The following is a 57,671-nucleotide window of genomic DNA, read 5'->3' on the forward strand; positions in this document are numbered from 1 at the left end:
AATTTGTAACCGGAAAGTCCTTTGTTATTAGCTGCAATGCCCAGCAGTTGAAGGACTACCGCAAGAAGATGGCGGCCAACCTTGGCGAGGGCAACTTTGAAGTTGAAAAGCTGAACATTCTTTCCGGACCGGCCGGTAAAAATATTAGCGGCAATCGTCTGGAAAATGGCATTCTGATTACCCAGAAAGCGAAGGAAGACAAAAACTTTAAGACTCTGCTGAAGTTTGTTGACTGGCTGTATTACAGCTATGAGGGTCAGGAATTCTGCAAGTGGGGTGTGGAAGGCACTCACTTTACAAAGGATGGCAACAACTACAAGCTGAACGACAGCTACACTCTGCCGGATTACGGCCTGAATCCGGATGCTAAGAACGCCAAAGACTTCCGTAAGGATCTGGGCTTCGCCAGCGGTGTATTCATCCTTTCTTATGGCGGCCCGAATACGCTTGCTTATTCCTATATGGCGGACGAAGACAAGAAGTTTTCGGAAAACGTAAGCAAGACCTGCACGCTGCTCCCCAATGCACCGAAGATTGCATATGACGAGGATACCAAGGAATCCCAGAATATGCTGGAATCCACGCTGAAGGACTACATGAACCAGATGTCCTACAAGTTCATTCTTGGTCAAGCGGATCTTGACAAGGACTGGGACAGCTATGTAAAGACCTTCGACAGCAAGGGTGCTACGAAATACCTTGAAACGGCTAATGCCGCCTATCAGGAGCAGAAGAATAAATAATCCAGTTGCGGAATTGGTACTGTTTATGACGAAAAGTAGATTACTTTTGAAATTGGCTTGCGTAAAATCATTATATTAACTTAAGGGAATAGTCTAAGGCTGTCTGAAGACCATGTCTGCAATATGCATCCAGATAGCCTTAGACTCCTTTCGTTTCCGCTGATTGCGCGTGTTCGATGGAATGCAGGAGGATGATGACAAATGAAAGAAAGAAACGGGATTACCCAGCACCCGGCGTATCCTTGCTGGCTGAATTATAAGCAGTATCGAAAGGCTGCGGACCCGTGCTTTGAAAAATACGGTCGTGCGGTTCGGGTTGCAGAACCATCCCGGGTGCTGAATACGGCGGCCCAGGAGCTGTGCAGGGCGATGGAGGGTATTTTCGGTCTTACGCCGGCTGTGATTCGGGAGGACGACCGTCAGCCGTACATTCAGCTGTGTGTTACACCGGGAACCGCGGCAGCAGCCTCCGGATTTTGCATCCGCGCGGTGCAGGAAAACGGGCAGGATAAAATTGTGATTTCGGGCACCGATGAGGCGGAGGTGCTTTACGGTGTGTTCCGGTTCCTGTTCCTCATCGGCTCCGGGAAAACCATTGGGGAAATTGAAACGCAGGAAACAACCTGCAACCGGCTTCGTATTATGGAGCAGTGGGACAATCTGTCCGGAGAAATCGAACGCGGCTATTCCGGAAATTCCATCTTCTATGAACACGGAAAAATCACAAAGAATCTTGAGCGAATCCGCGATTATGCGCGGCTTCTTTCCTCGGTGGGAATCAATTATATTTCCATCAACAATGTGAATGTTTTTGAGGAAGAAACGAAATTTATTTCGGATGTTTACCTGCCGGAAATCGCGTCAATTGCATCGGTTTTTTCGGATTACGGAATCCGGTTGCTTTTAAGCATCAATTTCGCGTCGCCGATTGCGCTTGGCGGGCTGGAAACCGCTGACCCGCTGGACAGCGGCGTGCAAAACTGGTGGAAAGAAACGGCTGATCGGATTTACGCCCACATTCCGGATTTCGGCGGCTTTCTGGTGAAAGCGGACTCCGAATCGCGGCCGGGGCCATACACGTACGGACGGGACCATGCGCAGGGGGCCAATATGCTTGCCGACGCACTTCAGCCGCATGGGGGATTGGTTGTGTGGCGCTGCTTTGTTTACAACTGCCACACCGACTGGCGCGACCGCAAGCTGGACCGCGCAAGAGCCGCGTACGACAACTTTGTTCCGCTGGACGGAAAGTTCCGGGACAATGTTATTCTCCAAATTAAAAACGGGCCGATGGACTTTCAGATTCGCGAACCGGTTACTCCGTTGTTTGGCGCGATGGAAAAAACGAACCAGATCATCGAGTTCCAAATTGCGCAGGAATATACCGGCCACCAGATTGACCTTTGCTTCCTGGTGCCCCTGTGGAAGGAAGCATTGGACTTTGATACCGACGCGAAGGGCAAAGGCTCTTTTGTACGGGAGATTGTCAGCGGGAAGCTGTTCCATACACAAACCGGCGGTGTGGCGGGCGTGTCCAACATTGGGGACAGCCCGGCCTGGACCGGCAACCCGTTGGCGCAGGCAAATCTGTTCGGGTTTGGCAGGCTGGCGCGCAACCCCTCCCTTACAAGTCGGGAAATTGCAGAGGAATGGGTAAGACTAACGTTTGGCGGCGAAGCGGTGGTAGTGGAAAAAATCACGGACATGCTGCTCCGTTCCAGAGAAATTTATGAAAAGTATACCTGCCCGCTTGGCATCGGGTGGTTTGTAAACCCGGGGATTCACTATGGCCCGAGTGTGGATGGCTACGAATATTCCCGGTGGGGCACATACCACTATGCGGACTGGAAGGGAATCGGTGTGGACCGCACGGTGGCGACCGGAACCGGTTACGCGGGGCAGTATAAAGGCAGAAATGCGGAAATGTACGAGCACATGGAAACCTGTCCCGAAAACCTGCTCCTGTTTTTCCACCATGTTCCCTACAACTATGTTTTGAAATCGGGGCTGACCCTGCTTCAACACATTTACAACAGCCACTTCCAGGGCGTGGAGGAAGCTGCAGAGCTTCAGAAAACCTGGGATTCTCTGCGAGGCCTTGTGGATGAAACCATTTTTGAGGAGGTACAGCGCCGATTTGAACTGCAAATGAAGAATGCGGTGGAATGGCGGGACGTTGTCAATACGTATTTCTTCCGCAGAACGGGCATCCCCGACGAAAAGGGACGGCACATCTATCCGTAATTCTGCCGCGGAGGAAAAGAAAGAGATATCTCAAAGACAGCAGCGTAAGGCTTGCCGCCTTTGAGATATTTTTCTATATAAGCATGTAGGGAAGCGGCTTACAGGAAGATTACGTCCAGCAAAGTTCGGTGAAATTTTACATACTTGAAGGTTTATTCCTGCATAAGGCATTCTATTTACAAGAATCAATGGATATGTTATATTAAAATTGTAATATATACATAAAAAGAGGCACGAGAATGAAAATTGATGGGATCCATGAAAAGGAACTCTTTGAAAACAGTTTTCCCTTCCGGATTATTATTAATAATGACATTGACTTTCAGTATCCGCCGCATTGGCATAATGCCGTTGAAATTCTGTATATTGTAAAAAATGAATTCACCTTATTCGTAAATTCCAAAAAAATTGTCCTACAGGAAAAGGATATTCTTTTCATCCCAAGCGGTGACATTCATGAATTTAAAAGTGAAACGCCGACGGGAACCAGAATTTTTCTGAACTTTGAAACAACAAGCCTGGGCTGCTCCTATGGTTTTATGCAAGATATCCGCGGAATGCTGAGCCATGTTAGGCGGGTTCAGCCGGATGAAACGGAGCTTTATCAGGCGATTAAGACGGAAATTGATAAAATCCTGAAAGAATATGAAACCAACGGGTCCATCAGCCAGCTGTATTATATTGCAAGGATTATTGATATTCTGGTGCTGTTCTGCAAGAGCATGCCGATTCAAATGCGTACCGACACACTTGCAAACGGCCAACGCAAGGTTCTGGGTCTGGAAAAAATCAACAAGACGTTTGAATACATTGAAAAGAATTACCGGGAAGACATCAACCTGGATGATATTGCAAACGCGGTCGGTTTCAGTAAGTACTATTTTTCCAGAATTTTTAAGGATATTACAGAAAAAAGCTTTCATCAATACCTGAATGAGTTCCGTATTAAAAAGGCCGAAGAATTGCTGGAAAACGCCGATATTTCCATTTCACAGGCGGCGTTTGAATCCGGTTTTAGCAGCATTGCGACCTTTGACCGTTTATTTAAGCAGATTAAGGGATATACGCCGCAGGAATACCGTAAGCTGCGTGTGTGAATGCCCTCCTGTGGGATGGGATAAAATACTATTGAATTTTCGATTTTTTCCACAAAAAAGTGCTGCAAAATGAGTTTTTGCTCATATTGCAGCACTTTTCTTATACAAATTTTACGGCTGAATTTTCAGACAGCTCAATTAGCGATTCAAGCGTGCGCTGCCGCCCTTGCGCATCGCAGCGCGGACTTCCTCTTCGGTTACCAGATTCAGGTCGCCGCTGATCATCAGCTTAAGCACGCTTGCGGCCATCGCAAACTCGATGGCTTCCTGTGGGGAGGCTTGATGCAGAAGACTGTGCACCAGGCCGGCGCCGAAGGCGTCACCGGCGGCGACTCCCTCCATAACGTGAACCTGATGAACCGGGCTTTCATAAAAGACTCCGTTTTGCAGAAGAATGCCCTTCCACTCGCTTTCCTCCACGGAATGCACGTTGCGCAGAACGCTGGCAACGGTTTTTACATTGGGGTACCGTTTCGTTACCTCCATCATTCCTTCCCGGAAGCTTTCAGTCTGCTCAATTCCGCGCGACATGTCGCCGTCAAAGGCACGGATGCCAAGCGCCGCTTCGAAGTCCTCGTCGTGCGCGAGGCAAATGTCGATAAACGGCATCAGTCGACCCATAACGGACTGCGCCTTTTCGGGGGACCACATTTTACCCCGGTAGTTCAGGTCGGAAACGACCGTAATACCGTGTGCTTTGCAGTAGTTCAGTGCGTCTTCCAGCGCGCCTGCAAGCTCCTCTGAAATGGCCGGAGTGATGCCGGAGAAGTAGAACATGTCAATGCCGTCCAGCAAAGCGGGCCAGTCGAATTCGGAACGTTTGGCGGTGGCGATGGAGCTGCCCGCACGGTCATATACCACACTGGTCGGGCGGATGCTGGTTCCCTTTTCAAAATAATAGGTGCCCAGCCGCGGGCCGCCGCGCAGAACCCGGGAAGTATCCACCCCAAAGCGCCGCAGGGTGCTCAGGGCAGCTTCGCCCAGCGGATTTTCCGGGAATTTGGTCAGGTAGGCCGCGTCGTCATGAAAAATCGCAAGCGAAACGGCAACGTTTGCTTCCGCGCCGCCGTAGCTCGCCTCAAAGGTGTCGGTTTGTAAAATACGGGAGAAAGCCGGCGGTTTCAGCCGAAGCATCATTTCTCCGAATGTCAGGACTTTCAATCTGTTAACCTCCTTGCGCGTGCCGTGCACGCTTCTTTATAAAAGAAAACTTTTCGCTGACAAGAAAAGCACCGAGCGCTGTAACGCCCGGTGCTGCCCGGTCCCAATCCGCAGAAAAAAAGCAGACTGCGAACGGAAAAACAATTTCCGCAGCATTTCTTTCAGTATAAATTCAAAACCAGGTTCTGTCAATACAAGGCTCGTGCTGTGGAAAAAGTATCCTATCTGCCAACTTCACCGTAGGAACCGACGGGGGGATTCCTACGGCAGTCTGTCCCCAAAGTTAGAACGATACGGTGCACCATTATACGGCAGTATAACCGCCGTCGACGGGCAGAATGGCACCGGTTACATACGAAGCCTCGTCGCTGCCAAGGAAAACGGCGGCAGCATTCAGTTCGCCCTCCTTGCCATACCGGCCCATTGGAACAGTGGCTTTCATATAATTTGTGAACGCTTCCGTTTTCAAAGTGTCAATCGTCAGTTCGGTTGCAAAATAACCGGGGCAAATCGAATTGCACGTGATGTTGTATTTTGCCAGCTCCGCGGCCACCGCTCTTGTGAAGTTAATGACGCCGCCCTTGGAGGAATGATACGCTACCGTGTCCAGCGCTGTGTTTCCAACCATACCGTACATGGACGCAATGTTAATGATTCTTCCGTATTTTTTCTCAATCATATATTTGGAAAACGCTCTGGTCACTTTAAATACACTGGTCAGGTCCGTATCAATTGTAAAGTTCCATTCTTCGTCGGTCATGTTGGTGACGCCGGCATTTTTGGCCGACCCGGCGCAGTTCACAAGAATATCAACTTTTCCGAATTCTTTTATCACCGTTTCCGCCGCGGCGTTAACGGATTCGGTATCGGTTACATCGCAGCGAACAGGAATGCATTTCACGCCGAGTGCCCGCACTTCTTCGGCTACTTTCTCCAGCTTTTCCATTCTTCTGGCCATTATGACTACGTCTGCGCCATTGCTCCGCGAATCCTTTTGCCATTTGAGCGCCAAGCCCGGAGGAAGCGCCTGAAATTACGCAAACACGTCCTTTTAATTGAAACACGAAAACCCACTCCTTATTAAAAATTTACAATAATATTAATTATAAAATGCCAGAAATTATTTATAATATTCCATCCGTCAAATATCCGAATATATTTATCGCTATCGCCCGCCGGCCAAAAATGACCAGCAGGCGGCTAACGGCCGGATTATGAATTTGTACCGGTTACCATCTGCAGGGTTCTTCCCACCAGCCAAATGCAATGCGGCCCAGTACTTTTTCGTTGCTGGTTTCCGGGGGCAGACAGTTGATTAGGAAATTTCCACCCGGAGGGCAGATGAATTTTCCGTTTTCTTCCGATACGATGGTGGTTTCTGCAGGGCAGCGCCGCCCGAATATCAGCGTTCCCTCTGTGGGCTCCGCGTCCACGTTTTCTGCATATAAGAACTGAACCTTTGGTTTTGGAAGCGGCCGAATCGCCGTGTTTGCGGGACTTTGCATTTCGGTGATCTTCCCGGTTCCGGTGACTGCCGCATTTAGCCAAACCTGAAACGAAAAGGGATTTTCACTAACATTGCCCACCGTAAATACGTTGACAAAAAGCGATGTCCCCGAATCCTTCGGATTAAAGAGGCCGGCCCATGCGTATTTGCCGGCTCCGAATTCTTCACGGCTTAGTCCGGCAAAATACTTGCCCTGAAGGGATTTAAACAGAGAAATTGGAACCTGCTCTGCAGCATTCTGATAGAACGGCTGACAATAGAAATTATGATACATGAGAACATACTCCCCAACTGTAATTCAATTTGTACTGCATTATATTACGGCTATTTTGGAGTTGTTCACTGGTGTGGATTGATAGTTCCTACCCTTTCCGACGCTTTGCAGGATTCCCTGCAAAGCGTTTTTTCTGTGTGCTCTATAAATCAATTTATACGTGTTTCGACTTGTTTTTTCCACCTCGACTTCAAGCGGCCCTGCCGGCGACGATAATACCGTGCTGACAATTGCCAAAGACGGGGACTTCTGGCGGATCATTCAGATTTCTGCGGATCAGGGTTTGTATCCTTATATGGGTCTGCCGGGAAATTAATTGGTGGGTTTTAAAAGCCAAAAGAGATACATATGATATGGTGCGGCTCCATAGAACGTAACGGCAGGGATTGGTCCAATGAAATCAATTGGTACAAAGGCATTATTAACAAGCAAAGCATGGGGAAATTTGATTGTTTTTGCATTTTTGCTTGTGCTGATTTATTCGCTGATTTCCGTCTACTTTTGTTATCACTTCTTTTTTAATACAGAAATCAACGGGGTGAATGTTTCATTACAATCACACAGCGCTGCGGAGCAAAGGATAAAAGACTCGGTGAAGCGCTTTCAACTGCTGTTAACGGAAAGAAACGGTAGAACAGAGGCAATCACGGGGCAGGAAATCGATTTGCAATATAATGAAGCTGTGGATACCCAAGTTGATCACTTGCAAAATTCGTTTCAATGGATTGGCTCCTTGTTTGCTGGCCAAAGACATTGCCGAAATGGCTTATACCGCTATAACCAAGACCTTTTAAAGAATAAAATTGACCAGTTGAATTGTTTGCATGAACCTGCCGTTGAGCCGGAAAATGTGAGTTTTAAATATGAAAATGGCGCCTATGAGGTCATTCGAGAAGTAGATGGAAACATCATTTTGAAAGAAAAATTAATCGAAGCGATTAAAACGAGCATTGAAAAGGGAGATACCAGTTTAAATTTAGAGAACAGCCACTGTTATAAAAATCCGAAGTATACATTCAATTCTTCCAAAACCAATCAAACCAAAAATCTGCTGGATCGGTATGTATCAACCAGAATTGTCTATGAATTTGGCCGTCAAACGGAAAAATTGGATGGAAGCAGCATTCATAAATGGCTTGACGTTGATAAAAATTTGGATGTTGTCCTCAATAAAGCCGCAATCAAAAACTATATTAAAGCATTGAGCAGAAAATATGATACGGTCGGAATCACACGGGAATTTAAAACATCGATAGGGAAAACCATCCCGGTCAAAGGGGGCATTTATGGCTGGAAAATCGACAAAGATGCAGAATACGAAGCGCTGCTTCAAAATATTACCCATGGGGAAGACACAAAAAGGGAACCCGTTTACGCGCAAAAGGCATTGACCAGGGATGGAAATGAGATCGGTAATACTTACGTAGAGATTAACATTACCAGGCAGCACATCTGGTTTTATGTGGACGGAAGTCTCATTACAGCGGGGGCCGTTGTGACTGGCAACCCAAACCGGGGGTGGGCTACGGCAACCGGGGCATACATGCTCAATTACAAGCAAAAAGGCGCGACGCTAAGCGGCCCCGGTTATATGACGACCGTCACTTACTGGATGCCCTTTTACGGGAATATCGGAATCCATGATGCCAGTTGGAGATCTTCTTTTGGGGGAGAAATCTATAAACGAAATGGAAGCCATGGATGCGTTAATACGCCACTCTATTTGGCGAAAGCCATTTTTGAACAGATTGAGGAAGGAACCCCGATTATTTGTTATGAAGAGTAGTTCGGGGATTTTATACGGAAAAGCAGGGCACAGCAATGACTGCCTATGCCCTGCTTCCGCCTATTTGGAAAAGAATCCTGTTGCTTCAGCTTCTTTGTGCAAAGTGCTAATGAAAAAAGTTAACCGCATGGTTTCTGACAGCCGTGAAACTTAGGAGAAAAGAATGAAAACCGGAAGGAAAATGTCATTTTAGAATCCCTCTGTAATTCGTATGTTTCGCCGGTATTATGCATAGATGCAGCAAAAATATAGATAGACTAAAGATGGATTTATGTAATATTATCTAAATTTATTTCATAATATTTATTAATATTGTAGGTTTATTTCATAAAATGAGTGTGATATATTATAAGTGAATTAAATACTTTTAATATTATGCAATCGGTTGCACAATTAAGTGACTTCCATGTCAAAGCAGTTTGGGCAACCGATTTCTTTTAAAAATTTGTGCAACCGGTTGCATAATGTTGCACAAATTTGGGGGAAGCAAAACGATGGAAAAGAAATTAACAATCAGAGATATTGCGAAATTATCCGGAGTATCAGCTTCTACTGTTTCAAGGGTTCTTGATGACAGTGACCGAATCAGTGCAGAAACAAAAAAGAGTGTACTTGAGGTTGTGAACCAATACGGCTATAAACCTCAGGCCGCGGCAAGAAATCTGGCACGGCAAAAAACTTCGGCAATTGGGATTATTATTCCTCAAAATGATATGAACATCTATTCCTCCAGCTTTTTTCAGGAAGCATTGCACGGCGTTTCCAACAGCCTTTCGCAAAACGGGTATGACGTTTTGATTTCCTCCGGGAATCCTACGGAACTGGATGCCATCAAAAGACTGATCAGCACTTCACGCATCGACGGAATTATCCTATTAAGGTCCGTGGTGAATGATGCGAGCATTCAGTATCTTACCGAAAGCAAGTTTCCCTTTGTCTTGATTGGTACCTGTCTTGAAAATCCGGACGTGTATTCAGTGGATAACGATAACCAGCGTGCTGCCTATGACATTGCCTACCACATGTATATGACCGGCAAACGCAAAATGGCTATTATAGGCGGTACCAAAAGCTCCGTCTTTATCCAAAAACGATTAGAGGGATACGAAAAGCTGCTGGTGGAAAAAGGCTTGCCCATCAACCAGGACTATATCAAACTGGAAAATGCCTCGGAGGATTATGGCTACCAATCCATGCTGGAGCTATTGAAAAGCCCCTCCAGACCGGATTCGGTTTTGGTCATGGACGACAGCATCTGTGTTGGCGTAATGAAAGCAATCAATGAGTCCGGGGTGAAAATTCCAGAAGAAATCGCGGTGGCCTGCTTCAATGAAAGTTCCTTTACTAAGTATTCCAGACCGGCGCTTACCACCATCTCATTGAATTTTTATGACCTTGGGTACTGCGCCGCGAAAACATTATTATCGGTTCTGAACAATGAACCAATCCAAAAGGGATGCCGATATGTCGATCATCTTTTAACCATTCGCGAATCAACCGTGTCCAATTAAACTGAAACAATTTATATTGTATTTTCTGTAATATGCTGTGAACTGCAATTTCGCCGGCAATCATTGCAAATTCAGCGTATTACATAAAATAATGGGATTCCTGATGAGTCTGCGCAATTCATCGGGATTCACAAAATTCAGGTCCTGAAGCACAACAGGTCAAAAGTGGTTTGGCCTCATTTTCCCAATCAGGTGGAGTCGTTATTCCCAAAAAGTTCTATTATACATTAAGGAGGATTATAATGAAAAAGGTAAAATCAGTGTTCGTTTCAGCCCTGGCAATGCTCATGGCAATCTCTGCTTTTACGGGCTGCACAAGCTCAAGTACAAATGCAAGCTCCGCGGCCAGTTCGGCGGCGGCTTCGCAGGAATCTTCGGCGGCATCGTCTGCAAAAGAAATCTATTTTCTGAACTTTAAACCGGAAATCGCAGACAAGTATACCGCCATTGCCGATGAATACAAACAAAAAACTGGTGTTACCGTTAAGGTTGTAACCGCCGCTAGTGGAACATACGAGCAGACCCTGAAATCGGAAATTGCAAAAGCAGATGCTCCTACTATTTTCCAGATTAACGGGCCGGTTGGCTATTCCAACTGGAAAGATTACTGTGCCGATTTGTCAAACACCAAGCTGTACAGCTATCTTTCTGCGAAAAATCTGGCCATCAAAGATGGCGACGGGGTATATGGCATTCCTTACGCAATTGAAGGCTATGGCATCATCTACAACGATGCAATCATGAAAAAGTATTTTGCCCTTTCCGATAAAAAAGCAACCGTTTCTTCTGCGGAAGAGATTAAAAACTTCGACACCTTAAAGACCGTCGTGGAAGACATGCAGGCAAAGAAAGATAAGCTGGGAATCAAGGGCGTGTTTGCGGCCACCTCTTTGAAGAAAGGCGAGGATTGGAGATGGCAGACCCATCTGGCCAATATTCCGTTCTATTATGAATTCAAAGAGAAAGACGCCAATGCAAACACCATTTCAACCGGCCTTGCGCAGTCTGAAGTAGAATTCAAATATGCGCCAAACTTCAAGAATATCTTTGACCTTTATCTGAATAACTCCAGTACCGACAAAAAGCTCCTTGGCAGTAAATCGGTGAACGATTCCATGGCAGAATTCGCACTTGGCCAGGTCGCAATGGTTCAAAACGGTGACTGGGCTTGGGCGACCGTCAGCAGCCAAAAGGGCAATGTGGTAAAGAGTGAAGATGTTAAGTTTATGCCGATTTACACCGGTATGAGCGGGGAAGAAAAGCAGGGTATCTGCATTGGTACCGAAAACTATTTTGCTATCAACAGCAAAGTTTCCAAGGAGAAGCAGGATGCTTCCGCAGATTTCCTGGATTGGCTGTTCTCCAGCACCGAAGGCAAAAAGCATATTGCTGAACTGGGCTTTATCGCTCCGTTTAATACCTTCTCCGATTCTGAAATGCCGACCGATCCTCTTTGCAAGGCGGTACTGACATGGCAGAACAAGACCGATGTGACCAATGTGGAATGGACCTTTGGCTCCTTCCCGAGCCAAAACTTTAAAGACACCTTTGGCGCGGATCTTCTTCAGTACGCTCAGGGCAACGAAACTTGGGAAGATGTAGTAAAGTCTGTAAAGGATACTTGGAAGAGTGAAAAAGCGAATTCCAACTCATAAGGCACAATAACGGACGTTATGCTGCTCCATTCGCCAGAGTGGAGCAGCATAATGCCTTAGTAACTGCGGTTTGTCGCAAGGCGGCAATTCCAAGCCGCGAATGTTCTGGATGCAGCAGCTTCAAACAGTTGTCCTCTGTGGTTTCTAACGGCGCGGGAAAATGATGTCCTGTTCATTCGATAAGGAGGGACAATAATGGAAAAATCATTGAAAAAGTACTTTCCGGTATTTGTTTTACCAACGTTGATTGCATTTGTAATTGCATTTGTAATCCCGTTTATCATGGGCATTTATTTGTCATTTACCAAATTTACTACGGTTACCGATTCCAAGTGGGTTGGAATTAAAAACTACGTAACAGCTTTTTCTAACAAGGACTTTCTTCATGCACTGATATTCACCACGTATTTTGCTGTGATTTCCGTTGTTTCCATCAATATTTTGGCTTTTTTAGTTGCCTATTTTCTAACACGTGGTATTAAGGGTTCCTATTTCTTTCGAACCTTGTTTTTTATGCCGAATTTGATTGGCGGCATTGTTTTAGGCTACATATGGCAGGTAATCTTTAATGGTGTTCTATACCGTTTCGGCATGACCCTGACCTCAAACGCACAAAACGGTTTTTGGGGTCTGGTTATCCTTATGAATTGGCAAATGATTGGTTATATGATGGTCATTTATATTGCCGGGTTCCAAAATATTCCCCGTGATTTAATTGATGCGGCAAAAGTGGATGGAGTCACCCCGCTGACTGCCATGCGTCATGTTACACTGCCGCTTATGATGCCATCGATAACCATTAATCTTTTTTTGACCTTAACGAATTCCTTTAAACTGTTCGACCAAAACCTGGCACTGACTGCAGGTGCACCGGCAAAACAAACGCAAATGCTTGCCCTTGATATTTATAATACCTTCTATAGCCGTATGGGTTGGGAAGGCGTTGGGCAGGCAAAAGCAGTCATATTCTTTATTATCGTTGCAGCCATTTCACTGACACAACTGTACTTAACCAGGAGAAAAGAGGTTGACGCCTGATGAATGGAGAGAATGTAATCCGCAGACATACCACGGTGAAAAACAGCGTCATCTTTGGGATTCTTACGGTATTTTCCCTGATTTTTGTCGCGCCGATCCTCATCGTGTTTATGAACTCCTTTAAAGATAAACTGCACATCAGTGATACGCCGTTTACCTTTCCAACTCCTGAAACCTTTGTTCGTCTGGATAATTACATTACAGGCATTGTCAATATCGGCTTTATTAATGCATTCGGCTGGTCCCTGTTCATTACCCTAAGCTCGGTTGCGGTAATCCTTTTGTGTACTTCTATGACAGCATGGTACATTACCCGTGTAAAGAACAAGTTCAACAGTTTACTCTATTACATATTGGTATTTTCCATGGTCGTGCCGTTTCAAATGGTGATGTTTACCTTATCAAAATTTGCGAATATCCTCCATTTGGACAATCCGCTGGGAATCATCGTTATCTATCTTGGCTTTGGAGCCGGAATGTCCACCTTTCTGTTCTGTGGATTTATAAGAAGCATCCCGATTGAAATTGAAGAGGCCGCCATGATAGATGGCTGCAATGCGATTCAGCTTTATTTTAGAGTGATTTTCGCAATGCTGAAACCCATTACGATTACGGTAGCGATTTTGAATGCCATGTGGATTTGGAACGATTATCTGCTTCCTTACCTGCTGATTGGTTCAGATTATAAAACGATTCCCATCGCCATCCAGTACTTGCAGGGCGGGTATGGCTCGATTGATATGGGAGCGATGATGGCAATGCTCGTACTAGCGGTGATTCCGATTATCGTATTCTATGCGATTTGCCAAAAATATATCATTGAGGGCGTTGTCGCTGGTGCGGTCAAGGGATAAATAATAGAACATTATAGCTTTCTTGCCTTTATGCAAAAAGAAATGGGGAGCATCTTGGCTTTTTTGGCTTTGTCACTGATTACCCCGGTTGCTTCCATGGTTTCTTTATCGGTCTGCTCCACCATTTGTTCAACCACAAATCCCGCTTGTGCCAAAGCGTTGATATAGGTTGATATTTTTCGATTGCATAATATGATTTCGCTGCCATCCACCGGCATGCGGAAGTACGATTCATCAAAATAGCTTCGATTAAATATCAAGTTGTCATTTTCGATGATATCTTTGCGCTGGCTGCATGACCAGGCCACGCAGTAATTCAATGGGTGATGCCAGCTGAATATAAAGATACCGTCCTTTTTTAGGTAAGATGCGATTTTTTGGAATGTACCCTGTAAGTCTGTTGTCCAACCAATTCCGTATATGGAATAAACGTAGTCAAAGTAATTTTTCGGGATATCCAGTTCTGCTTCCATAGGGGAGCAAATCAATTTTGCGGTATATCCTTGCTTTTTTAAATAAGCATCCGCATTTTCTAACTGCTTGTGGGAAATATCTACACCCCACAATTCAGCAGCATGGCGGTCAGCGTGGTACTTTAAGGAATGTCCGCTGCCACAGCAGATGTCCAGCAATTTTTTACCGGAAACGTCGCCAAACAAATGCAGATCGTTTTCCGTCAGAAAATGCACTCCGTAGGTTGGAAGTGCTGTCGTCCCAAACCATAAATCTGCATTTGCATTCCAATATGCTTTGTTGGTTTTTAGTATTTCATCCGGTTCCATAAAAGGTATGTCCTCCCATTTTTTCAACTTTCTTCGCTTAGTGTATCATAAAGTTTTTTCACAGAAAAGAATAAAGACAGAAAAATCCATGAGCAGATTTAAGACCTGCTCATGGATTTTTTTCGTTGAAGCGAGATGATAGGACTCTGAGTGCTGTGCCACACGGGCAAATATTTTAGCAACCGTAATACGGATGGTGTTACAGAGAAAAACTTCAAAAGAAAAAATAGCCTCAGTTTAGTAAAATAAACGTAAATATTCGAAAGATTATGTTAGCTGATAAGTGGCAAAAATCTAAAATTTGTAATTCGAAGATTCTATATAATGCGAGTTTATCATTATATTTTTGACGAAATACTGGATATATATTATAATATACTTTATAAAAATAAAAGAATTCAGTAGAAAGAACCAAAAAAGAATGGAAATTACGAAATGTTATATTTTTATAAATACTAGTTGACTTTTGAAAGATTATAATATAAAATAATAACACAACGAAAGGACGAAAGCGAATGCTGACTGTTGAAAAAAAGAATTTGATTCTTTCAATGTTGGAGAAAAAGCCTGTTGTAACGGTTCCGGAACTGAGCGAGGCACTAGAAACCTCCGAGGTAACGGTTCGAAAGATTCTGAATGAGATGGACGAGCAGGGACTTTTGCGGCGTACCCGTGGTGGGGCGGTCAATATTTCCACGATTCGCGAGTTTGAGGAAAAGGAAAAAGAGAAAAAGAATCCGCTCGAAAAACGCGCGATTGCAAAGAAAGCTTATGAGTACATCAATAACTTCGACACGGTTTTTATTGACGCCGGATCCACAACGCTAGAGCTTGTGAAAGAAATCAAGAACGGCAATAAACGTGATATTGTCGTGATTACCAATGCACTGAATATCGCGTTTGAACTTCTGGAAGCGGATGATATTGAGTTGGTGTTTATTGGCGGAAGTGTGCGCCACAAAATCATGTCTTGTGTCGGCGGCTTTGCGGAAAATACAATTAAGAGCCTCTGCATAGATAAAGCATTTATTGGATGCAACAGCATCACGGTAGAAACGGGGATTACGACCCCGAACCTTTATGAGGCTCAAGTGAAACAGTGTGTGCTAAAAGCCTCGAGGGAAACGATATTAATATCGGACTATTCCAAATTTGGGCATACTTCCATGGCGCGGATTAGCCCGCTTAAGGATATTACTCGGCTGATTACAGACAACCGGATTCCCCAGCAACTTCGGAATCAGATTGAAAGCACCGGGGTGGACTTGATCGTGGTAGAACCCGAGAAAAACGGTTAAGGAGGCATTGATTTTGAATAAGATCATAAATCAGCCGGAACAGATGATTAAAGAGATGATCGAAGGCTATATCGAAACCTGCCCCGATCTTCTGGAACCACTTCCAGATTATAAAGGAATCCTGATGAAGCAGAAAAAGAACAAGGTGTCCATTGTAACGGGGGGCGGCTCCGGAAACGAACCTTGGATTCTTGGTTATGTAGGGGAAGGGTTAGCGGATGGTGCGGCTTTGGGAAATGTGTATATCGCACCGCCCGCGCGTGCGATTCTGAATGTGACCAAGGCGGTTAACCACGAAAAGGGCGTTATTTATATTTGTACGAACCATGCGGGCGATGTGCTGAATTTTGAACTGGTCGGAGAGCTTGCCCAATTGGACGGCATCGACACACGCTGTGTGTTTGTTGCAGATGATATTACGAGCGCACCAATAGAGAAGCAGGAAGAACGCCGTGGGGTGGCAGGCGTTGCGCTTGTGATGAAGGTTGCGGGCGCTGCGTGCGACGCGGGGCTTTCGCTGGATGAAGCGGTACGGGTGATTCAGAAGGCCAACCGAAATACATTTACGTTCAGCGTTACTACCTCCCCAGGATACCTTCCGAGCGGTAAGGCTATGTGTGAACTGCCCGAGGGCTTCATCGAATACGGGATGGGCTTTAACGGCGAGCCGGGTGTGCTGCGCACAGAGCTGAAACCGGCAGATGAAATCGCTGATACCATGATGGATTACCTTCTGAAGGACTGTGGTGCAACCGCCGGAGACGAAGTTGCCGTTATGGTGAACGGATTCGGGTTTACCAGCTTGCTGGAACTTTGCATTGTAAATCGCAGAGTAGCGGAAATTTTGAAAGGGAAGGGCATCAAAGTGCATGACCTCTTTATTGATTCCCTGTTTTGCCCACAGGGTACGGGCGGTTTTTCCCTTTCGATCCTGAAACTGGACGAAGAACTGAAACGCTATTATGACGCGCCGGCTTATTCGCCATTCTTTAAAAAATACAATTAAACGCGTGGATGAGCGCCGGTTCGGCCGGGTTAGGAGTGCTTATTATGAATACGTTGAATATGCGGCAGCTTAGGGACATGTTCCTCTTTGTGGCACGCAGGGTGATTGAAAGTGAAGACTTTTTAACGGAAATCGATTTGAAACTTGGTGACGGTGACCACGGCTTTGGCATGGCGCTTGGCTTCAAAGCGGTTAAAGAGGCTTTAGAAGGCAAAGAATTCGAAACAGTAGAAAATTTATTTCAAGAAGTTGGCATGACGCTTCTGGATACGATGGGCGGTGCCTCGGGCGTTCTGTTTGGCACAATGTTTATCAGCGGGATTGTTGGGATTGAACCGCATCAGAAAGCTGATCTTCCGCTTTTGGCCGGTATTTACCGCCGTTCGCTGGAAGCGCTCAAACGAAGAGGAAAAGCGCAGGTCGGCGATAAGACTATGGTGGATGCTTTCGAGCCGGCAGTTATTGGGCTGGAGCAAGCAGTCGCAAACAGCGAGGACCTTCCAAAAGGGCTTGCAATGGCGGCTGAATGCGCGAAAAAAGGAATGATGCACACACGGGACTGCGTGGCAAAGTTTGGCCGCGCAAAATCTTACGGAACCAAAGCTCTTGGACTGCAAGATGCCGGAGCAACCTCCGTATGGATTATTTTTCAGGCGATGTCGGATTGGGCCTCAGAAAGCAAAGAATCCGAATAAATACATAGATAAGGTGGGTACGAAAGATGATAACCACACTAACACTGAACCCGTGTATTGACAGAACCGTAACGGTTGACGGATTTGCCTATGGGGGAACCAATCATGTGGAGAACTTTCGATGCGATATTTCCGGAAAAGGAATTAATGTAAGCATAGCATTAAACAATATAGGAGAAGAAACTCGCTGCCTAGGATTCAATTATATGGGCGGCGGATCCGTACTGACGGATTTTTTGGAACAGGAGCATATTCCAAACGAATTTTTAGATGTAGAGGGTCTGCTTCGTACAAATATCAAAATTTTTGATAAAAAGACAAGCGTTATGAGTGAGCTTAACGAAAGCGGCCATTGTGTGACCGAAGACTGTGTTTCAAAGCTCGTTCGGCTGGTTGAAAAATATCTCCCGAAGACCTCACTGCTTGTTCTGGACGGAAGTGTACCGCCAGGAGTTCCAAAGGACATATACAGAATCCTGACGGAAAAGGCTCATAGCCTCGGCGTGAAAACGGTAATCGATGCCTACGGCGAACTGCTTTTGGAGGGCATTAAGGCCCGTCCTTATTTGATTAAGCCAAACAAGGATGAGTTGGAAGAGGCGTTTGGAGAAAAAATTATATCAAAAGCCGACGTAATTCGAATCTCTCGGAAAATTATTAACCAAGGTGTCACGATCGTGTGTGTTTCCCTTGGAAAAAGCGGCGCAATGTTGGTAACAAAAGAGAAAGCGTATTTTTCCGCAGGCGCGGATATTACGGTTCGAGGTGTGCAGGGCGCTGGGGATTCTCTCGTGGCTGGTATTTGCTACGCGATTGTGCACGGTATGTCCCATAAGGACATGCTCCGTTATGGTGTGGCCATGGCGCACGGTTCCCTGGTTTTGGAGGGGACACAAATGTGCACGAAGGAAAGTTTTGAGGATATGATTCCTCTGATTCATGCGGAAGAAATACAGGAAAATGACGATAGATAAAACTTTAAGAATGGAGTCTTTTAAATGCCATTAGTTACCACAAGGGACATTTTGCTTAATGCAAAACGCGGCGGTTACGCAGTGACCGCATTCAACATTGAAAACATGGAAATGGCACAGATTGTCATCCGTACAGCGGCAGAGCTAAGAAGCCCTGTCATTATCCAGACAACCCCGGGAACGGTGCAATACGCCGGGATGGACATGCTCCGCGCAATGGTCGCGGTGGAAGCTGCGAAGGTTGACATCCCCGTTGCCATGCATCTGGATCACGGCGACAGCTATGACCGCTGCATGGAAGCCCTTCGGGAAAAGTATACGTCTGTTATGATTGATGGCAGCAAGCTTCCCTATGAAGAAAACATCGCGCTTACTAAGTCCGTTGTGCAAGAGGCGGAAAAGCTTGGCATTGACGTGGAAGGTGAGCTTGGCACGGTTTCCGGTAAGGAAGATACCCATGAGGTGAAAGCAAACGAACAGATTTATACCGACCCCGACCAGGCAAAAGATTTTGCTGAAAAAACCGGCGTTCGGTCTCTTGCAGTGGCGATTGGCACCGCGCACGGGTTTTACAAGGGCGAGCCGAAGCTGGATTTTGACCGCCTGAAAAAAATAATTGGGCTGGTCAGCGTTCCGGTTGTACTTCATGGCGCTTCCGGTGTTCCAGACGAAGCTATCCGTCGTACGGTCCAGCTTGGTATCTGCAAGGTCAATTTTGCAACTGAGCTGCGCGCCGCTTTAACAAAAGGAGTGCGTGAGGCACTCAGGGACGAAAGTGTTTACGATCCCAAGGTATTTATGAATGCAGGTAAAAAGTATGTTGCCGAAACCGTCAGACATAAAATTGAAGTCTGCGGATGCGGTGGGAAGGCGTAATGTATAGAATTTGGAGCAAGCTCCATTTTCATAAATAAATTAATTAGGAGGATCAGCAATTATGAAAAGGTTTGGCAAGTTAATTGGAATTGTATTGTCTGCAACAATGGTTGCAGCACTGGCAGCATGTTCCGGACCCGGAACCGGCAACAGCAGCGCGGCAAGCGCAGAAGCCAACACCCCAGCAGCAAGCACTCAGGAAGCAAGCAAAGACACATCGAAGAAGGAAATCACTGTTGGTGTCAGCCTTCTGACAAGACAGCACGTATTCTACAACAATATTGAAACCGCATTAAACAAAAAGGCTCAGGAACTCGGGGTAAAACTCATTGTTCAGGACGCCAATCAGGATGCCAGCAAACAGCTCAGCCAAGTTCAGGATTTCATTACACAAAAAGTTGACGCGATTATTCTCTGCCCAACAAACTCAGCAGGCAGCAAATCTATGGTGGAACTTGCAGACAAAGCAAACATTCCGGTACTTACCATGGACGTTCCTTCCGATGGCAACACCGTCTGCCACGTATCCACCGATAACTACAAAGGCGGAGAGATTGCTGCTGAATATCTGATTAAGAATGTTCTGACTAGCAAAAAGGGTAAGGTAGCCGTTATTACATACTCTGAAATTGAAGGCTGCGTAAACCGTGAAAAAGGCTTTACCGAGTGGCTTGGAAAGAATGCTCCCGATGTTAAGGTTGCAGACGTTCAGAACTACTCCGGCGATCAGGCAAAAGCTGCTGACGTTATGCAGAACATGCTCCAGAAGAACGCGGACCTCGACGCTGTTTTCTGCGTAGGCGACCCGGCTGCAATGGGCGCTCTTTCCTCGATTAAATCCGCAAACAAAAAAGTAAAGATCATCGGTTTTGATGGCAACGCAGAAGGTATTGCCGAAATTAAAAAGCCCGATAGCCTCTGGATTGCAGACGTTGCACAGAACCCCTCTGCAATTGGTGAAACCGCCCTTAAGGCTGCTGTTGACAAAATAAATGGAAACACCGTAGAAAAGATGATCGCAATTCCTCCATTTATGATCGATAAGTCAAACGCAGACTAATTTTCGGCTACGGCTGTGGGGATGGGTCAACCATAACCCGTCCCCATCCTTTTGCCGGAACATCGGTTCACCCTTTCTCTCCGTGTTAACCGTTTTCACGGGAGGCGCCGGGGCGGGCATCCATGAAGAACCGAAATGTTGAATCAGTATTGAAAGGAAGTATACAAATGGGGAAGGAACCGATTATTAAGTTGTCCGGTATCAATAAATCCTTTCCCGGTGTGAAAGCGTTGTCTGATATATCAGTCGAATTTTATCCGGGTGAAGTCCATGCGCTTTTAGGTGAAAACGGGGCAGGAAAATCCACTTTGATAAAAATTATTGCCGGCGTATATCAGGCTGACACCGGAAGTTTGGAAGTTAATGGGAAACAAGTCAGTTTTAAAAATCCACGGGAAGGCATTGCAAACGGAATCAGCGTCATTCATCAGGAATTAAGTGTTATTCCTGACCTGACAGTTGCCGAAAATATTTTTCTTGGCCGCGAACCGAAATTAAGCTCCGGTCTGCTTGACCGCAAGAAAATGAATACCGAAGCGCAAAAAATCCTCGATTCTCTCGGCGTACATATTAAAGCAAAATCCGTAATACGGGATTTAAACAACGCAGACAAGCAAATGGTGGAAATCGCGCGCGCTGTGTCACAGGACAGTTCCGTTGTGATTATGGACGAGCCGACCTCTTCTTTGTCTCAGCACGAAGTTGATGCACTTTTCACCGTCATTCATAAATTGAAAAAAAATAATGTTTCCATTATTTATATATCTCATAGACTCAAGGAAATTACGACTGTATGTGACCGCATCACCATTCTCCGCGATGGCACACTGATTAAAACCGCGCCGCTTTCCGAAGTGAGCGAGGATGACATGATTACGCTGATGGTTGGGCGTCAGATGACACAGTTCTACTACCGTCCTGACAGTGACAGTATTAAGGATAATGTTGTGCTGAAGGTCGAAAACTTGACTCGCGAAGGCGTATTCAAGAATGTTTCTTTCGAACTGCACCAAGGCGAGATTTTGGGTGTTGCCGGGTTGATCGGCGCGGGCCGTACCGAAGTAATGCGTGCTGTTTTTGGCGTCGACGAATATAACAGCGGCAAGGTTACTGTTTTTGGCAAAGAGGTTCACTTTCACTCTCCACGCCAGGCAATTCGCGCAGGGATAGGATTGATTCCGGAAGATCGCCGTGGGCAGGGGCTTTTACTTGCAAAGTCGGTAAAGCAGAATACATCCCTTGCCAGCATTTATGAAAACTCCAATCACGGTGTAATTGATGAAAAATGGGAAACCAATGTTGCGAAAGAGTACATAAAGATTCTTCACACAAAAACACCGAGTGAAATGGCACTGGTGCAAAATCTGTCCGGCGGAAATCAGCAAAAGGTTGTTATTGCAAAATGGCTGGTTGCAAAATCGAAAATCCTGATTATGGACGAGCCGACAAGAGGAATCGATGTAAACGCGAAAGCTGAAATCTACTTGCTGATGAAGAACTTTGTTGAAAGCGGTGGAAGCATTATCATGGTGTCGTCCGAAATGCCAGAGGTGCTCGGCGTATCGAATCGGATTATGGTGATGAGCGAAGGCCGCGTTTCCGGATTCCTCGACAATAAAGAGATTACGGAAAAAGATATTATGAGACTGGCCAGCATAAACGCTGGTTGAGCTGGGGGATTTTAAAATGAAAGAACAATTAACTATAAAGCGCATTGTGCACGATTATACTATGCCGCTTTTTCTTCTCTGTTTGTTTATTGTTTCTGTTATTTTTGTGCCGCGTTTCGGTGAAGTAGAAAACCTGATTAACGTACTGATGCAGATTACCATTAATGCACTGATTGCAACCGGAATGACGTTTGTTATTCTAACCGGCGGCATCGACCTTTCGGTCGGTTCAGTCGCGGCTTTGACGGGCATTATTGCCTCTACCATGATCAATACCATGCCGAACAGCGGTATCCCGATGAGTATTCTTGTTATTTTCGGCACATCCATTGTCATTGGCGGCATTTGCGGCGCGTTTAACGCCTTTAACGTTTCCCAATTAAAGGTTCCGCCGTTTGTTGCAACACTCGCTATGATGAGTATTGCTAGAGGTCTTGCGTATGTGTTTACGAACGCCAAACCGGTTTTTGGAATGCCCGAAGCGTACAGCTGGATCGGCCTTGGTTATATTGGCATGATTCCGGTTATGGTTATTATCATGATTATTATTCTGGGCATTGCCTATCTGGTGTTGAACCGCACCTGCTTCGGTCGTTATGTTTTTGCCGTTGGCAGCAGTGAAGATGTTTCTCAGTTAAGCGGAATCAACGTCAAAAAAATTAAGGCATGGGTCTATATCATCTGCGGTATCCTTTCTGCACTGGCGGGCGCCGTACTTTCTTCCCGCTTACAGGCCGGCCAGCCGGCGGCGGCAAACGGTTATGAGCTGAACGCGATTGCAGCAGTTGCCATGGGCGGTACAAGCATGTCCGGTGGACGCGGCGGTATTGGCCAGACTATCATCGGGTTGTGTGTTATCGGTATTATCAATAACGCCCTGAGCCTGCTTGGCGTTTCTTCCTACTGGCAGACCATCGCAATGGGCGCGATTATTCTGGTTGCCGTCATTTTTGACCAAAACAAGAAAGACTGATAAAAGCTACGTTATTCTTTAACAGAAAAATATATTCCGGATTATAAAGTATGCTCCCTTTATGTAGGACAGTGAAAAAACACGGTTCCTCATAAAGGGAGCATTGTTATATCAAAGAAAAAATAGCCTACGGGTTTCTCAATTCAGGCTATCCATGATGTTTTTTGCATTGTAGTTTTAACCCAATCTCTCTGCTCTATTTTCAAGTTTTCCACGTTGTTCATTCAATCTGAATACTTTAATCCATATCCCACTGGGCTGTGTCAAGAGAAGTTCGCAATTTAGGGGCTCCACGAAATAAATTAAGCTGCGTTTAGCAGAAGTGTCTGAATCGATTTAGGATTCAAATATGCTCTGGAAACAGACCAATCTTCAGCGTATTCCATGAGATATGTTGTTACCAGCCGCAAGTAGGAATCGTTGTTTGGAAATATCCCAACGACGTTGGTTCTGCGCCGGATTTCCTTGTTCAGCCGTTCCAGCATATTGGTCGATGAAATTTTACGGGCATCAAGCTCGGGGAATGCATAGAAAGCCAGTGAGTCCTCCAGCCCATCTTCCAGAAGCTCGATTGCCTTGGGAAACCGCTTCCCATATTGCTCCGACAACTGCTTTGCGCGCTGTTGGGCTAATTGGAGAGAAGGCGCCAGCCAGATTTCTTTCAGTTGGACCGCAAAGGATTCTTTTTCTTTCTGCGGTATATGGGCCAGAATATTTCGCATGAAATGCACTTTGCAGCGTTGCCAGGATGCGCCGGGAAAACTTTCTCGGATGGCGGCAATCAGCCCTTTGTTCGTATCGGAAACCACCAGCAGCGGTGTTTTCAAGCCGCGATCCAAAAGACTTTGAAACAACTGGGAATAGCTCTCTTTGGATTCGTCCAGCATCGGCTCCACGGCGAGAATGTCCCTGTGCCCTTGCTCGTTGACGCCGCAGACAACCATCACCGCCATGCTGACGACACGGCCATCCATACGGACTTTTTCGTACAGGGCATCCGTCCAAATGACAGGATAACGAGTATCCGTCAGAGAACGGTTGCGAAATTCCTGTACCTGTTCATTGAGCCCTTTTGTCATCTCACTGACCTGACTGCGGGAGAGGTTCTCTATCCCCAGACTGTGAGCCAACTTTTCCATCTTCCGTGTGGACACGCCCTGCACGAATGCCTCCTGAATAACCTGTACCAGCGCCGCCTCGCTGCGTTTGCGTTCCGTGACAAAGAACGGGATATATCCATGGCTGCGCAGCTTTGGCACCATGAGATACATCGTCCCTACGCGAGTATCCAGCCTCCGGGGACGATATCCGCAGCGGTAGTCACTTCGAGACGGATTGTGCGCATTCTTTTCCGCCCCCACAAGGCCGGAAACCTCCGCCTCCATCAGTTGAGCGCAGAGCCATTCCAGCATACTGAGCATCGGGTCGGGCTCCGCCATACATTTCAGTAGCAATTCCGTAAGATCTGTGTTATTCTTTCCTTGAGTCATTGGGGCCAACTCCTTCTTTGAATGTCTCGATACCATTCATTTTATCGGAGTCCCAATGGCTTTTCTATACCTTCGCGAAATTGCGAACTTTATTGTACTCTATCCAAACCCGCAGTAAACATTCCTGCGGGCTTAATATCTCTCTGGAAAAGCAAACATTATTTACGGATGAGATCATACTCACTTTCGATTTCACTGATTTGAGTATCGTTAAAATTTTTACTGGATAAATATCTTCCTTTATCAGATGAAACCGTGTAATATCCGAAAGAAAATGAAGAAACACAAGTCCCCTTAGAATACAAAGAAGCAGAAAGTATTGTTCCACTCATTTGACGCTGATCTAAACTCTTTATAATAAAAGCGCCATGAAACATCTTTAAAAATTCATTAATTTCCTTTTGTTCCGTTATAACATGACTTGTTCCGTAAGTACCATCAAAAATCCTGATTTGATCTACTGCCTCTGGATAAATTCCAAACTCTTTTTGAATTGGTCTTGGAATAATGAATTGGTTAAAAACAACGATTATGATTACAATAGCACTAATAATCATAGCAAGAATTACTCTTCGACGTTTTTTTCTGTTAATATGAATCACCACCTATAATACCAGAAATCATTTATGTTTGTCCATGTATATGTAAAGAAATGCGAGAGGCTTGTATCCCACCCTGTTGCTATTCTAAGATACGTTGTCCCTGATTGTTCTTGATAGCCTACGACGAATGCCGTATGGTTTCCATCAGCTCCCCCATTGGGATAATAATGGGTCGGAGCATCCATAATAAAAGGAATATCATGATTAATATTTGTTTTTATCCAATCCCAATTAAAATTTCCATTCGCTCTAAAATCACTACCAGCTTCATCAGTTATATCATGATTTGCTGTATAGTTTCCCATCCCATTATAGGCATCTATTGGATATGTACCAAATATATTACTATGCAACATTAAAGTTTTCAACCAATCAAAGGAACTCATATAAACATTAGGAATTGAAAGTGTTTCAGGCATATAAAGATTATTAATGAGTCGTCTTTCGCGCCAATATTTTAATAGACCCATTCCCGCGGTTGGTGAACAATGATTGGTGACTGTCCCTAACCCATGAGTAGAATAATATGTAGAAAACTCATTAGTTGTTGCAGGAACAAAATCACTAGTCGAGGGACTTCCAGATTCACTAGCCCACAAGTATTTTACATTAGCCCATCCTGCCCCTGAGGTATTTGGTGTAATTGTTGATGATATTGCTTCTCTATAAGCATAGGTATTCTTTTTGTTCTGTTGATATATTTTATTTATTTCGGCTTTGGTCAGTGTTAATTTTAAATTATCATTTAAATAATAGTACGCATTATCTTTTGGTGTTAAAAAATCTGCATTACCAGTATAAATTAATTTTTGTTTACCAAGTGTAGATTGATTTGTAACTGGTTGACCTGAAATACTATAAACACCATCAAATCCAAATTCATCTATATAGTAAGTGTCATCATAACTTACTAAAATATAACCAGTCGGCTTTCCTTCTGTACTGAGGTTTATAATATAACCATTTACATATTCATTTAAGTCATATGTAGGAATAATTTCTGAAATCGATGTAGATTTTTTCCATGTAATGCCCGGTATATTGGTTTGAATTTCTTGATTAATAAAATCATTAGTAAAAGTCGAGATTTCAATTTTAGAAGTTTGATTTGTGCTTGAACTAGCATCTGCTGCGAAAGCAGAAACAGAACTTGTCAAACATATCATTACAATAATAACTAAGCTAAAAAGTTTTTTTATGGCATATCTCATAAATTAGCTCCTTCGTTTTACTATTTCCGAATATAAATTTGTAATGTCTTACAGTATCTTATGGTCTTTCCTCCTTCATTTAAAGAATAAAACAGGAACTATTTATTGTCAATATATACAATTCAAATTTATTTAGGTAAATATTACCAAGCAATATAACGAAGTATTTATAGAAAAATATTATAGATATATTTCATTATAGTCATTACTTAATCAATTATGGCAGCAAAGGAATAGGTTTAAGATAACCACAAAGTGCTCTCTAAAGCTCCGTAAACCCCAAATAAACCCCATTTGGGCTAATATGCAAAAAAAAGAAACCCGAAAAGCTAGCATTCATGCCGCTTTCCGGGCTTTTTAGTTGGTGCGGGTGACAGGACTTGAACCTGCATGCTTGCCGCACCAGAACCTAAATCTGGCGTGTCTGCCAATTCCACCACACCCGCATGGGAAAAGCAGGCTAGGAGCCTGCTCTATTTTTTCTGTTGCATCGATTCTGATTTTGAACCGATGCAACAGTAATTATATCGTACAAACGGACTTTATGCAAGCCCTATTTGTTTTGAAAGTGCTGTTTTTGCTGAAGAGGGAAACTCGGACGGCAAGGCTTTCGTTGTGCGGCTGCTGCTTTGTTTTCCTTAACGGCTGCCCAGTACGCCCTGTTCCAGCATGGACTGGGCGGCCAGCATGGCGCCAAGGCGGCCGCTGTGGTAATTTAAGCCGCCCTGCATCCAGGCAGCGTAAGGCTCACGCAGCGGAGCGTCCGCAGAAAGCTCTATGGAAGCGCCCAGCGTAAACGCACCTGCCGCCATAATTACTTTGGAGTCGTAGCCGGGCATGTCCCACGGTTCCGGAACGACGAAAGAATCAACCGGCGCACCTTTTTGCACCCCGCGGCAGAACGCGATCAGTGCTTCCTCGCGGCGAAGCAGGACGGCCTGGATGATGTCCGCACGCGGTTCGTCAAAACGGGGCGTAACGTCGTAGCCGAACTGCGTAAACAGCGCGGCGGTAAAAATGGCGGTTTTCAGCGCCTCGCCGGTCACGTGCGGCGCGTGGAACGCACCCATGAACAACTCCCGGTTGTTGCCGAGCGTTGCGCCGATTTCACGGCCCGTACCCGGCGTAGTCAGGCGGTAGGAGCAGCTTTCCACCAGGTCGGCCCGGCCTGCAATGTAGCCGCCGGTGGGGGCTACGCCGCCGCCGGGGTTTTTAATCAGGGAACCGGCCATCAGGTCGGCGCCGCGGGAAACGGGTTCCTCGCGCTGGACAAACTCGCCGTAGCAGTTATCCACCATCACGATGCAGTCCGGCGCTTTTTCCTTTGCAATCTGCGCGATTTTTTCAATATCCTCCACAAACAGGGAGGGACGCAGGCTGTATCCGCGGGAACGCTGGATGTAGACCATCCGGATACCGGGATGCACGCGTGCGGCGATTTCCTCATAATCCGGCGTGCCGTCCGGCTTTAAGTCCACCTGTTCGTAGCGGATGCCGAACTCTTTCAGCGAGCCGTTGCCGTTGCCGGTCAGGCCGATGACGCCGCGCAGGGTATCGTAGGGAATGCCGGTTACGCTGAGCATGGTGTCGCCGGGGCGCAGTACACCGAACAGGGCGACGGTCAGCGCATGGGTTCCGCTGACGAAATTATGGCGGACCAGCGCGTCCTGCGCGCCAAGGGCCTTGGCATAAACTTCATCCAGCGCGTCGCGCCCGCGATCGCCGTAGCCGTAGCCCGTGGAGGCGGCAAAGTGGCTTTCGCTTACGCCTGCCTGGGAGAAGGCGGCCATCATTTTCTGCTGGTTGTATTCCGTGGTTTCATCAATTTTATCACGGTAGGGTTTGGTCCGTTCGGAAGCCCGTTCGGCGGCTTCCAGTATTTTTGAGTCAATTTTAAAATATGGATACATTTGATCTCCTTGCGGTTAGCAGGTTCTGTTTATTAGCAACCATTAAGATTAGAAAGTCCGGTGCGATGCCGTTTTTAAAACTGCCCACTCTGGCAGAACGGCTGACCGGTTCTACGATTCCATTATGCAATGGTTTGTTCTACAAACGTTCCGTGGGACAGGAACCCGCAGGAACGGTAGAATTCCTCATTGACACCCCGGGCGCGGAAAATGTAAAGTTCCCGCTGCTCCAGATTCGAAATGAGCGCCGCGAGTGCCGCACGCCCGTATCCGTGCCGCTGCAGCACGGGTTTGCACGCAACGGCCGAGAGGATCGCTTTACTCTGCGTTTTCGCACTGCAAATTGCGCAGGAAACCAGCGCTTCGCCCTGACGAATCCCCACGGCAAGGGCCGTGCCGTGGCGGATGCGATGGGATAAATCAAGGTAAAACGGCTCGAAATCAGGAGGGGTAAAGGTGGGTGTTTCGCATTCGCACAGCAGCCCGTGAAGATCCCGAAGGCTGGGGTTCAGTTCATAGCTGGCGGGCGTTTTCAGTGGCTTTAGATTCAGGTAGCCCATAATTTCGCCGCTTTGGGCGGTTTGAAACCCGGTATGCTCTTCATACTTCCCGGAGCAAATCAGGATTTTTGCACCGGTCATACGGATAAAGCTGTGCAGTTCTTCAAAGTCGGCGCCGGGTTTGACGGAAAGGATCATTACGTCGTCCAGTTTGCAGAGGGCGGCCTTGTCCTCCTGCACCCAGATTTGCGCGAACGGTTCCGAAAAGCCATACGCGTCCGCGGTCGCAATAATCCGGCACCCGAACGCGGAATCCGCGAAGGGGGAAAGGGTTTCGGGCAATTCTACTTTACTGATCATAACTTACTCCGCCTGCAATATCCCCGGCAAGTGCAGAAATCAGTTTTCCTGCCGCCTCGTAGTCATCCTGTGAAATTAAGCCGACCGCAGAATGCAGGTAGCGGCAGGGAAGCGAAACCGCAATGGTGCGCACGCCGCTGCGGGAAACGTGAATGGCGCCCGCGTCATTTCCGCCTGCAACCGCCTGTTTGGCCTGACATTTTACGCCGATCCGCTTTGCCGCGGAGAACGCCATTCTATAATATTCCTTATCGTAAATTGTGTGCCTGTCCATGAAAGAAAGAACCGGGCCTTCGCCTACGCGGCAGACCTGTCGGTCTTTTTTCACGCCGGCCACATCGGCTGCCGTAGTGGACTCCACCACAATCGCAGCGTCCGGCTGAACGACGTATGCGGCGGTTTTTGCACCGCGCAGGCCGATTTCCTCCTGCACCACGAAGGTGAAGAACATGTCGTACGGCAGGTCGCTTTGAATCATGGAAATCAAGATGGCACAGCCGGCGCGGTCGTCCAGCGCACGGCTTTTCACCATGCCGTGGGAGGTATCGAAGATGGAGTCGAAGCAGACCGGGTCACCCGGCAGAACATACTGTTCCGCTTCTACCCGGTCGGCGGCGCCGATATCAATATATAAATCCTCAAGCGGAACGGATTTTCCTTTTTCTTCTTCCTTCAGCAGATGAATCGGTTTTGCGCCGATAACGCCAGGAATTTTGTCGTTCACGGTAACAGCCCTTCCGCAGAGGACCCGGCGGTCGATGCCGCCGACGGTATCGAATTTCAGAAGGCCCTCGTCGGTAATATGGGTGACAATCAGCCCGACTTCATCCATGTGGGCGCTGACCATCAGCCGGTTTTGCGGGCGTTTTGCCCCTTTCTTAAAGACAATGATATTGCCGAGCGGGGTAATTTCCACGCTGTCGGCATACGGCCGGATTTCCTCCAGAATAAGACTGCGCACCGCATCTTCACTGCCGGAAATTCCGCGCGCCGTGCACAGGCGCTTCAATAAGGATAAATCGCTCATGCCTGCACCTCCTTGATATAATCTGCCATTAATTTCGCTACATTTTCCACGTCGTTCAGGTCGATGACCTCTACCTGAGTGTGCATGTAACGCAGCGGAATGGAAATCAGTGCAGACGGAACCCCTTTGCGGGTAACAGAGATTTCATCGCAGTTCGTGCCGGTGGAGCCGCCCATAACATCCAGCTTGTACGGCATTCCGGCAGCCTTGGCCAGTTCCACAAACCGGTCGCTCATGATGCGGTCCAATGCGGGGGCAATGCCGATCATTGGTCCGCCGCCAAGTTTCCCACACTTTTCAGGGGGCACGTCCGGTTGTGCGGCAAAGCTCACGTCCACCGCGATGGCGCGTGTGGGATTTACGGAATAGGTTCCGGTCATGGCGCCCTGTCCGCCGACTTCTTCCCGGCTGCTGCAGACCACGGTCAGTTCGCAGTTCAGGTCGGTGTCCGCCAAAAGCTGAACGCAGCGGATCAGTGCAGCAACCCCGGCGCGGTCATCCAGCGCGGCGGCGCTTACGCGGCTGCCGAGCAGAGCCTTCGGTTCCGCGTAAAGCAGAATCCGGTCGCCCGGCTGAATCAGGTGTTCAGCCTCCTCTTTGCTCAGGCCGACGTCAACAGAAAGCTTGTCGATGGGTTCCACCTTGTCCTCGCTGCCGTCGGAAAGGTGCGGCGGCGTGCAGCAGACGATTCCGTGCAGCACCTCGCGCCCGTAAACCAGCACGGGGCTGCCGGGAAGCACACGACGGTCCACACCGCCGCTGCGGTCGATATGTAAGAATCCGGCATCGTCAATTCCCGTTACAATCAATCCGATTTGGTCGATGTGCGCGTCCAGCATGATATGCTCTTTTGCGCCCTTTTTTCCCAGCTTTGCGATGACGTTGCCCATCGGGTCAATCGAGGCTTCGCCATACCGGGAGAGTTCCTTCGCGGCAATCTGTGCCGCCGCGTGTTCGTCGCCCGGGGTACCCGGTGCCGCGCAGAGGCGGAACAGAAGTTCTTTCAATTCGTTCAAATTTGTCACTCCATATATTAAAGTTTCGCAAACAATCCTACTTGCTTTTACGATTCATGGTCATTTACGGCTGCGATTTCCTGTTATAGCAGGTTTACCAGCTTCTTGAATTCTTCCCCGCGTGTTTCGTAGTTCGGGAACATGTCAAAGCTGGCGCAGGCAGGGGAGAGCGCTACAATATCCCCCTCAACAGCCGCTTTCCGGCAGGCATTTACCGCTTCTTCCAACGAATGAACGCGGATGATTTCCGGGCTGCCTTCCCGGTATTGCGGAGCCGCCTTTACGCTGGCCTCAATTTTATCGGCGGTGGCACCCATCAGAACCAGTACCTTCACGCGGTCCACAACAACCGGGCCAAAGCTGTCAAACGGAATCTTTTTATCATATCCGCCGGCGATGAGAATGATTTTCTGGTCAAACAGGGAAAGCATTCCCATTGCGGTGCGGCTCGGTGTCGTGCCGATGGAATCGTTGTAGTAACGCACGCCGTCCAGCTCCCGCACAAATTCGCTGCGGTGTTCCACGCCGCTGAATTCAGCGGCAATTTTGGCCATGGTTTCCGGTTCCACCCAGCCCCACAGGGCACAGATGGCCGCCATGTAATTTTCAATGTTGTGCCCGCCCGGTATTTTGATTTCGGACACGTTCATCACCGGGGTATCCACGCCGTTGCTAGTAAATACGATTTCTCCGTCTTCACTCAGCCACGCACCGCGCGCGCAGCGCTGTTTGCGGCTGAACATCAGCACATCCCCGCGTGCTTCCTCTGCAAACCCAAGGGTAATAGCGTTGTCGCAGTTCAGCACGGCGCGCCCAAACGCATTTTGGTGCAGCAGAATGTTCTTTTTCGCATCGATGTATTCCTGCATATCCTTGTGCACGTCCAAATGGTTTGGGGATACGTTTGTGACCACCGCCACATCCGGGCTGCGGCGCATGGAGATCAGCTGAAAGCTGGAAAGTTCCACCACAGCGATATCGTCCGGCTGGATTTTTTCCACCTCCGGAAGAAGAGGATTCCCGATATTTCCGCCCAAATGCACCGTTTTTCCCGAAGCTTTCAGCATTTCGGAAATAATGGTGGTGGTGGTGGTTTTTCCGTCGCTGCCGGTTACGGCAACGATTTTACAGGGGCACAGGTCGAAGAAAAGCTCCATTTCGGAAGTAACCGCGCTGCCGCGGCGCCGGGCCTGTTCCAGTTCGGGCAGGGTGTAGCGCATGCCCGGGGTGCGGAAGATGATTTCTTCCTCCAGATTTTTCAGATAATCTTCTCCAAGCTGAAGGCGGACACCCATGCGCTCCAGCTCATCCGCTGTTTTTCCCAGCGCTTCTCGGTCACGGCGGTCACGTGCGGTAACCAACGCGCCTTTTTGAGCGAAAATTTTCACCAGCGGCAGGTTGCTTCCGCCGATTCCGCAGAAAGCGACGGTTTTTCCCTTTATATTTTCATAGAATGCGGTTATATCCATTCGATTTTCATACCTCCGGATTGTGTATTTGAACTGCCGTGAAACCGTTTCCGGCAGTCGGAACGACGCGGCCCGTTTTCCGGGATCTTCGGGGCCGGCCATGAATATTATACGTTTCCTAATATGAAATAGCAAGTAAAAACGAGAGCGCCGCGCGATGAATCCGATTCGTTGCGCAGCGCCCTCGTTTTAAAATTTATCAGAGGGCTTTTATTTGGTTTTCTTTCCACGGCGATTTATCAATGGTTTTCAAGCAGGGTGAACGTCCATCTGGTGGGAAGCCGCATCGAAAGAGGATATTTTGCCCAAATCAGTCAGCTCCGTTCTGCTTCGGCCAAGGTATTTTTCCGCTTCTTCACCGGGCAGAGGGCGGGCGTACCGGAACCCTTGAATCCGGCTGCATCCGCAAATTCTTGCAAAGCGGTCGTGGTCTGCCGTTTCCACGCCTTCGGCGGTTACGGTCAGATTCATACTCCGGAAGATTTTTGACATGTCCCGCACCATTATATAGCATTTCGAATTGTTCATGGAATCCCAGATTAGACTTTTATCGATTTTTACCATTTGAAAAGGCAGGTCGATTACGTGCGACAGGTTGGAATAACCGGTACCGAAATCATCCAGCGCGAAACGGATTCCAACATCGCTGAGCTGCCGGATCTTTTCCGAAATCATTTCGTAGTTGCTAACCAAGAGGCTTTCGGTGATTTCAAAAATAATACGGCTGGGGGAAACGCCGCTGGCACGGATGATCTGCAGCGCACGCGGGACAAAATCCGGCCGCATCATTTGGGAAATCGATAGGTTAACCGATACGGTTTCCAACGGAAAGCCACGCTGTAGCAGTTTGCGGATATATTCGCAGACCTGTTTTAGAACCTCATAGCCGATTTCAACCACCAGCCCGGTTTCTTCCGCCAACGGGACAAATTCTTCCGGGGAAAGGAAGTTCCCGTTGTCGTCTCGGATTCGGACCAATGCTTCCACTTCGGTAAAGCTGTCGCGGGAAATGGAGTACAGTGGCTGGTAGTACACTTCCAGACGATTGCTTGCCAGCGCAGAACGCAGGATTTCATAAAGTGTGTGCTTGCGGCGAATCTGCCCGATAATCTCCCGGTCGCAGAAAATCGGCTGCGCGCTGCCCAGATATTTCGCGCGTTCCACAGCAGATTCCAGCATGCTTACCAGCTCGCCGCTGCTCGAGGCGGAAGCCGGGTACTGCGCTGCACCAATGGCCGCGCTGATGTGGCAGACATTGCCGGGAATTTCCCACACATGGTTAAACCGTTCCGCAATGCGGCTAATATCGGTCAGGCAGGTGTTGATGCGGTTTTCGTCAAAAATCACCGCAAATTTATCCCCTCCGAACCGGTAAACGTCTTTGGGGGAAACGACGGATTTCAGGTAGGAGGAAATTGACTTCAGAAGAAAATCGCCGTTGGCTTGTCCAAATTTATCGTTGATAAATTTGTAGTCATTCAGGGATACCACCATAACAGTCATCGGCCGTTTCTGACGGATCCTCCAGTTTAGGGTTTGCAGGTAGGCCACCCGGTTGGGCAGGCCGGTCAGCTGGTCCTCCCAGATTCTATTATTCTGAAGATAAAGATAGGCAACGAGAAGAACGCACACGCTGGCGTAACCGCTGAGGATGATGTGCGGGAAAAGATATTGGAGTACCGCAACCACGGTGATCGTGAAAGGGAAAAACAGAAGCGTTTTCGGCGCCCCTGCCGGGAGGTTGCGCAAGTGGCTGAAAATGGTGATTACCATGATTAGCGCGTATAGGTAATGAATGCCGTAAACCAAGAAATAAAGCGGTCCGTGCATGGCTAAGCCGTCCCCGTTCAGCCGGAGCAAGGAGCCGGTCACCGGGTTCAGGCAGATTAGAACAAGAAAGCCTGCGTACGGCAAAAGCGACAGCAGAAAATTCCAAAGGAATTTTCCGGTGGTGTTTTCATACACGTAAGCCAGCACATACAGCTGGCAGACAGTGGAACAAAGTGCTGTTGCAAGCTGGTGAACCGTCCATACCGCTAAAAGCTGCCATGTAACGAAATGTGAATGATACGTAAACATGATTAGATAAAGCACATTGACGGTCATAGAGAAAAAAAGCGTATAGTAACAACTTTGGAAAATACGATTCCGAATGGAAAATCCCATTTTATATCCATGAGAGTAAATCCAAATTATTACAAGCAGGACAAGGGAAACCAATTCTGTTTCATAATGCCAATCCACATCATCACCGTCCCCGTCCATTCTAAATTTTATATAAAAATATATTCAAAATAAGACAATTATAGGCAAAATCCTATATTACATCTTATAATAGCATATCCACCTTGTTTCGTATAGTACAAATTTTAAGTTTTGGATGCGTCGACAAACCGATTGATAATTTTTTGTTGAACCTGATACTCTTTCCACAGGTATTCTGGATGCCACTGGACCGCCAGAAAAAAGGGATGACCCGGTAGGTAGACGCATTCTACCAAACCGTCTTTCGAGCGGGCGGCGCAGCGCAGGGAGGGCGCCAGTTCACGAATGGCCTGGTGGTGCATGCTGTTAACCAAGAGTTCCCCCGGCCCGGCTATTTCCGCAAGCGGCGTGTCAGGTTCCACGGTTACCGTGTGAATCGGTACGGTGTAGGGGCGCTGCTGGCTGTGCGCCACTGGCAGCCCTTCCACCTGGGCTGCAATATCCTGATACAGGGTTCCCCCCAGGCCGACGTTAATCAGCTGAATGCCGCGGCAGATGCCGAGCACCGGCTTTTGAAGCGTTAGCACCTCGTTTAGGAGGGCAAGTTCTAATTTGTCCCGCTGCTCGTTGATGGCGCCGCAGAAGCGGAGCGTTTCCTCGCCAAACCGCGCGGGGTGCACATCCGGGCCGCCGGTGAATAGGAACCCGTCGCACAAACGGGCCAGCGCGGCAATGTCCGCCGGGTCTTTCGAAAGCGGAAGCACCAGCGGAATTCCACCGGCCGCCTCCACGGCTTCCATATAGTTCGGGCGCATCCATAATTTTTCCTGTTCTGTATCGTACAGAGGAGTAAGGCCGATCAGCGGCTTTTTCATGGCGTTACCATCCTTTCGCTGGCTGCAGATTCATCTATTTTGATTGGAAAACCGAGTATTCAAACTTTTCCAGTTCCGCTCCTTTTAGTGTATAAACTGTGCGGTAGAGTGAAAAATATCCGCATGGGGTGATTTGGAATGAACAAAAAGAAAATTTTCGGGATTGTGTTTGTCTGCGCGCTGATTGTAACGTTGGGCTGCACCACCGTTTCGGGATATATGACGGCAAACCGTTATAAAATGCAGCTGAATCAGAATTATCAGCGTGCGCTCAACGACCTGAACGGCAGCGTGGACAACATTGGAACTACGATCGACAAGGCGGCATATGCCAATACCGCCACACAGCAAAATGGGCTGGCGGCTAAGCTGATGCGCGAAAGCAGCATGGCGAAGGCGGCCATTTCCACACTGCCGATTACCGACACATCCATGGACAAGGTCAGCAAATTTATTACCCAGGTGGGTGATTTTGCCATGACGCTTTCCAACAAGGTTTCCGCCCATCAGAAAATTACCGATGAGGAATACGGCACCATGCTAAATTTGGAAAAGTACGCCAAAGCCCTGCAGTCGGACCTGATGAATATCAACACGAATGTGGAACCAACGGAACTGACCGGCTCACTGGAGAAAACCGCCAACGATTTTACCGATTTTCCCACGCTGATTTACGACGGGCCGTTTTCCGACCATGTTATGCAGCGAAAGCCGAAGATGACGCAGGGGAAGAGCGAACTGCTTCAGGGCAACGCGCAGAATACCGCGGCAGAGTTTTTGGGACTGAAGCAGGAACAGTTGAAGCATACGCAGGACACGGCCGGGAATATGCCCACATATAATTTTACAACGAACGACGGCACGGTGACCATTTCCGTTACCAAAAACGGGGGCTATATTTCGGAAATGCAGAATTCCCGCGACATTACGTCGGAAAAGCTGACTTATGAGGACGCTTCTAAAATTGCGCAAGCCTTTCTGAAATCCCGCGGAATCACGGACATGCGGGAAAGTTATTATGTGATTACGGACGGCCGGTGCGTTATCAATTACGCTTATCGGCTTGACAACATTGTTTGTTACCCCGATTTGATTAAAGTAAAGGTTGCGCTGGACAACGGCGAAATTGTTGGGTTTGATTCGGTTGGGTACTTGATGAACCATACCACGCGGAAGCTGACCCCCAAGCTGACGGCGGACGAGGCGCAGAAGAATGTCAGCCCGCGCCTGAAAGTAGAAAGCCGAGAGCTGGCGCTAATCCCAACCCCCGGCTTGCATGAAGTGCTTTGTTATGAATTCCGGTGCAAAGGGAGCAATGGCGACCGTGTTTTGGTCTATATCAATGCCAACACCGGTTATGAGGAGCAAATTTTGATTCTTCAGATTTCGGACAACGGCGTGCTGACGCAATAGAACACTTTTTGGAGAATCAGGAGCAGGGAACCGTGTGAAACCGGGAACAAATCAAATTTACTCCGAAAAAAATCCTTACGGGCTGTGTGCGCGTTTTGCGCACCGGCCCTTATTTTTTGCCCAGCAGCTTTACCAGAACAGCCTTTTGTGCGTGCAGGCGGTTTTCCGCCTCGTCAAAAATCTGCGCTGCGTGCTGTTCAAAGACCTCGGTGGTAATTTCTTCTCCGCGGTGTGCGGGCAGGCAGTGCTGCACTATGGCGTCCGGTTTGGCGGCCGCCATAACCGCGTCGTTAATCTGGAAACCCTGGAAGGCTTCGCGGCGTTTCTGCGCCTCCTGCTCCTGCCCCATAGAGGCCCATACGTCGGTGATGACCACATCTGCGCCCTTTGCTGCCTCCAGCGGGTCGGTGGTGATGCTGAATGCTGGGTGCGCCACGGCAAAGTCCAGCACGGCGGCGTTCGGCTTGTAGCCAGAGGGGCACGCCACGGCAACCTCCATTTTCATTTTCAGGCAGCCGACAATCAGCGAGTTCATCATGTTGTTGCCGTCACCGATAAAGCACATTTTCAGTCCGTCCAAGCTGCCCTTGTATTCCCGGATAGTCATTAAGTCCGCCAGCACCTGGCAGGGATGCGCAAAATCGGTCAGCCCGTTAATAATGGGGATGCTGCCGTTTTCGGCAAGGCTTTCCACTTCCGACTGTTTAAAGGTACGAATCATAATGCCGTCCAAATAACGGGAGAGTACGCGGGCGGTGTCCTGAACCGGTTCGCCGCGGCCAATTTGAAGGTCATTGGCAGAAAGAAAAATCGGCAGGCCGCCAAGCTGATACATCCCTACCTCAAAGGAAACGCGCGTGCGGGTGGATGCCTTCTCAAAAATCATACCCAGTGTTTTGCCTTCCAAAACACGGTGGCTGATGCCGTGTTTTTGCTCATACTTGAGCTGATCGGCAAGATTCAGAATGTCGGTGATGTCCTGACTGGTAAGGTCAAGCATTTTCAGCAGATGTTTCATAGTACCCTCCTATATATTTGATATTTTATGAATCGATAGTGGAATACTGGGGGCTTCATTTTTCCCCAGCAAGAACCTGTTCCAGAACGGCAAGGCCTTTGTCAAGTTCCTCCTTGGTAATGGTGAGCGGGGGGAGGAAACGGAGAACGTCCTTTGCGGTCAGAATCAGCAGGCCGTTTTTTACGCATGCGGCGGCAATCTCTTTGGCGGAGCCCTGCTTCGGTTTTGCGCCGAGCATCAGGCCCATGCCGCGTACCAGTTCAATTCCATCCATGGCATTCAGGCGGGCGGCAAGGTAACTGCCCTTTTGTGCGACTTCCCGCAGGAACGCTTCGTTTCCTACGCGTTCCAATACGGCCAGTGCGCCCGCGCAGGCTACCGGATTCCCGCCGAAGGTGGAACCGTGCATCCCCGCGCCGAGCACGTCTTTCAGGCGTGCCGTACACAGGCACACGCCCATGGGCAGACCGCCGGCAATTCCTTTTGCCGAGGTGATTACATCCGGCTGAATCCCGTAATTCTGGTAGCAGTACAGCCTGCCGGTCCGGCCTGCGCCGGTTTGTACCTCGTCGACCATCAGCAGGATGTCGCGTTCCGCGCAAAGCTTGCTCAGCGCGGTTACGAATTTCGGTTCCAGCGGCAGAACGCCGCCCTCACCTTGAATTAGCTCGATCAGGACCGCGCAGGTTTGGTCGGTCAGGTTCGCCTTCACGCTTTCCAGATTGGGTTCCGCATAGGCAAATCCCGGCGTAAACGGGGTGAAGTGGCGATGAAAAACCTCTTGGCCGGTCGCGGCCAGCGTGGTGACGGTGCGCCCGTGAAACGAATTGTTCAGCGTTAGAATCTGGTTACACGTTGCGCCCCGGGTTTCGGTGCCGTATTTGCGCGCCAGCTTAATGGCGCATTCGTTGGCCTCCGCGCCGGAATTCCCGAAAAAGACTCTGGAAAAGCCGGTAAGTTCACAGAGCCTTTGGGCCAGCTTGCCCTGCACCGGACTGTAATACAGGTTGGAGGTGTGCTGGAGCGTTGCGGCCTGCTCCGCCACGGCGCGTGCCCAGATCGGGTCGCTGTACCCCAGCGAATTAACGCCGATGCCGCTGGTAAAGTCGATGTATTCCTTTCCGTCACAGTCGACGGCGGTTGCGCCGTGTCCCGCAACCAGGGCAACGTCGAAGCGCCCGTAGGTCTGCATAAGATAGCGATGATCCTGTTCCTTGATTTCTTCCAGGGTGTTCATAAAGCGGACCTCCCATCCTTCATTAATACAGCATGGTTCCAATGCCTTCGTCGGTAAACAACTCAATTAGAATAGAGTGCGGAATGCGGCCGTCAATAATATGCGCCCGGCCCACGCCGCGCCGCACCGCCTCTACGCAGCAGTCGATTTTGGGAATCATGCCGCCGCAGATGATGCCGTCATGCTGCAGCTTCGGCACCTCGCTTACATTTACTACGGGAATGACGGTGTTTTCATCGTCCTTATCCTGCAGCAGACCGCGCACATCCGTCATCAGAATGAGCTTCAGCGCGCCCAGCTGTGCCGCAATGCGTGCCGCGGCGATGTCGGCGTTCACGTTATACACCTCGCCGTTTGCTCCGCCCGCCACCGTGGAGACAATCGGAATGTACCCGTTTTTTGTCGCGTCAGAAATGATTTGTGTGTCAACTTCGGTGATTTTCCCAACATAACCAAGGTCGCCGCTGCCGGAAATCAGTTTTTCTGCTTTCAGCAGCCCACCGTCCAGTCCGCAGAAGCCGACAGCACGCCCGTTGTGGCGTTCCAGCAGCTGCACAAGGTCTTTGTTGACCTTTCCGGCAAGCACCATTTGAACAATCTCCATGGTTTCTGCGTCGGTCACGCGCAGGCCGTTGACAAACCGGCTTTCTTTTCCGATTTTTTTCAGCATGGCGCTGATTTCCGGCCCGCCGCCGTGCACCAGAACGACATTGATGCCCACCAGCTGCATCAGGACAATGTCGCTCATGACGGCATCCTTTAAACCCTCGTTAATCATGGCGTTGCCGCCGTATTTCACAACGACGGTTTTTCCGGCGTATTTTTGTATATACGGCAGGGCCTGCACCAGAACTTTGGCCCGGTCGGTATTGCTGATCTCCATCCTGTACCCCCAAAAACAATGAAGCATGAACAGTGAACAAGGGACAAAAGAAACAGAATGGTATGGTCACTTGTTTCTTCTTAAAAACCGGAAGCCTTTGCCTGTGCCTTGTTCATTGTAAACTGTTCTCTGTTCACGGAATTATGTTCTGTAATCTCCGTTGATTTTTACATAGTCATAAGTAAGGTCGCACCCGAACGCTTCGGCGGAAAAGGTTCCGTCGTGTAGGGTGATCTCCACGTTGATTTCCTCCTGGGACAGAATTTGTTTGGCGGTGTCCTCGTCAAAATCGAGGCCAGCGCCGTTTTTGCAGACGTCGATTCGGCCTGCGGAGGATGCAAACGAAACGTCTACTTTGGTAATGTCGGTGTCTGCTCCGCTGTACCCGATGGCGCAGAGCACGCGGCCCCAGTTTGCGTCCGCACCGAACATGGCGGCCTTGAACAGGCTGGAGCAGATTACACCTTTTGCGGTCAGCCGTGCGTCGGTGTCGCTTTTTGCCCCTGTAACCCTGCAGACCAGCAGCTTGGTGGCGCCTTCCCCGTCTTTGGCGATTTTACGCGCCAGCGCGGTGCAAAGCTCTTTCAGCGCGGCCGTAAACGCGGCGTACTCCGGGGTTCCTTCTTTTATTTCGGGGTTCCCTGCCAGACCGGAGGCCAGGATGCAGGTCATGTCGTTGGTGGAAGTGTCGCCGTCCACGCTGATCATATTGAAGCTGTCCCGCACCGCTTCGTGCAGCGCACAGTTCAACACAGCGGGGGAAACGGCCGCGTCCGTTGTTAAAAAGCAGAGCATGGTCGCCATGTTGGGGTGAATCATGCCCGAACCCTTCGCAATGCCGCCAATGCGCACCGGCTTGCCGCCGATTTCCAGCTCGACGGAAAGATTTTTCAGTTCGGTATCGGTTGTCATAATGGCTTTCGCCGCATCGGCGGAGCCGGTGGGGGAAAGCGCCTTTACCAGCGCGGGGAGCGCGTTTTGAATCGGCTCCAGGGGCAGCACCTGCCCGATGACTCCGGTGGAGGCCACTATTACGTTCTGGGGTGCAATGCCAAGCTCCTTCGCAGTCAGCTGGCACATAGCCCACGCCTTTTGCTCGCCGTCGGCGTTGCAGGTGTTCGCGTTGCCGCTGTTGCAGATGACCGCCTTCGCCGTGCCGTTTTCCAAATTCCGTTTTGTGACCAGAATCGGTGCGCCCTTAACCAGATTCTGCGTGTAAACCGCCGCCGCGGAGCAGACCACGTCGGAATAAATCAGCGCAAGGTCCGGCTTCGATTTGTTTTTGCGGATGCCGCAGTAAATACCAGATGCGGAGAAGCCCTTTGCTGCGGTTACACCGCCTTCAATGTATTTCATGGGGATGCCTCCAAACTCTGAATAGGATTCATTCCTGCACGGAATGTACTTCGAATCAAAACGCCGGCGGGAACAGCTTCAGTCCGGTGGTTTCCTCCAGACCAAATGCGAGGTTCATATTTTGGATGGCCTGACCGGCCGCGCCCTTGACCATGTTGTCAATGGCGGAAATGGCGATGAATGTATTGGTGCGTAAATCCACGTGGAGCGAAATATCGCAGAAGTTGGAATAGCGCACGTTTTTAATGTCGGCCTCCTTCCCTTTCGGCAGGAGCCGCATGAAATATTCGTTTTCGTACTGCGCCTGATACGCCTGTTCCAACTGTTCCAGCGTAATGCCCGGCTTGAGTCTGGCGTAGCAGGTGGCAAGAATGCCGCGGTTGACCGGGAGCAGGTGGGGGACAAAGGTCAGCTTGACCGGCTGGCCCGCCACGTGGGAAAGGCTCTGCTCCATTTCCGGCGTATGCCGATGGCTTGCCACCTTATAGGCGCTCAGGCCCTCGTTCAGTTCCGGGTAATGCGTGTTCTGCGTCAGCTTGCGGCCTGCACCGGTCACGCCGCTTTTGCAGTCGGCAATGATGCCCTCATTTTCAATATACCCGTTTTTCAACGCCGGGGCCAGCGCCAGCGGAACCGCCGTGGTGTAGCAGCCTGGGTTGGCGATGATCTTTCGCCCGCGGATTTGCTCCCGGAACAGCTCCGGCAGAGCGTAAACTGCCAAATCATGCAGTTCCGGGTACCGAAAGCTTCCGCCGTACCATTGCTGATAATCGGCTTCATTTTCCAGCCGAAAGTCCGCGCCAAGGTCGATGAAGACCTTTCCGGCCGCATAGCACTGCGCTGCCAATTCCTGTGAAAGTCCATGCGGAAGCGCTGCGAACACAACGTCCGACTGCTCCACTACTTCTTCCTGCGTGCCGCAGACCCTGTCGCAGCAATGAAAGTACGCAGGGTAAATGTCGGAAAGCGGCTGCCCCTCAAAACTGACCGAGCTGATTGCCGCAACCTGTGCCTGCGGGTGCCCGCTCAGCAGCCGGACCAGTTCTGCCCCGGCGTAGCCCGTTGCACCTACAATTCCTGCTTTTATCATTCCCGTCACCCCTCATCTGTTTATTCCCAGTTTTGCCCGGAAAGACCGATGCTTCTGTCGGTTATCCGATTTTGTCCGAAGATTTCTCTGCGGGGCCGGCCCCCATGACCTGCAGAATTTTCTTGGCATGTGCCTCCACGTTCTGCTTTGCCGGGCCGCCCAGTACCTTCCGGCCGTTCACACAGGTGTCCAGCGAAATGGCTTCATAAATCCCCTCGTCAAAATGTGGGTCATATTTCCGGTAGGTTTCCAGCGGAAGCGTTTCCAAGGTCAGCCCATGTTCCATGCATTCTGCGACCAGGTCACCCGTAATCCGGTACGCGTCGCGGAACGGTAGCCCCTTGCCCACCAGATAGTCTGCACAGTCCGTCGCGTTGATAAACCCATTTGCGGCGGCTTTCCGCATGTTTTGCGGCAGGACCTTCATGGTGTCCACCATGGGGATAAAGGCGGTCAGGCACATGCGAAGGGTATCCACTGCATCGAAAATGGCCTCTTTGTCCTCCTGCATGTCTTTGTTGTAGGCCAGCGGAAGACCTTTCATCATGGTCAACAGAGCCGTCAGGTCGCCGACCACCCGCCCGGTTTTGCCGCGAACCAATTCCGCAATATCGGGGTTCTTTTTCTGCGGCATAATGCTGGAACCGGTGGAAAACGCGTCGTCCAGTTCAATGAATTTAAACTCCCACGAACACCAGAGGATGATTTCCTCCGAAAAGCGGGAAAGGTGCACCATGGCAATGGCGATGTCGGATGCAAGCTCCAAGCAGAAATCACGGTCGGAAACGCCGTCCAGGCTGTTTTGGGAAGCATCGGAAAAGCCGAGCAGGGAAGCGGTCAGTTCCCGGTCCAGCGGATAAGTTGTTCCGGCCAGTGCGCCCGAGCCCAGCGGGCAGACGTCCATGCGCTTTTTGGTGTCCGCAAGGCGGGAAAGGTCGCGCTGGAACATTTCGGCATACGCCAGCAGATGGTGCCCAAACGTGACGGGCTGCGCCCGCTGCATGTGCGTGTAGCCCGGCATGACGGTGTCCGAATGGGCAAGCGCCTTGCGGCAGAGAACAACCACCAACTCTTTCAGCTGGTCATACAAGGCGTCGCACTGCTTTTTCAGGTAAAGCCGTAAATCCACCGCAACCTGGTCATTCCGGCTGCGGGCAGTGTGCAGACGCTTGCCCGTGCTGCCCAGCCGGGCGGTCAGCTCACCCTCTACAAAGGTGTGAATGTCCTCTGCGGTTTGGTCAATGGGCAGTTCGCCGCTTTCTACCTGTGCAAGAATGTGCTTTAGTTCAGTGCAGATGGCTTCGGCTTCCTGTGCTTCCAACACACCGCAGGAGGCCAGCATGGTTGCGTGGGCGATACTGCCCTCAATGTCCTCCCGCACCATACGCTGGTCAAAGGAAATGGAAGAATTGAAATCGTCGGTTTTCGGGTCCAGTGCTTTATGCAAGCGGCCTTCCCAAAGTTTCATGCCGCATACTCCTTCCGGTTTGGAATCGTCAAAATTATCTATTTATCTATACGTTTGTATAAATCGTTCCGGGCGAACGGAGTACCGCGCACCCGGAACGGAAAAGAATCGGTTTCAGTTTATTTCTTCAGCTTTTTCATAGCCTGAACCTGAATCGGAAGGCCAAACAGGTTGATAAATCCGGAGGCGTCCGCCTGATTGTAGACTTCGTCCTCGCTGAAGGTCGCAATCTCCTCATCATAGAGGGAATACGGGGAGGTAACGCCCGCGTCGATGATGTTGCCCTTGTAAAGCTTGAGCTTAACCTCGCCGGTTACGGTTTGCTGGGTGCTTTCCACAAATGCGGAGAGCGCTTCGCGCAGGGGGGTAAACCACTGGCCGAAATACACCAGTTCCGCGAACTTAATACCCACGCCCTGCTTGTAGTGGTACGTGTCGCGGTCCAGGCAGAGTTCTTCCAGCTTGTTGTGGGCATGGTACAGAATGGCGCCGCCGGGGGTTTCGTACACACCGCGGGACTTCATGCCGACCAAGCGATTTTCTACAATATCCGCAATGCCAATGCCGTTGGCGCCGCCGATTTCGTTCAGCTTTGCGATCATGTCAACACCGCACAGTTTCTGGCCGTCCAGCGCGACGGGAACACCCTTTTCAAAGGTAAGGGTAATGTAGGTCGGTTGGTCGGGTGCCTGTTCCGGAGAAACGCCCAGCTCCAAAAAGCCAGGCTTGTTGTACTGCGGCTCGTTTGCCGGATTTTCCAGGTCCATGCCCTCGTGGGAAAGGTGCCACAGGTTTTTGTCCTTGGAATAGTTGGTTTCCCGCGTGATGTTCAGCGGGATTTTATGCGCTTCCGCATAATCAATTTCTTCGTCGCGGGATTTGATGTTCCATTCCCGCCAGGGGGCAATGATCTTCATTTTCGGAGCAAACGCCTTGATGGCCAGTTCGAAACGAACCTGGTCGTTGCCTTTTCCGGTGCAGCCGTGCACAATGGCGTCGGCACCTTCTGCCTGGGCGATTTCTACCAGACGTTTTGCAATGAGCGGCCTTGCAAAGGAAGTTCCGAGCAGATATTTGTTTTCATACACCGCCCCGGCTTTCAGGGTCGGCCAAATATAATCTTCTACAAACGCCTTTTTCAGGTCGGCGATATACAGCTTGGAAGCGCCGGTTTTTTTTGCTTTTTCTTCCAATCCGTTCAGTTCGGCACCCTGTCCTACGTCCGCGGCAACGGCAACGACCTCGCAGTTGTCATAATTTTCCTTCAGCCAGGGAATAATGATCGAAGTATCCAGTCCGCCCGAATAGGCGAGAACAACTTTTTTAATTTTCGGTTCCATTTGACAAGCCCCCATTTCGTTTCTTATGGTTTAATTATACACCGATTATACAGAAAATCAAGGATAAAATGCATAAATATTCATTATATCCGTATTTCATAAAAACGAGAGGGATTCCATTCCTGCACGTTGTTGGAAGTACCCAAACGCAGGGTTGGAAAAATCCATCCCGCCTTCCGGTTTTCCTTCAAGTACTTTTATTATGGCCGATTTTACATTGGAAAGTTGGTTTATTTATGATAAAATAATTGATAAAATAGTCCAAATAGGAATACAATTCACCGGGGCCCGTTTGCAGACCGAAAAAGAAGCTGTTCCAGCGGGAACGGCAGACTTTTTCTGTGCAGACCGGTCCCGCCAATCAAATAACCGAATGGAGGCAGTCATATGTTTCATGAAACGGAAATTCAGAAGCTGAGCTTCAATCCGTTTACAAAGATCGATAAGGAATGGATGCTTGTCACGGCGGGCAACGCCGAAAAGTGCAATACCATGACGGCCAGCTGGGGCGGCCTGGGCGTGCTGTGGAACAAATACGTTTCGTTTCTCTTTATTCGTCCCCAGCGCTATACCATGGAGTTCCTGGAACGGGAGGACTACTATTCCCTGAGCTTTTTCGGCAGCAGCTGCCGGGAAGCGTTGAGTTACTGCGGAAGCCACTCCGGCCGCGACGGCGACAAAATTAAAGCCGCGGGTCTGACTACGGTTTACTCGGAAGCCGCACCGTATTTTGAAGAGGCAAAAACCGTGCTGATCTGCCGTAAGCTGCACGGCCAGCAGATTGACCCGGCGGGTTTTATTGACCCAACCATTGACGCCAAAAATTATCCGGCAAAGGATTACCATAAAGTCTTTATTGGTGAAATTGTAAAGGTGCTGGAAAAGGACTAGTTTGCCGCTCGTCCGGAGTGACGCGGCGAAATGCGGCACCGGAAAGAAGAAGGAAAAGCGTATGTTGAAAATTGGCTGCCACCTGTCGGCATCCAAAGGATTCCTGGCAATGGGAAAGGAAGCGCTGAAGCTGGGGGCGAATACATTCCAGTTTTTTACCCGCAACCCTCGCGGCAGCCGGGCGAAAGAGGTGGACCCACAAGATGCCGCCGCGCTCCTGCAGCTTGCGCAGGAGCACAATTTTGCGGTGCTGCTGGCGCACGCACCCTATACGCTGAACGCGTGTTCCGCCGAGGAAAGAACACGGGAATTTGCGCGCACCACTATGGAGGACGACCTGCACCGCATGGAATACCTGCCGGGGAACTATTACAACTTTCATCCGGGTAGCCACACGGGGCAGGGGGCGGAAACCGGAATCCGGCAGATTACCGAACTGCTGAATGCCATTTTGAAGCCGGAGCAGACCACCACCGTTTTGCTGGAAACCATGGCGGGCAAGGGCACCGAGGTGGGGCGCACGTTTGAAGAACTGAAGGCGATTCTGGACGGCGTAACCCTTTCTGAAAAAATGGGCGTCTGCCTTGACACCTGCCATGTATTCGACGCCGGCTACGACATTGTAAATCACTTGGACGAAGTGCTGGCGGAATTTGACCGCGTCATCGGCTTAAACCGCCTGCGTGCGGTCCACCTGAATGACAGCATGAACCCGATGGGCAGCCATAAGGACCGCCACCAGAAAATTGGGCAGGGCACCATTGGTCTGGAGGCCATGGTGCGCATCATCAACCATCCGGCGTTGTGCGCGCTGCCGTTTTACCTGGAAACGCCGAATGACATAGCGGGTTACGCGCGGGAAATCGCCCTGCTGCGCGAAGCGTCCCAACAGCTTTAAGCACGTATTTTTCCCAGCGGACGGGGTGCCTGAATTTTCCCCATAACCAGAAAATGGAGCGCTGAAATTCATACTTTCGACATAAGTGTCTTGTATGATAAAAACAGTGATTTTAATGCCGTCTTTGAGGCATCAAAAGTTGCCGCTCCGCGAAACGGGGAATGATCAGGACGAAAGTTTTTGACCACTTCGGATAAGAGGAGTTTTCCCATCATTTTAGGAGGTTTTCAGCCGATGGTAATGAACGTTGTACTCGGAGTGGCCGGATGGCTTGGCCTGTTGCTGGGAATTTTATTGCTGGCTGTGCTGATGGTTTCCATCGCCGGAATCCAGCCGAAACGGCAGACGGTTCGCTATCTGGATGAAACAGAACGGGAGCTTCAGCTGCTGGAAGCTGCCTGGGAAGCCGGAAGAATCAGCACGGTGGAATACCGTGCGCGCCGGGCAGCACTTATGGCACGATACCGTTGACCGGCTGATACAATCGGCAGGCAAATCGAGTTTAAACCCCGTCGGCGTATGCCGACGGGGTTTTTTGCTGCTCTTTTTACGGGAGGTTCCAAGGAAAATAGATGCCAACTTGCTTGGGAATGGATTCTGACGATGCCTGGCAAAATTGGCACAAATAGCCAAATAAAATTCTTGTATTTCATTCTTTTTTGCCGTCGAATTTGGATTTTTGTCTATTCAAAGTTACCAAAAAATGCATTATAATTATACCTGCGGCTTCTTGACGGGCCGCCGTTTCATTTCAGAATTTATTCACCGGTTTTGATGATACGTGGTATGTGCGGAGTAAGTCCGTACCTTCCTTTTCGGCGCAGTCGGTGAGGTATTGTTCTACGGCAGGGTTAAAAAAGGGGAAAGCATGAAATTCCGTAATCTCTTAAAAGTGTATCGGCGGGACTTGAAAAGCATTATGAAAAATCCGGTCGCCCTTCTCATTATGGCCGGTCTATGCGTGATTCCATCCCTGTACGCATGGGTCAATATCCACGCCTGTTGGAATGTGTACGAAAACACCGGGGATATCCCGGTTGCTGTGGTGAACAACGACAAAGCCGTTTTGTTTCAGGGAAAGTCCATCAACATTGGCGCCAGCGTGGAGGAGCAGCTGAAAAAGAATAAAAAAATCAAGTGGATTTTTGTCAGCTCCCGACAGGCGGACCTTGGCCTGGCAGACAGTACCTACTATGCCGCGATTGAGATTCCGCAGGATTTTTCCTCCAAATTCTTGACGGTTTTGTCGGACCACCCACAGAAGCCCCAGATTATTTATAAAGCGGACACCAAAGTGAACCCCGTGGCAGGGAAAATTGCGGAAACGGCAAAGAATACGCTCGTGCAGCAGATTCAGTCCAATTTCGTGTCAACCGTGAATCAGACGATTTTCTCCGAATTGAATTCGGTCGGCAAGGATGTGGACAGCAACCGCGAAAGCATTTTAAAGCTCAAGGATTCCATTATTAAGCTGAACAGCGGCATGGGAACCATCACAGATTCGCTGCAGACCATTCATACCCAGTCGGATAATGTCAACGCTCTTCTGGACAGCATCAGCGCGGCGCTTCCCTCCATTCAAAGCGGGCTGCAGCTGGCGGAAAAGAGCAATTCCGACGAGCTTAGCGCGGTTCAGTCCGCCAAAACGGCGCTGAACAATTCCATCGAAAACGTCAATACAAATTTAAACTATCTGCAGACCTCCAATACCCGGATTCAGGAGTTGTTTGACGATTTAAATGCGGCAGTTTCCGAACGAAACACAACAAAGGTGAATGCCGTTCTGCCGGGGATTAACGCGGAACTGGACAGTATGGACAGCGCGTTGGACGCAACCATCGACTACTTAAAGGCCTGCGAGTCCGTCGATTTGAACGAAGACATTGGGAAGATGGTCACCTCCCTGCAGAACCTGAAAACCTCCCTTACCAGTTTTAAAGCGCAGCTGGACTCTACACGCAGGCAGATTACGAGGCTGAACAACAGTCTGGATACCTTGTATGATTATTTGAATCAGCAGATTCCCCGACTGGAACAGCAGGTTGACGAACTAGATTCCCAGCTTAGCACCACGATTTCGCAGATGGAGACGCTGAATGAAACCTGGAATAATCCCGATTTGGCACAGCTGATCAACATTTTGAAGGGAATCCAGTCTTCGGGGCTGAAAGATGCCCTGGTTTCCGCGCTTGAATCCATACGCAATTCCCGTGACAGTGTACAGGCTGCGTTGAAGGCTTTGGACGAGGCGTTGGCTTCCACCATGCAGACGATTGATACCGCATGCACCCGGATTGACAAGGCGGTTTCATTCCTAAAAACCGTGGAGGCCACCAATGATGACAAATCCGATGAGCTGGATGCAATCATCAAATCCCTCAAGAATATCCAGCCTTATTTACAGGACGAAAAAATACAGTTCAGCAATATTCAGCAGCAGCTGAACAATGCCGGCAGCATTGCCAAGGGCATTGCGGATGCGGTGAATGCCGATGCCGCAAAAATCGGCACGCAGCTGAACGCTGCGCTGCTCGCTTACAATTCCGGCGCAAAGGAAGAGTTAAACGCGATTGCCGACCATCTGGAAGCGTCAGCAAAGGACTCCGCGGAACTGATTCAGTTGGCACAGGAGCTCAGTACGCAGCTGAGCAATATGGTTCAGACCGCGCAGAACGGAAGCAGCCTGGCTTCCACCCTTTCCGACGACCTGAACAAGCGGCTGATCGAGTTCAAGAATGTGATTGCGCTGCTCGGCAGTAAGCTGGAAATGACGGGCAACGATGACATTGCGCAGATTATTACCATTCTGCAAAGCAACCCGGAGTTTATGGGCAGCTTTCTGTCCGACCCGTTTGACCTGAAGTCGGAGTCCATCAACGCGATTCCCAATTACGGCTCCAGCATGGCGCCCCTTTATTCCACGCTGGCCCTGTGGGTGGGTTGCCTGGTGTTGAACTCCATTTTAAAGCCCGAGGTGGGGTCGTTTCAGGGAAGAGAAACCCTCAACCGCAGGGAAAAACATTTTGGCAAAATGATGATTTTTCTGACCCTTTCCATGATTCAGGGGCTGATTGTGGCACTGGGCGATATTTTTATTTTAAAGATTTATACAGTAAATGCCTTTTTGTTTGTGGTGTTCTGTGTGTATTCGTCCTTCGTTTTCTGCGTGATTACCTTTACCCTGATGAGTACGCTAGGGAACATTGGAAAGGCGTTGTCCATAATTTATATGATTTTGCAGCTGGCGGGCAGCGGAGGAAGCTACCCCATTCAGGTTGACCCCCCGATTTTCAAGGTTCTTCAGCCGCTGTTTCCGTTTACCTATACGGTTGGGGGCCTGCGGGAGGCGGTGGCCGGCCCACTTGTAACCAGCGTGGTGCAGGACTTTGTCGCGCTTACGCTGTTTGGTGTGGTGTTCCTGTTGTTCGGCTTCTTTGCCATTGAACCGCTTTACGCGAAAATACACCGTTTTGAACGGCGCTTCAAAGAATCCGGAATCGGGGAATAAAGGGGGGTGCTTCCGTTGCGTATTATACGTTCGTTTTTCCATAAAATTGCTGATTGGGTGCATCGCATCTGGTTCTATGGCATACGACCGGTTTTTCTAATCTTTTTTCAGGACGTTCATACCATTACGCACAATCTGGCAGCCTTCATCATTATCGTTGGGCTGTGCCTTCTGCCGTCGCTTTACGCGTGGATTAATATTTATGCGTGCTGGGACCCGTATTCCAACACGGGCAACCTGCCTGTCGCCATTGTAAACAACGATGAGGGCACGGCGTTCAACGGAAAGACCATCAACGTGGGGGACAGCGTGGTGGAACAGCTGAAGAAGAATAAGTCGATTGGCTGGAATTTTGTGGACGAATGGCAGGCCAACTACGGCCTGAACGAGGGCCGGTATTACGCCATGATTGAAATCCCACGCAATTTTTCTTCCGGGTTGGTCAGCATGACCACGGCAACCCCGCACAAGCCGGCCGTAGTATACCGTGTGAATGAAAAGCTGAATGCTATCGCCGCAAAAATTACTAATGTAGCGAAAGATAAGCTGGTCAGCAATATCCAGAGCAATTTTATTAAAACCGTAAACGAGCAGGCCATGCAGATGATACAGGCTGGGGCGGAAAAGAGCAACTTCAGCGCGTCGCAGGTGTCCGAACTGAAAAGCACCTTGGCCGAAGCCAGCGGAAATATTTCCAAGTTGAAACAAAATATCAGCCAGGCAAACGAAAATTCGGAAAATTTTCAAAAATATCTGCGAAAAACGGTTGATATGCTTCCTACGGTAACGGATCAGATCAGCCACCTGGAGCAGGTGGCGCAGGCAGGGAAAACGCTTACGCTTCGCACCCAGCAGACCGTACAGACCATTTCCTCCGACCTGAACAGCGACCTTTCGCAGCTGCAGGTGCTGGATGATAAAAATCAGGCGCTGCTCGCCGCGCTGAGAAACATCAACGGCAACACCATCGACTCCGACACGGTGAAAATTGCCCAGCAGTGCGCGGAGATCTGCACCTCCGTCCATCACATGCTCAAAGCCGACATGAAAAACATCCAGACACTGAACAAGTCGGAGAACCTGAGTTCCCTTACGTTCCTGTACGACAGCATAAAATATATGGATCAGCTTGTTCTGGCGGAAAAGTCTGCACTGGACAAACTTGCCGCCGCGGTGCACAGCGGCTCCACGAAGTCAGAAATCAAGACGGAACTCAGTGACTTATCAAAACTCAGCGCCGAAGTGACCAACCAGATTCAGACCGTATCCAGCTCGTTTTATACCAAGGGCTCCCCTTTGCTGAATACCATGGTGACTTCCCTGACGACGCAGATGGACAACACAAACAGTGTGCTGGAGCTTTCCAAATCAATTCTTCCACAGCTGAAGGCGTTGGCTGCCTTTGGCGAAGCGAGCAGCCAGTTGTCTGTTCAACAAGCCGATCAGCTGAACGAAAAACTGAGCACGTTGCAAGACAATTTGAATAAGCTTTCCGAAAAAATGGGTACCGTCAGCGACGAAACAATTCATAATCTGATGGATATTATTGAGAATCATCCGTCCGAAGTGGCGGACTTCCTGTCTTCCCCATTGGAGGTCAAGGAGATTGACGTTTATGAAGGCGGCGTGTTCGGCGTGGGGCTGACTCCCTTTTATACGGTTCTGGCCATCTGGGTGGGGGCACTGCTGGCGTGCGCGCTGCTGTCTGTGGAGTGCCGGGACACCATCGAAGGGGTAAAGCTGAACCTGAAACAGAAGCATTTCGGGAAAATGCTCCTGTTCCTGTCGATTTCCTTGATTCAGTCCACGATTATTTCGCTGGGGGATGTTTTGATTCTGGGGGTGAAACCGGTGAATTTCGGCCTGATGATGGGCTTCAGTGCGCTGTGTTCGCTCACGTTCACCATTATGATTTTCACCTTAGTTTCCATTTTCGGAAACGTCGGCAAGGCGATTGCCGTTGTGGTGATGGTACTTCAAATTGCCGGCGCCGGCGGCATTTACCCCATACAGACCAACCCGAAAATTTTTGGCGTGCTGGAACCGCTCTGGCCGTTTACCTATGCCATCAACGGATTCCGCGAGGCGATTGCCGGGCCGGAGTGGGGCGGCGTGCGAAGCAGTGTGCTTGCCCTGCTTGGCTTCTGCGGCGTATACCTGCTGATGGCTTTGCTGAAAAAACCGTTCCATCGACTGAATATGGCAATGGAACATAAATATAAGGAAGCGGAATTATAAGAGCTGTCTTGTGCTCTGGACTGCCCACATTGGCGTTCCTTCTGTAAGGAGGAACGCCAATGTGGGCTTTTTCACCGGGTGCACATGCTGCGCAGGCGGGTTTCCTTTTGCAACTGTTTTGTTTTGCAGAAATCAGTGTCAAATATTTCTGCATGGCAATACAATAGAATAAAATTTGCAAAAGGAAAATAATCGGCGATAAAGCCGGAGAATGAGGCGACAGTATGAGAACGCTGAGAGTGGGAATGTCGGGGAGCGACGTCATGGAACTGCAGGCGCTGCTCCAAAAGCTTGGGTACGATGTGGGCGCGGTGGACGGCGTGTTTGGCCCGCGCACGGAAAATGCCGTGATTGCGTTTCAGCGCCGGTTCGGGCTTACGCCCGATGGGATTGTGGGGCCGAACACCTACCGTGTTTTAGAACCGTTCCTGCGTGGGTATGACCTTTATGTCATCCGTCCGGGCGACACGTTTGGGTCCATTGCGCAAAGGTATGGGGTGAGGCCCGAAACCATCGCAATAGCGAACCCGGACCAGGACCCGAATCGGCTGATGATCGGGCAGCGCATCGTTGTGCCCTATGAAATGAACCTTGTAGACACGAACATCAATTATACGTACGAAGTGCTGGCAAGGGACATTGACGGCCTGAAAGCGCGTTACCCGTTTTTGGAAACGGGCAGCATCGGGAACAGCGTGCTGGGGCGGAATCTTTTTTACATCCGGCTCGGAACCGGACCGAACGAGGTGTCGTACAACGCAGCGCATCATGCGCTGGAATGGATTACCTCTCCGCTCCTGATGAAATTTACGGAAGAGTATTTACGGGCGTACACGTCCGGGCAGATGCTGCCAGGCGGATATGACCCGAGAGTACTGTGGAACCAGAGCAGTATTTATATTGTTCCAATGGTCAACCCGGACGGGGTCGATTTGGTGCTGAACGGCCTGTCCCCGTCGAATCCGTATTACACCGACCTGATTCAATGGAATAAGGGCAGCACGGACTTTTCCAGGGACTGGGAGGCGAACAACCGTGGTGTGGATCTGAACCACAACTACGACGCGGCGTGGGATCTTTCCAAGGCGGCAGAGGCAGAGTATGGCGTAACCGGGCCCGGACCGACGCGCTATTCGGGGCCGTACCCGGTATCGGAACCGGAAACACAGGCAATGGTGGCGTTTACCAATCGCCATAACTTCCGTCTGGTCATGGCGTACCACAGCCAGGGAGAAGTGATTTACTGGAATTTTATGAATATGGCTCCGCCGGAAGGGCGAACCATTGGGGAGCAGCTGTCCCAAATCAGCGGTTACCGGCTGGACGAAACCACCGGCATCGCGTCTTTTGCCGGATATAAGGACTGGTTTATCCAGCAGACGCGCCGCCCGGGCTACACCATTGAGGTTGGCCGCGGGGTAAATCCGCTGCCCATTTCCCAGTTCGACGAAATCTATCGGGACAACATCGGCATGCTGATTTTTGCGGCAACTGTATAAAATTTCTAAAAGCAGCAAACATTTTTGGTCACAAAACTGTCGTATTATATAATTTTGAGATTCGATGTGAAAAAACTCTATTTTTGTGCTATAATGACGATATATAAAATATGAACGCGGAAAATGGGGAAAGTGGGATATCCCCCCGCGTAGGAGCACCGGAAACAGCACAATGCCATGGTGCAGTATGTGGCCGAAACTGCCGCCCGGTTTGAACAGGACCCGGAAAATGAGACGCTGGCACAGCAAGTTTGCCGGGGAACTGCTTGCGTGGCTGATTAACCACGCAGCGGCCGCCGACCATAGAATTGAGGAAGATGTTAAAAGCAAGGGAGGGAATAACCATGAATGACGGTATTTTCATCCCCTTTTCGAAAGCGACCGGCGAAGCGTTTAAAATGATGCTGAATCTGGAAGCCAGCACGGAAGAGCCTGAAGTACGCGATGTTGTCCCGAATACCGGGAGCGACCTGAATATAGCGATTGACGTGACGGGCGATTTGACCGGAGAAGTTTTATACCGTTTTCCAAAGAAGACCGCACTGGAAATGGTGAAAATCATGTGCGGCATGGAATTTGAAGAAATTGATGAATTTGTAACGTCCGCTATGGGCGAGATTGCCAATATCATCAGCGGTAACGCCATGACCGGGCTGTCGGAACAGAATATCATCTGCGATATTCAGCCTCCGAAGGTTCTGGTCGGGGAATACGAAATGGCGCAGGTTCTGCCAGTGCTTTGCGCGAATGTGCGCACCGGGGTCGGCGACGTGGAGCTGGACGTTCAGTTAAGCTAGTCTTTTTCATATATAGCCTGTGCGGCGGCTCGGGGGTATCCCTTTCGAGCCGCCGCTGTTTCGAATTACAGAATGCAGCGGAAATGTGTGAAGGTTATTTACTTTCCATAATTTTACATTTAATCGCGTCACAACACGCATGAATCCTATTGCGTAAAGGGGTTCTGCTATACAGTATTACCGCTGCGGAAAGGCCAAAATATTTTGCACGGCCGCTGCTGCAAACAAATTCACTTTTAAGCAAGGCGGCGAACGTTTTGGTCACACATTTTTAAAGGCACCTATATTTGCGACAATTAATTCCTAAAATCTACTTTTTATTTGTCCGATATTATTGTATAATGTTAAAAATGGAATTAATATGCTTTATGCATTCTATTTCTGTCAGGATAAAGAGGTTTGAATTATGGAAACGATACCATCGCCTAATCCTTTACCTAAGCCAATCCCAAAAACCGAACCAAAGCCGAAATTGGCATCGAAGGCCAAAGCTGAGCCAAAGTCGAAACTCGAGCCTAAGTCCAAATCGGAGTTAAAGTCGAAATCGGACCCCAAACTCGAGCCGAAGCTGAATCTGTTTTGGCCCAGTGTGATTGTTTCTGCCGTTTTTGTTCTATCACTGGTCCCGCTGATTTGGATTGCCCTGTACGACCACCCCAGTACGGGTGATTTTATCTATGGGCTGGAAGCTTCGAAGGCCATTGCAAAGTCCGGCTCCCTTTTCAGCGTGTTCCCCGCGGCAGCTCAATCGGTTCATACTGCCTTTGCGGGCGGGCAGGGCAATTTCGCCGCAGTCTTTTTCATGTCCCTAACGCCGTCTGCTGTTTCGGAACAAGCCTATTGGATTACGCCGCTGCTCGCGATTGCGGGCTTCCTGCTTGCAAACCTGCTGCTGTTTAAGCAGGTTCTAATGAATACCCTGAAAGCCAACCTTTGGGCTTATTTTCTGTTCAGCGCTGTTTCTATTGGAATGTCGCTCAACTTTTTGCCATCCCCCGCACAGGGCCTTTATTGGTACAGCGGGACGGTGCTTTACACGGGATGCTACTCCCTATTTCTGATTGTAGTCAGCCTGGTGCTGCTGTTCTACCGTGCAAAAAAGCTGCCCATGAAAATACTCTGCGGTGTGATTGTGGTGGTTGCTTCTGTCCTGTTAGGGGGCGGAAACGGCTCCACAGCGCTGCTGACCATAGTGGTTCTGGCTGCTCTGGCGGTTTTGGGGTTCCTGAAGAGAACGATTCGCGCAGTTCTGCCTGCGGTGTCGGTTTTTCTTGCTACCGAGGCACTTCTGTTCAGCGTGTTCGCTACCATGCAGACTCCCATCCATCATGGGGCTCTGATTGAATTTTCTGCCCTGCCCGGTGCCTTCCTCAATTCCTTGAAAGCGGCGCTGGTTTACCCGTATCAGTGGACAACCCCGCTGGTTGTACTTGCGGCTCTTTTCCTCATTTTGCCGATTAGCAGCATTGTGCGGACCTCCAAGTTTTCCTTCCGGCTTCCGCTTCTTGTTCCGGCGGCGAGCTTTGTGGTGCTGTTTTTGCAGTTCCTGCCTTCCTACTACACCTGGGGAACCGTGGAGGCGCCCGGACTTTTGAATATCGTTTATTTCAGCTATGTTTTTCTTGTGTTGGTGAATCTGTTCTACTTTACCGGTTGGCTGTTCCGGCAGTTTGCAAAGCCGGAATCGAAGGATGCCGAACAAATGGTGTTCCAGCGCTGGGTCAGCCTGAGCCAGAAGTATGTGTTCCCGGTGCTGATCGTGTTCGGCGTGCTGTTTTCCCTCAGCTGTGTTGGTTCCAACAATGTGAGAAAGATTACCAGCGCGAGCGCGGTCATTTCCATCTTGGACGGGGAAGCCGCGCAGTACCATGGCGAGCTTTCTCAGAGACGGACCGTTTACCAAAAGTCACAACAAAAGGACGTAACGGTCAAACCACTTTCCGCAAAACCCTATGTTTTATATGTTGGCGACCTACAGGCCGATCCAAACGCTCCGGAAAATGTGGCGGTTTCGAAGTATTACGACTTAAAATCAGTAACCCAAAAGCCGTAAAAGCGTAAAAAAATGCCGTCCCGCACAAGCGGGGCGGCATTTTATTTACAGTTTTGATACTGTTTTTTTAACTGCTATATGCTATAATAAATAATCATGCCGGGGGGCTGCCG

47 protein-coding genes and 1 tRNA gene (1 of these 48 cut by a window edge) are annotated in these 57,671 nt (G+C 49.2%); 26 read left to right on the plus strand and 22 right to left on the minus strand.

Features of this window, described 5'->3' with window-relative positions:
* The 3 genes from ACSVDI_RS02670 to ACSVDI_RS02680 all read left to right on the plus strand — a co-directional run.
* Window positions 1–743, plus strand: partial view of an ABC transporter substrate-binding protein gene (locus ACSVDI_RS02670; RefSeq protein WP_457944517.1) — the final stretch only. It extends 931 nt beyond the left edge of the window; the window shows 743 of its 1,674 coding nt (coding positions 932–1,674); its start codon lies off the left edge, out of view; the stop codon is at window positions 741–743.
* Between the two features lie 201 nt (window positions 744–944).
* Complete coding sequence (locus tag ACSVDI_RS02675; RefSeq protein ID WP_457944519.1) at window positions 945–2,987, plus strand: alpha-glucuronidase family glycosyl hydrolase; 2,043 nt, start codon at window positions 945–947, stop codon at window positions 2,985–2,987.
* 239 nt (window positions 2,988–3,226) lie between these two features.
* Window positions 3,227–4,084, plus strand: a complete 858-nt coding sequence (locus ACSVDI_RS02680) for a helix-turn-helix domain-containing protein (RefSeq protein WP_457944521.1) — start codon at window positions 3,227–3,229, stop codon at window positions 4,082–4,084.
* A gap of 138 nt (window positions 4,085–4,222) precedes the next feature.
* On the opposite strand, the gene ACSVDI_RS02685 is transcribed toward ACSVDI_RS02680, so the two are convergent.
* From ACSVDI_RS02685 to ACSVDI_RS02695, 3 genes are all read right to left on the minus strand, one after another.
* A complete protein-coding gene (locus tag ACSVDI_RS02685) occupies window positions 4,223–5,245 on the minus strand; it encodes a PfkB family carbohydrate kinase (protein ID WP_457944522.1) in 1,023 nt (340 codons plus the stop codon).
* Window positions 5,246–5,549: 304 nt separating this feature from the next.
* Entirely contained in the window at window positions 5,550–6,203 is a 654-nt protein-coding gene (locus tag ACSVDI_RS02690) for an SDR family NAD(P)-dependent oxidoreductase (protein ID WP_457944524.1), read from the minus strand.
* 271 nt (window positions 6,204–6,474) lie between these two features.
* Complete coding sequence (locus ACSVDI_RS02695; RefSeq protein ID WP_457944525.1) at window positions 6,475–7,026, minus strand: DUF6143 family protein; 552 nt, start codon at window positions 7,024–7,026, stop codon at window positions 6,475–6,477.
* 394 nt (window positions 7,027–7,420) lie between these two features.
* Between ACSVDI_RS02695 and ACSVDI_RS02700 the strand changes: the two genes are divergently transcribed.
* The 5 genes from ACSVDI_RS02700 (at window position 7,421) to ACSVDI_RS02720 (ending at window position 13,870) form a co-directional block, all read left to right on the plus strand.
* Window positions 7,421–8,812 carry a peptidoglycan binding domain-containing protein gene (locus ACSVDI_RS02700; RefSeq protein ID WP_457944526.1) on the plus strand — a complete coding sequence of 464 codons (1,392 nt, stop codon included), beginning with the start codon at window positions 7,421–7,423 and terminating at the stop codon, window positions 8,810–8,812.
* 494 nt (window positions 8,813–9,306) lie between these two features.
* Window positions 9,307–10,323 (plus strand): LacI family DNA-binding transcriptional regulator, encoded by a 1,017-nt coding sequence (locus ACSVDI_RS02705; RefSeq protein ID WP_457944528.1) that lies wholly within the window; start codon window positions 9,307–9,309, stop codon window positions 10,321–10,323.
* Window positions 10,324–10,565: 242 nt separating this feature from the next.
* On the plus strand, window positions 10,566–11,978 hold the full coding sequence (locus ACSVDI_RS02710; protein ID WP_457944529.1) for an ABC transporter substrate-binding protein: 1,413 nt from the start codon (window positions 10,566–10,568) through the stop codon (window positions 11,976–11,978).
* Window positions 11,979–12,173: 195 nt separating this feature from the next.
* Window positions 12,174–13,016 carry a carbohydrate ABC transporter permease gene (locus tag ACSVDI_RS02715; RefSeq protein WP_457944530.1) on the plus strand — a complete coding sequence of 281 codons (843 nt, stop codon included), beginning with the start codon at window positions 12,174–12,176 and terminating at the stop codon, window positions 13,014–13,016.
* Window positions 13,016–13,870: a carbohydrate ABC transporter permease gene (locus tag ACSVDI_RS02720; protein ID WP_457944532.1), complete on the plus strand. Its 855-nt coding sequence runs from the start codon at window positions 13,016–13,018 to the stop codon at window positions 13,868–13,870. The genes ACSVDI_RS02715 and ACSVDI_RS02720 overlap by 1 nt, the downstream gene beginning before the upstream one ends.
* 11 nt (window positions 13,871–13,881) lie before the next feature.
* Here ACSVDI_RS02720 and ACSVDI_RS02725 read toward each other — a convergent pair whose 3' ends face one another.
* Window positions 13,882–14,652 carry a class I SAM-dependent methyltransferase gene (locus ACSVDI_RS02725; RefSeq protein ID WP_457944534.1) on the minus strand — a complete coding sequence of 257 codons (771 nt, stop codon included), beginning with the start codon at window positions 14,650–14,652 and terminating at the stop codon, window positions 13,882–13,884.
* 515 nt (window positions 14,653–15,167) lie between these two features.
* On the opposite strand from ACSVDI_RS02725, the gene ACSVDI_RS02730 reads away from it, so the two are divergent.
* From ACSVDI_RS02730 to ACSVDI_RS02765, 8 genes are all read left to right on the plus strand, one after another.
* The gene (locus tag ACSVDI_RS02730; protein ID WP_457944536.1) at window positions 15,168–15,950 is read left to right on the plus strand and encodes a DeoR/GlpR family DNA-binding transcription regulator; all 783 of its coding nucleotides are present in this window, start codon (window positions 15,168–15,170) and stop codon (window positions 15,948–15,950) included.
* A gap of 13 nt (window positions 15,951–15,963) precedes the next feature.
* Complete coding sequence (locus ACSVDI_RS02735) at window positions 15,964–16,956, plus strand: dihydroxyacetone kinase subunit DhaK (protein ID WP_457944537.1); 993 nt, start codon at window positions 15,964–15,966, stop codon at window positions 16,954–16,956.
* Window positions 16,957–17,000: 44 nt separating this feature from the next.
* Complete coding sequence (gene dhaL / locus ACSVDI_RS02740; RefSeq protein WP_457944539.1) at window positions 17,001–17,651, plus strand: dihydroxyacetone kinase subunit DhaL; 651 nt, start codon at window positions 17,001–17,003, stop codon at window positions 17,649–17,651.
* A 26-nt stretch (window positions 17,652–17,677) separates the two neighbouring features.
* Complete coding sequence (gene pfkB, locus ACSVDI_RS02745; RefSeq protein WP_457944540.1) at window positions 17,678–18,625, plus strand: 1-phosphofructokinase; 948 nt, start codon at window positions 17,678–17,680, stop codon at window positions 18,623–18,625.
* 24 nt (window positions 18,626–18,649) lie between these two features.
* Window positions 18,650–19,501, plus strand: coding sequence for a class II fructose-bisphosphate aldolase (locus ACSVDI_RS02750; protein ID WP_457944542.1), 852 nt, complete (start codon window positions 18,650–18,652; stop codon window positions 19,499–19,501).
* 61 nt (window positions 19,502–19,562) lie between these two features.
* Window positions 19,563–20,561 (plus strand): substrate-binding domain-containing protein, encoded by a 999-nt coding sequence (locus tag ACSVDI_RS02755; RefSeq protein WP_457944543.1) that lies wholly within the window; start codon window positions 19,563–19,565, stop codon window positions 20,559–20,561.
* 167 nt (window positions 20,562–20,728) lie between these two features.
* On the plus strand, window positions 20,729–22,231 hold the full coding sequence (locus ACSVDI_RS02760; RefSeq protein WP_457944545.1) for a sugar ABC transporter ATP-binding protein: 1,503 nt from the start codon (window positions 20,729–20,731) through the stop codon (window positions 22,229–22,231).
* Between the two features lie 16 nt (window positions 22,232–22,247).
* A complete protein-coding gene (locus ACSVDI_RS02765; RefSeq protein ID WP_457944547.1) occupies window positions 22,248–23,204 on the plus strand; it encodes an ABC transporter permease in 957 nt (318 codons plus the stop codon).
* Window positions 23,205–23,506: 302 nt separating this feature from the next.
* Here the strand turns inward: ACSVDI_RS02765 and ACSVDI_RS02770 are convergent, their stop codons facing one another.
* The 11 genes from ACSVDI_RS02770 to ACSVDI_RS02820 all read right to left on the minus strand — a co-directional run bounded on the left by ACSVDI_RS02770 (window position 23,507) and on the right by ACSVDI_RS02820 (window position 35,869).
* On the minus strand, window positions 23,507–24,694 hold the full coding sequence (locus ACSVDI_RS02770; RefSeq protein WP_457944548.1) for an IS256 family transposase: 1,188 nt from the start codon (window positions 24,692–24,694) through the stop codon (window positions 23,507–23,509).
* Between the two features lie 158 nt (window positions 24,695–24,852).
* A complete protein-coding gene (locus tag ACSVDI_RS02775; protein WP_457944550.1) occupies window positions 24,853–25,251 on the minus strand; it encodes a hypothetical protein in 399 nt (132 codons plus the stop codon).
* Between the two features lie 41 nt (window positions 25,252–25,292).
* Window positions 25,293–26,507: a hypothetical protein gene (locus ACSVDI_RS02780; protein ID WP_457944551.1), complete on the minus strand. Its 1,215-nt coding sequence runs from the start codon at window positions 26,505–26,507 to the stop codon at window positions 25,293–25,295.
* A gap of 362 nt (window positions 26,508–26,869) precedes the next feature.
* A tRNA-Leu gene (locus ACSVDI_RS02785) sits at window positions 26,870–26,953 on the minus strand.
* A gap of 192 nt (window positions 26,954–27,145) precedes the next feature.
* Window positions 27,146–28,417: a methionine gamma-lyase family protein gene (locus ACSVDI_RS02790; RefSeq protein ID WP_457944552.1), complete on the minus strand. Its 1,272-nt coding sequence runs from the start codon at window positions 28,415–28,417 to the stop codon at window positions 27,146–27,148.
* Window positions 28,418–28,539: 122 nt separating this feature from the next.
* Window positions 28,540–29,277, minus strand: coding sequence for a GNAT family N-acetyltransferase (locus ACSVDI_RS02795; RefSeq protein WP_457944554.1), 738 nt, complete (start codon window positions 29,275–29,277; stop codon window positions 28,540–28,542).
* Window positions 29,267–30,304 (minus strand): M42 family metallopeptidase, encoded by a 1,038-nt coding sequence (locus ACSVDI_RS02800; protein ID WP_457944556.1) that lies wholly within the window; start codon window positions 30,302–30,304, stop codon window positions 29,267–29,269. The genes ACSVDI_RS02795 and ACSVDI_RS02800 overlap by 11 nt, the downstream gene beginning before the upstream one ends.
* Window positions 30,301–31,320: a M20/M25/M40 family metallo-hydrolase gene (locus ACSVDI_RS02805; protein WP_457944557.1), complete on the minus strand. Its 1,020-nt coding sequence runs from the start codon at window positions 31,318–31,320 to the stop codon at window positions 30,301–30,303. The genes ACSVDI_RS02800 and ACSVDI_RS02805 overlap by 4 nt, the downstream gene beginning before the upstream one ends.
* An 83-nt stretch (window positions 31,321–31,403) precedes the next feature.
* On the minus strand, window positions 31,404–32,789 hold the full coding sequence (murD, locus tag ACSVDI_RS02810; protein ID WP_457944559.1) for a UDP-N-acetylmuramoyl-L-alanine--D-glutamate ligase: 1,386 nt from the start codon (window positions 32,787–32,789) through the stop codon (window positions 31,404–31,406).
* Window positions 32,790–33,038: 249 nt separating this feature from the next.
* Window positions 33,039–35,033, minus strand: a complete 1,995-nt coding sequence (locus ACSVDI_RS02815) for a putative bifunctional diguanylate cyclase/phosphodiesterase (protein ID WP_457944560.1) — start codon at window positions 35,031–35,033, stop codon at window positions 33,039–33,041.
* Window positions 35,034–35,158: 125 nt separating this feature from the next.
* Window positions 35,159–35,869 carry a gamma-glutamyl-gamma-aminobutyrate hydrolase family protein gene (locus ACSVDI_RS02820; RefSeq protein ID WP_457944561.1) on the minus strand — a complete coding sequence of 237 codons (711 nt, stop codon included), beginning with the start codon at window positions 35,867–35,869 and terminating at the stop codon, window positions 35,159–35,161.
* 138 nt (window positions 35,870–36,007) lie between these two features.
* On the opposite strand from ACSVDI_RS02820, the gene ACSVDI_RS02825 reads away from it, so the two are divergent.
* Complete coding sequence (locus ACSVDI_RS02825) at window positions 36,008–37,282, plus strand: PepSY1/2 domain-containing protein (protein WP_457944562.1); 1,275 nt, start codon at window positions 36,008–36,010, stop codon at window positions 37,280–37,282.
* Between the two features lie 109 nt (window positions 37,283–37,391).
* On the opposite strand, the gene argF is transcribed toward ACSVDI_RS02825, so the two are convergent.
* The 7 genes from argF to ACSVDI_RS02860 all read right to left on the minus strand — a co-directional run bounded on the left by argF (window position 37,392) and on the right by ACSVDI_RS02860 (window position 45,674).
* Complete coding sequence (argF, locus tag ACSVDI_RS02830) at window positions 37,392–38,300, minus strand: ornithine carbamoyltransferase (protein WP_457944563.1); 909 nt, start codon at window positions 38,298–38,300, stop codon at window positions 37,392–37,394.
* Window positions 38,301–38,355: 55 nt separating this feature from the next.
* The gene (locus tag ACSVDI_RS02835) at window positions 38,356–39,537 is read right to left on the minus strand and encodes an acetylornithine/succinylornithine family transaminase (RefSeq protein WP_457944564.1); all 1,182 of its coding nucleotides are present in this window, start codon (window positions 39,535–39,537) and stop codon (window positions 38,356–38,358) included.
* Between the two features lie 22 nt (window positions 39,538–39,559).
* Complete coding sequence (argB, locus tag ACSVDI_RS02840) at window positions 39,560–40,420, minus strand: acetylglutamate kinase (protein WP_457944565.1); 861 nt, start codon at window positions 40,418–40,420, stop codon at window positions 39,560–39,562.
* Window positions 40,421–40,561: 141 nt separating this feature from the next.
* Entirely contained in the window at window positions 40,562–41,776 is a 1,215-nt protein-coding gene (gene argJ / locus ACSVDI_RS02845) for a bifunctional glutamate N-acetyltransferase/amino-acid acetyltransferase ArgJ (RefSeq protein ID WP_457944566.1), read from the minus strand.
* A gap of 55 nt (window positions 41,777–41,831) precedes the next feature.
* Window positions 41,832–42,866: an N-acetyl-gamma-glutamyl-phosphate reductase gene (gene argC, locus ACSVDI_RS02850; RefSeq protein WP_457944567.1), complete on the minus strand. Its 1,035-nt coding sequence runs from the start codon at window positions 42,864–42,866 to the stop codon at window positions 41,832–41,834.
* 61 nt (window positions 42,867–42,927) lie between these two features.
* Window positions 42,928–44,334: an argininosuccinate lyase gene (gene argH, locus ACSVDI_RS02855; protein WP_457944568.1), complete on the minus strand. Its 1,407-nt coding sequence runs from the start codon at window positions 44,332–44,334 to the stop codon at window positions 42,928–42,930.
* Window positions 44,335–44,453: 119 nt separating this feature from the next.
* Window positions 44,454–45,674, minus strand: coding sequence for an argininosuccinate synthase (locus tag ACSVDI_RS02860; RefSeq protein ID WP_457944569.1), 1,221 nt, complete (start codon window positions 45,672–45,674; stop codon window positions 44,454–44,456).
* 387 nt (window positions 45,675–46,061) lie between these two features.
* Here ACSVDI_RS02860 and ACSVDI_RS02865 point away from each other — a divergent pair, with 387 nt between their 5' ends.
* The 9 genes from ACSVDI_RS02865 (at window position 46,062) to ACSVDI_RS02905 (ending at window position 57,558) form a co-directional block, all read left to right on the plus strand.
* The gene (locus ACSVDI_RS02865; protein ID WP_457944570.1) at window positions 46,062–46,565 is read left to right on the plus strand and encodes a flavin reductase family protein; all 504 of its coding nucleotides are present in this window, start codon (window positions 46,062–46,064) and stop codon (window positions 46,563–46,565) included.
* A 61-nt stretch (window positions 46,566–46,626) separates the two neighbouring features.
* Window positions 46,627–47,463, plus strand: coding sequence for a deoxyribonuclease IV (locus ACSVDI_RS02870; protein WP_457944572.1), 837 nt, complete (start codon window positions 46,627–46,629; stop codon window positions 47,461–47,463).
* A 234-nt stretch (window positions 47,464–47,697) separates the two neighbouring features.
* The gene (locus ACSVDI_RS02875) at window positions 47,698–47,934 is read left to right on the plus strand and encodes a hypothetical protein (RefSeq protein ID WP_457944573.1); all 237 of its coding nucleotides are present in this window, start codon (window positions 47,698–47,700) and stop codon (window positions 47,932–47,934) included.
* Window positions 47,935–48,331: 397 nt separating this feature from the next.
* Window positions 48,332–50,971 (plus strand): YhgE/Pip family protein, encoded by a 2,640-nt coding sequence (locus ACSVDI_RS02880; protein WP_457944574.1) that lies wholly within the window; start codon window positions 48,332–48,334, stop codon window positions 50,969–50,971.
* A 15-nt stretch (window positions 50,972–50,986) separates the two neighbouring features.
* Window positions 50,987–53,209, plus strand: coding sequence for a YhgE/Pip family protein (locus ACSVDI_RS02885; protein WP_457944575.1), 2,223 nt, complete (start codon window positions 50,987–50,989; stop codon window positions 53,207–53,209).
* A 224-nt stretch (window positions 53,210–53,433) separates the two neighbouring features.
* Complete coding sequence (locus tag ACSVDI_RS02890; protein ID WP_457944576.1) at window positions 53,434–54,708, plus strand: M14 family zinc carboxypeptidase; 1,275 nt, start codon at window positions 53,434–53,436, stop codon at window positions 54,706–54,708.
* Window positions 54,709–54,937: 229 nt separating this feature from the next.
* On the plus strand, window positions 54,938–55,060 hold the full coding sequence (locus ACSVDI_RS02895) for a hypothetical protein (protein ID WP_457944577.1): 123 nt from the start codon (window positions 54,938–54,940) through the stop codon (window positions 55,058–55,060).
* Window positions 55,053–55,505, plus strand: a complete 453-nt coding sequence (locus ACSVDI_RS02900; protein WP_457944579.1) for a chemotaxis protein CheX — start codon at window positions 55,053–55,055, stop codon at window positions 55,503–55,505. Before ACSVDI_RS02895 ends, ACSVDI_RS02900 begins: the two co-directional genes overlap by 8 nt.
* A gap of 406 nt (window positions 55,506–55,911) precedes the next feature.
* Entirely contained in the window at window positions 55,912–57,558 is a 1,647-nt protein-coding gene (locus ACSVDI_RS02905; RefSeq protein ID WP_457944581.1) for a hypothetical protein, read from the plus strand.
* The last annotated feature ends 113 nt before the right edge of the window (window positions 57,559–57,671 follow it).

The organism is Caproiciproducens sp. LBM24188, from assembly GCF_054130445.1.

Bases quoted from the DNA above. Each gene is read 5' to 3' on its own strand.
- ACSVDI_RS02775 (WP_457944550.1), bottom strand. From the start codon at position 25,251: ATGATTATTAGTGCTATTGTAATCATAATCGTTGTTTTTAACCAATTC.
- ACSVDI_RS02905 (WP_457944581.1), top strand. From the start codon at position 55,912: ATGGAAACGATACCATCGCCTAATCCTTTACCTAAGCCAATCCCAAAA.
- ACSVDI_RS02765 (WP_457944547.1), top strand. From the start codon at position 22,248: ATGAAAGAACAATTAACTATAAAGCGCATTGTGCACGATTATACTATG.
- ACSVDI_RS02730 (WP_457944536.1), top strand. From the start codon at position 15,168: ATGCTGACTGTTGAAAAAAAGAATTTGATTCTTTCAATGTTGGAGAAA.
- ACSVDI_RS02825 (WP_457944562.1), top strand. From the start codon at position 36,008: ATGAACAAAAAGAAAATTTTCGGGATTGTGTTTGTCTGCGCGCTGATT.
- argJ (WP_457944566.1), bottom strand. From the start codon at position 41,776: ATGAAATACATTGAAGGCGGTGTAACCGCAGCAAAGGGCTTCTCCGCA.
- ACSVDI_RS02680 (WP_457944521.1), top strand. From the start codon at position 3,227: ATGAAAATTGATGGGATCCATGAAAAGGAACTCTTTGAAAACAGTTTT.
- ACSVDI_RS02700 (WP_457944526.1), top strand. From the start codon at position 7,421: ATGAAATCAATTGGTACAAAGGCATTATTAACAAGCAAAGCATGGGGA.
- ACSVDI_RS02675 (WP_457944519.1), top strand. From the start codon at position 945: ATGAAAGAAAGAAACGGGATTACCCAGCACCCGGCGTATCCTTGCTGG.
- argH (WP_457944568.1), bottom strand. From the start codon at position 44,334: ATGAAACTTTGGGAAGGCCGCTTGCATAAAGCACTGGACCCGAAAACC.
- ACSVDI_RS02890 (WP_457944576.1), top strand. From the start codon at position 53,434: ATGAGAACGCTGAGAGTGGGAATGTCGGGGAGCGACGTCATGGAACTG.
- ACSVDI_RS02750 (WP_457944542.1), top strand. From the start codon at position 18,650: ATGCCATTAGTTACCACAAGGGACATTTTGCTTAATGCAAAACGCGGC.
- ACSVDI_RS02790 (WP_457944552.1), bottom strand. From the start codon at position 28,417: ATGTATCCATATTTTAAAATTGACTCAAAAATACTGGAAGCCGCCGAA.
- ACSVDI_RS02875 (WP_457944573.1), top strand. From the start codon at position 47,698: ATGGTAATGAACGTTGTACTCGGAGTGGCCGGATGGCTTGGCCTGTTG.
- argB (WP_457944565.1), bottom strand. From the start codon at position 40,420: ATGGAGATCAGCAATACCGACCGGGCCAAAGTTCTGGTGCAGGCCCTG.
- ACSVDI_RS02860 (WP_457944569.1), bottom strand. From the start codon at position 45,674: ATGGAACCGAAAATTAAAAAAGTTGTTCTCGCCTATTCGGGCGGACTG.
- ACSVDI_RS02895 (WP_457944577.1), top strand. From the start codon at position 54,938: ATGAGACGCTGGCACAGCAAGTTTGCCGGGGAACTGCTTGCGTGGCTG.
- murD (WP_457944559.1), bottom strand. From the start codon at position 32,789: ATGGATATAACCGCATTCTATGAAAATATAAAGGGAAAAACCGTCGCT.
- ACSVDI_RS02900 (WP_457944579.1), top strand. From the start codon at position 55,053: ATGAATGACGGTATTTTCATCCCCTTTTCGAAAGCGACCGGCGAAGCG.
- ACSVDI_RS02725 (WP_457944534.1), bottom strand. From the start codon at position 14,652: ATGGAACCGGATGAAATACTAAAAACCAACAAAGCATATTGGAATGCA.
- ACSVDI_RS02760 (WP_457944545.1), top strand. From the start codon at position 20,729: ATGGGGAAGGAACCGATTATTAAGTTGTCCGGTATCAATAAATCCTTT.
- dhaL (WP_457944539.1), top strand. From the start codon at position 17,001: ATGAATACGTTGAATATGCGGCAGCTTAGGGACATGTTCCTCTTTGTG.
- ACSVDI_RS02755 (WP_457944543.1), top strand. From the start codon at position 19,563: ATGAAAAGGTTTGGCAAGTTAATTGGAATTGTATTGTCTGCAACAATG.
- argF (WP_457944563.1), bottom strand. From the start codon at position 38,300: ATGAAACATCTGCTGAAAATGCTTGACCTTACCAGTCAGGACATCACC.
- ACSVDI_RS02795 (WP_457944554.1), bottom strand. From the start codon at position 29,277: ATGATCAGTAAAGTAGAATTGCCCGAAACCCTTTCCCCCTTCGCGGAT.
- ACSVDI_RS02820 (WP_457944561.1), bottom strand. From the start codon at position 35,869: ATGAAAAAGCCGCTGATCGGCCTTACTCCTCTGTACGATACAGAACAG.
- ACSVDI_RS02880 (WP_457944574.1), top strand. From the start codon at position 48,332: ATGAAATTCCGTAATCTCTTAAAAGTGTATCGGCGGGACTTGAAAAGC.
- argC (WP_457944567.1), bottom strand. From the start codon at position 42,866: ATGATAAAAGCAGGAATTGTAGGTGCAACGGGCTACGCCGGGGCAGAA.
- ACSVDI_RS02870 (WP_457944572.1), top strand. From the start codon at position 46,627: ATGTTGAAAATTGGCTGCCACCTGTCGGCATCCAAAGGATTCCTGGCA.
- ACSVDI_RS02835 (WP_457944564.1), bottom strand. From the start codon at position 39,537: ATGAACACCCTGGAAGAAATCAAGGAACAGGATCATCGCTATCTTATG.
- ACSVDI_RS02710 (WP_457944529.1), top strand. From the start codon at position 10,566: ATGAAAAAGGTAAAATCAGTGTTCGTTTCAGCCCTGGCAATGCTCATG.
- ACSVDI_RS02690 (WP_457944524.1), bottom strand. From the start codon at position 6,203: ATGGCCAGAAGAATGGAAAAGCTGGAGAAAGTAGCCGAAGAAGTGCGG.
- ACSVDI_RS02780 (WP_457944551.1), bottom strand. From the start codon at position 26,507: ATGAGATATGCCATAAAAAAACTTTTTAGCTTAGTTATTATTGTAATG.
- ACSVDI_RS02770 (WP_457944548.1), bottom strand. From the start codon at position 24,694: ATGACTCAAGGAAAGAATAACACAGATCTTACGGAATTGCTACTGAAA.
- ACSVDI_RS02715 (WP_457944530.1), top strand. From the start codon at position 12,174: ATGGAAAAATCATTGAAAAAGTACTTTCCGGTATTTGTTTTACCAACG.
- ACSVDI_RS02695 (WP_457944525.1), bottom strand. From the start codon at position 7,026: ATGTATCATAATTTCTATTGTCAGCCGTTCTATCAGAATGCTGCAGAG.
- ACSVDI_RS02865 (WP_457944570.1), top strand. From the start codon at position 46,062: ATGTTTCATGAAACGGAAATTCAGAAGCTGAGCTTCAATCCGTTTACA.
- ACSVDI_RS02720 (WP_457944532.1), top strand. From the start codon at position 13,016: ATGAATGGAGAGAATGTAATCCGCAGACATACCACGGTGAAAAACAGC.
- ACSVDI_RS02705 (WP_457944528.1), top strand. From the start codon at position 9,307: ATGGAAAAGAAATTAACAATCAGAGATATTGCGAAATTATCCGGAGTA.
- ACSVDI_RS02800 (WP_457944556.1), bottom strand. From the start codon at position 30,304: ATGAGCGATTTATCCTTATTGAAGCGCCTGTGCACGGCGCGCGGAATT.
- pfkB (WP_457944540.1), top strand. From the start codon at position 17,678: ATGATAACCACACTAACACTGAACCCGTGTATTGACAGAACCGTAACG.